At 73.9% G+C, this 57,509-nt stretch carries 44 protein-coding genes (2 of these 44 only partly in view); 14 read left to right on the forward strand and 30 right to left on the reverse strand.

The window, feature by feature from the left end:
• The 4 genes in view from fabG to ACGGAQ_RS20015 are tightly spaced (at most 41 nt apart) and all read right to left on the reverse strand, a layout consistent with a single transcriptional unit that may run on beyond the window.
• Positions 1–749, reverse strand: the 5' portion of a protein-coding gene (gene fabG / locus ACGGAQ_RS20000; RefSeq protein ID WP_393051327.1) for a 3-oxoacyl-[acyl-carrier-protein] reductase. 4 nt of this gene lie to the left of the window's left edge; 749 of the gene's 753 nt are visible here — the first part of the coding sequence; the start codon lies at positions 747–749; its stop codon lies off the left edge, out of view.
• Between the two features lie 12 nt (positions 750–761).
• A complete protein-coding gene (locus ACGGAQ_RS20005; RefSeq protein WP_393051329.1) occupies positions 762–2,015 on the reverse strand; it encodes a CaiB/BaiF CoA transferase family protein in 1,254 nt (417 codons plus the stop codon).
• Positions 2,016–2,020: 5 nt separating this feature from the next.
• Complete coding sequence (locus tag ACGGAQ_RS20010) at positions 2,021–3,160, reverse strand: steroid 3-ketoacyl-CoA thiolase (RefSeq protein WP_393051331.1); 1,140 nt, start codon at positions 3,158–3,160, stop codon at positions 2,021–2,023.
• 41 nt (positions 3,161–3,201) lie between these two features.
• A complete protein-coding gene (locus ACGGAQ_RS20015) occupies positions 3,202–4,476 on the reverse strand; it encodes a cytochrome P450 (protein WP_393051333.1) in 1,275 nt (424 codons plus the stop codon).
• Positions 4,477–4,554: 78 nt separating this feature from the next.
• Between ACGGAQ_RS20015 and ACGGAQ_RS20020 the strand changes: the two genes are divergently transcribed.
• Genes ACGGAQ_RS20020 through ACGGAQ_RS20030 form a run of 3 tightly spaced genes read left to right on the forward strand, consistent with a single transcriptional unit; the run spans position 4,555 to position 9,267 of the window.
• The gene (locus ACGGAQ_RS20020) at positions 4,555–5,766 is read left to right on the forward strand and encodes a cytochrome P450 (protein ID WP_393051335.1); all 1,212 of its coding nucleotides are present in this window, start codon (positions 4,555–4,557) and stop codon (positions 5,764–5,766) included.
• Positions 5,763–6,971: a cytochrome P450 gene (locus tag ACGGAQ_RS20025; RefSeq protein WP_393051337.1), complete on the forward strand. Its 1,209-nt coding sequence runs from the start codon at positions 5,763–5,765 to the stop codon at positions 6,969–6,971. Before ACGGAQ_RS20020 ends, ACGGAQ_RS20025 begins: the two co-directional genes overlap by 4 nt.
• 34 nt (positions 6,972–7,005) lie before the next feature.
• Positions 7,006–9,267, forward strand: a complete 2,262-nt coding sequence (locus ACGGAQ_RS20030) for a xanthine dehydrogenase family protein molybdopterin-binding subunit (RefSeq protein WP_393051339.1) — start codon at positions 7,006–7,008, stop codon at positions 9,265–9,267.
• Between the two features lie 211 nt (positions 9,268–9,478).
• Here ACGGAQ_RS20030 and ACGGAQ_RS20035 read toward each other — a convergent pair whose 3' ends face one another.
• Genes ACGGAQ_RS20035 through ACGGAQ_RS20045 form a run of 3 tightly spaced genes read right to left on the reverse strand, consistent with a single transcriptional unit; the run spans position 9,479 to position 11,749 of the window.
• Complete coding sequence (locus ACGGAQ_RS20035) at positions 9,479–9,673, reverse strand: ferredoxin (RefSeq protein WP_393051341.1); 195 nt, start codon at positions 9,671–9,673, stop codon at positions 9,479–9,481.
• Positions 9,674–9,676: 3 nt separating this feature from the next.
• Positions 9,677–10,702, reverse strand: a complete 1,026-nt coding sequence (locus ACGGAQ_RS20040) for a methyltransferase (RefSeq protein WP_393051343.1) — start codon at positions 10,700–10,702, stop codon at positions 9,677–9,679.
• A gap of 9 nt (positions 10,703–10,711) precedes the next feature.
• Positions 10,712–11,749 (reverse strand): methyltransferase, encoded by a 1,038-nt coding sequence (locus ACGGAQ_RS20045; RefSeq protein WP_393051345.1) that lies wholly within the window; start codon positions 11,747–11,749, stop codon positions 10,712–10,714.
• A 94-nt stretch (positions 11,750–11,843) separates the two neighbouring features.
• Between ACGGAQ_RS20045 and ACGGAQ_RS20050 the strand changes: the two genes are divergently transcribed.
• Positions 11,844–13,436, forward strand: coding sequence for a (2,3-dihydroxybenzoyl)adenylate synthase (locus ACGGAQ_RS20050; RefSeq protein ID WP_393051347.1), 1,593 nt, complete (start codon positions 11,844–11,846; stop codon positions 13,434–13,436).
• A gap of 44 nt (positions 13,437–13,480) precedes the next feature.
• On the opposite strand, the gene ACGGAQ_RS20055 is transcribed toward ACGGAQ_RS20050, so the two are convergent.
• From ACGGAQ_RS20055 to ACGGAQ_RS20065, 3 genes are read right to left on the reverse strand one after another with little or no spacing between them, the layout of a single operon-like run.
• Positions 13,481–14,617, reverse strand: a complete 1,137-nt coding sequence (locus ACGGAQ_RS20055; protein WP_393051349.1) for a class I SAM-dependent methyltransferase — start codon at positions 14,615–14,617, stop codon at positions 13,481–13,483.
• Entirely contained in the window at positions 14,614–14,919 is a 306-nt protein-coding gene (locus tag ACGGAQ_RS20060) for an acyl carrier protein (protein ID WP_007460186.1), read from the reverse strand. Before ACGGAQ_RS20060 ends, ACGGAQ_RS20055 begins: the two co-directional genes overlap by 4 nt.
• A 24-nt stretch (positions 14,920–14,943) precedes the next feature.
• Positions 14,944–16,671 (reverse strand): AMP-binding protein, encoded by a 1,728-nt coding sequence (locus ACGGAQ_RS20065; protein ID WP_393051351.1) that lies wholly within the window; start codon positions 16,669–16,671, stop codon positions 14,944–14,946.
• Positions 16,672–16,763: 92 nt separating this feature from the next.
• Here ACGGAQ_RS20065 and ACGGAQ_RS20070 point away from each other — a divergent pair, with 92 nt between their 5' ends.
• On the forward strand, positions 16,764–17,915 hold the full coding sequence (locus ACGGAQ_RS20070) for an acyl-CoA dehydrogenase family protein (RefSeq protein WP_393051353.1): 1,152 nt from the start codon (positions 16,764–16,766) through the stop codon (positions 17,913–17,915).
• A gap of 107 nt (positions 17,916–18,022) precedes the next feature.
• Here ACGGAQ_RS20070 and ACGGAQ_RS20075 read toward each other — a convergent pair whose 3' ends face one another.
• Positions 18,023–19,420 carry an LLM class flavin-dependent oxidoreductase gene (locus ACGGAQ_RS20075; RefSeq protein ID WP_393051355.1) on the reverse strand — a complete coding sequence of 466 codons (1,398 nt, stop codon included), beginning with the start codon at positions 19,418–19,420 and terminating at the stop codon, positions 18,023–18,025.
• 59 nt (positions 19,421–19,479) lie between these two features.
• Between ACGGAQ_RS20075 and ACGGAQ_RS20080 the strand changes: the two genes are divergently transcribed.
• Both ACGGAQ_RS20080 and ACGGAQ_RS20085 read left to right on the forward strand, forming a co-directional pair.
• On the forward strand, positions 19,480–20,562 hold the full coding sequence (locus ACGGAQ_RS20080; RefSeq protein WP_393051357.1) for a methyltransferase: 1,083 nt from the start codon (positions 19,480–19,482) through the stop codon (positions 20,560–20,562).
• Between the two features lie 11 nt (positions 20,563–20,573).
• A complete protein-coding gene (locus tag ACGGAQ_RS20085; RefSeq protein ID WP_393051359.1) occupies positions 20,574–21,053 on the forward strand; it encodes a VOC family protein in 480 nt (159 codons plus the stop codon).
• 45 nt (positions 21,054–21,098) lie between these two features.
• On the opposite strand, the gene ACGGAQ_RS20090 is transcribed toward ACGGAQ_RS20085, so the two are convergent.
• Genes ACGGAQ_RS20090 through ACGGAQ_RS20130 form a run of 9 tightly spaced genes read right to left on the reverse strand, consistent with a single transcriptional unit; the run spans position 21,099 to position 39,642 of the window.
• Positions 21,099–22,790 (reverse strand): carbamoyltransferase, encoded by a 1,692-nt coding sequence (locus tag ACGGAQ_RS20090; protein ID WP_393051361.1) that lies wholly within the window; start codon positions 22,788–22,790, stop codon positions 21,099–21,101.
• A 28-nt stretch (positions 22,791–22,818) separates the two neighbouring features.
• Positions 22,819–23,322 (reverse strand): (2Fe-2S)-binding protein, encoded by a 504-nt coding sequence (locus ACGGAQ_RS20095; RefSeq protein ID WP_393051363.1) that lies wholly within the window; start codon positions 23,320–23,322, stop codon positions 22,819–22,821.
• Positions 23,319–24,149, reverse strand: coding sequence for an FAD binding domain-containing protein (locus ACGGAQ_RS20100; protein WP_393051365.1), 831 nt, complete (start codon positions 24,147–24,149; stop codon positions 23,319–23,321). The genes ACGGAQ_RS20095 and ACGGAQ_RS20100 overlap by 4 nt, the downstream gene beginning before the upstream one ends.
• Positions 24,146–24,922: a thioesterase II family protein gene (locus ACGGAQ_RS20105; RefSeq protein WP_393051367.1), complete on the reverse strand. Its 777-nt coding sequence runs from the start codon at positions 24,920–24,922 to the stop codon at positions 24,146–24,148. Before ACGGAQ_RS20105 ends, ACGGAQ_RS20100 begins: the two co-directional genes overlap by 4 nt.
• The gene (locus ACGGAQ_RS20110) at positions 24,919–26,100 is read right to left on the reverse strand and encodes a Gfo/Idh/MocA family oxidoreductase (protein ID WP_393051369.1); all 1,182 of its coding nucleotides are present in this window, start codon (positions 26,098–26,100) and stop codon (positions 24,919–24,921) included. The genes ACGGAQ_RS20105 and ACGGAQ_RS20110 overlap by 4 nt, the downstream gene beginning before the upstream one ends.
• On the reverse strand, positions 26,097–27,206 hold the full coding sequence (locus ACGGAQ_RS20115) for an NAD(P)H-binding protein (protein WP_393051371.1): 1,110 nt from the start codon (positions 27,204–27,206) through the stop codon (positions 26,097–26,099). Before ACGGAQ_RS20115 ends, ACGGAQ_RS20110 begins: the two co-directional genes overlap by 4 nt.
• A gap of 1 nt (position 27,207) precedes the next feature.
• Positions 27,208–32,235, reverse strand: coding sequence for an amino acid adenylation domain-containing protein (locus ACGGAQ_RS20120; RefSeq protein WP_393051373.1), 5,028 nt, complete (start codon positions 32,233–32,235; stop codon positions 27,208–27,210).
• The gene (locus tag ACGGAQ_RS20125; protein WP_393051375.1) at positions 32,232–38,657 is read right to left on the reverse strand and encodes an amino acid adenylation domain-containing protein; all 6,426 of its coding nucleotides are present in this window, start codon (positions 38,655–38,657) and stop codon (positions 32,232–32,234) included. Before ACGGAQ_RS20125 ends, ACGGAQ_RS20120 begins: the two co-directional genes overlap by 4 nt.
• Positions 38,658–38,673: 16 nt before the next feature.
• Positions 38,674–39,642, reverse strand: a complete 969-nt coding sequence (locus ACGGAQ_RS20130; protein ID WP_393051377.1) for a ferritin-like domain-containing protein — start codon at positions 39,640–39,642, stop codon at positions 38,674–38,676.
• Positions 39,643–39,720: 78 nt separating this feature from the next.
• On the opposite strand from ACGGAQ_RS20130, the gene ACGGAQ_RS20135 reads away from it, so the two are divergent.
• Positions 39,721–40,998 (forward strand): condensation domain-containing protein, encoded by a 1,278-nt coding sequence (locus tag ACGGAQ_RS20135; RefSeq protein WP_393051379.1) that lies wholly within the window; start codon positions 39,721–39,723, stop codon positions 40,996–40,998.
• Here ACGGAQ_RS20135 and ACGGAQ_RS20140 read toward each other — a convergent pair.
• Positions 40,995–42,524: a GMC family oxidoreductase gene (locus ACGGAQ_RS20140; protein ID WP_393051381.1), complete on the reverse strand. Its 1,530-nt coding sequence runs from the start codon at positions 42,522–42,524 to the stop codon at positions 40,995–40,997. The two genes, ACGGAQ_RS20135 and ACGGAQ_RS20140, sit on opposite strands and share 4 nt — an antisense overlap.
• Before the next feature lie 79 nt (positions 42,525–42,603).
• Between ACGGAQ_RS20140 and ACGGAQ_RS20145 the strand changes: the two genes are divergently transcribed.
• Positions 42,604–42,999 (forward strand): VOC family protein, encoded by a 396-nt coding sequence (locus ACGGAQ_RS20145; RefSeq protein ID WP_393051383.1) that lies wholly within the window; start codon positions 42,604–42,606, stop codon positions 42,997–42,999.
• A 63-nt stretch (positions 43,000–43,062) separates the two neighbouring features.
• Here the strand turns inward: ACGGAQ_RS20145 and ACGGAQ_RS20150 are convergent, their stop codons facing one another.
• Together ACGGAQ_RS20150 and ACGGAQ_RS20155 are read right to left on the reverse strand one after the other, a co-directional pair.
• A complete protein-coding gene (locus ACGGAQ_RS20150; protein WP_393051385.1) occupies positions 43,063–44,136 on the reverse strand; it encodes an acyl-CoA dehydrogenase family protein in 1,074 nt (357 codons plus the stop codon).
• A 32-nt stretch (positions 44,137–44,168) separates the two neighbouring features.
• Positions 44,169–45,329, reverse strand: coding sequence for an acyl-CoA dehydrogenase family protein (locus ACGGAQ_RS20155; protein WP_393051387.1), 1,161 nt, complete (start codon positions 45,327–45,329; stop codon positions 44,169–44,171).
• Positions 45,330–45,407: 78 nt separating this feature from the next.
• Between ACGGAQ_RS20155 and ACGGAQ_RS20160 the strand changes: the two genes are divergently transcribed.
• On the forward strand, positions 45,408–46,247 hold the full coding sequence (locus ACGGAQ_RS20160; RefSeq protein ID WP_393051389.1) for an acyl-CoA thioesterase: 840 nt from the start codon (positions 45,408–45,410) through the stop codon (positions 46,245–46,247).
• Between the two features lie 7 nt (positions 46,248–46,254).
• On the opposite strand, the gene ACGGAQ_RS20165 is transcribed toward ACGGAQ_RS20160, so the two are convergent.
• The 5 genes from ACGGAQ_RS20165 to ACGGAQ_RS20185 all read right to left on the reverse strand — a co-directional run bounded on the left by ACGGAQ_RS20165 (position 46,255) and on the right by ACGGAQ_RS20185 (position 51,737).
• Entirely contained in the window at positions 46,255–47,019 is a 765-nt protein-coding gene (locus ACGGAQ_RS20165; protein ID WP_393051391.1) for an ABC transporter permease, read from the reverse strand.
• Positions 47,016–47,789 carry an ABC transporter permease gene (locus tag ACGGAQ_RS20170; RefSeq protein ID WP_393051393.1) on the reverse strand — a complete coding sequence of 258 codons (774 nt, stop codon included), beginning with the start codon at positions 47,787–47,789 and terminating at the stop codon, positions 47,016–47,018. The genes ACGGAQ_RS20165 and ACGGAQ_RS20170 overlap by 4 nt, the downstream gene beginning before the upstream one ends.
• Entirely contained in the window at positions 47,786–48,745 is a 960-nt protein-coding gene (locus tag ACGGAQ_RS20175) for an ATP-binding cassette domain-containing protein (RefSeq protein WP_393051394.1), read from the reverse strand. Before ACGGAQ_RS20175 ends, ACGGAQ_RS20170 begins: the two co-directional genes overlap by 4 nt.
• 77 nt (positions 48,746–48,822) lie before the next feature.
• Positions 48,823–49,914 (reverse strand): phosphate acyltransferase PlsX, encoded by a 1,092-nt coding sequence (locus ACGGAQ_RS20180; protein ID WP_393051395.1) that lies wholly within the window; start codon positions 49,912–49,914, stop codon positions 48,823–48,825.
• Entirely contained in the window at positions 49,914–51,737 is a 1,824-nt protein-coding gene (locus ACGGAQ_RS20185; protein ID WP_393051396.1) for an acyl-CoA dehydrogenase family protein, read from the reverse strand. The genes ACGGAQ_RS20180 and ACGGAQ_RS20185 overlap by 1 nt, the downstream gene beginning before the upstream one ends.
• 129 nt (positions 51,738–51,866) lie before the next feature.
• Here ACGGAQ_RS20185 and ACGGAQ_RS20190 point away from each other — a divergent pair, with 129 nt between their 5' ends.
• Both ACGGAQ_RS20190 and ACGGAQ_RS20195 read left to right on the forward strand, forming a co-directional pair.
• Positions 51,867–52,445, forward strand: a complete 579-nt coding sequence (locus ACGGAQ_RS20190) for an NTP transferase domain-containing protein (protein WP_393051397.1) — start codon at positions 51,867–51,869, stop codon at positions 52,443–52,445.
• A 9-nt stretch (positions 52,446–52,454) separates the two neighbouring features.
• On the forward strand, positions 52,455–52,916 hold the full coding sequence (locus ACGGAQ_RS20195) for an HNH endonuclease (protein WP_393051399.1): 462 nt from the start codon (positions 52,455–52,457) through the stop codon (positions 52,914–52,916).
• A 322-nt stretch (positions 52,917–53,238) separates the two neighbouring features.
• Here ACGGAQ_RS20195 and ACGGAQ_RS20200 read toward each other — a convergent pair whose 3' ends face one another.
• A complete protein-coding gene (locus tag ACGGAQ_RS20200; protein ID WP_393051401.1) occupies positions 53,239–53,610 on the reverse strand; it encodes an HAD family hydrolase in 372 nt (123 codons plus the stop codon).
• Between the two features lie 304 nt (positions 53,611–53,914).
• Positions 53,915–56,827 carry a BTAD domain-containing putative transcriptional regulator gene (locus ACGGAQ_RS20205; protein WP_393051403.1) on the reverse strand — a complete coding sequence of 971 codons (2,913 nt, stop codon included), beginning with the start codon at positions 56,825–56,827 and terminating at the stop codon, positions 53,915–53,917.
• 112 nt (positions 56,828–56,939) lie between these two features.
• Here ACGGAQ_RS20205 and ACGGAQ_RS20210 point away from each other — a divergent pair, with 112 nt between their 5' ends.
• A complete protein-coding gene (locus ACGGAQ_RS20210; protein WP_393051405.1) occupies positions 56,940–57,155 on the forward strand; it encodes a hypothetical protein in 216 nt (71 codons plus the stop codon).
• A 39-nt stretch (positions 57,156–57,194) separates the two neighbouring features.
• A protein-coding gene (locus tag ACGGAQ_RS20215) for a MauE/DoxX family redox-associated membrane protein (RefSeq protein ID WP_393051407.1) crosses the window boundary here: on the forward strand, positions 57,195–57,509 show its 5' portion. It continues 312 nt past the right edge of the window; only the first 315 of its 627 coding nucleotides appear in the window; it begins with the start codon at positions 57,195–57,197; its stop codon lies beyond the right edge, outside the window.

Here is a 57,509-nt window from a genome sequence, read left to right on the forward strand (position 1 = left end):
AGCACGATCCCCCCGTCCACCCGGATCACCTGGCCGGTGACATAGCCGGCGCGGTCGGAGAGCAGGAACTCGACCAGGTCGGCGACGTCGGCGGGCGCGCCGAAGCGGCCCAGCGGGATCTGCCCCAGCGCCTGCTCGCGCAGCTTCGCCGGCAGCGCGGCGGTCATGTCGGTCTCGATGAAACCGGGGGCGACGACGTTGACCCGTACGCCGTACCCGGCGACCTCCTTGGCCAGCGACAGGCTGAGCCCGATGATGCCGGCCTTGCTGGCGGCGTAGTTGGTCTGCCCGGTGTTGCCGGTGACCCCGGCCACCGAGGACAGGTTGACGATGGCGCCGCGGCGTCGCTTGAGAAAGCGGAACGCGACGGTCCGGCAGGTGTTCCAGGTGCCGGTGAGGTTGGTGCCGATCACGTCGTGCCACTCGTCCGGGGCCATCAGCACCAGCGGCCGGTCCCGGGTGATGCCGGCGTTGTTGACCAGCGCGGTGAGCGGCCCGAGGTGCCGCTCGGCGGCGGTGACGAACGCGTCGACCGCGTCCGGGTCGGTCACGTCGCACGGCCCGAACCACGACCCGACCCCGTACGCCTCGACCTCCGCCCGGGTCTTGTCCGCGGCCTCGCTCGGCGCGCTGTAGCAGCCCGCCACCGCATACCCCTGCGCCGCGAGCCGCAGCGCGACGGCCCGGCCGATTCCCCGGGACACCCCGGTCACCAGCGCGCAGCGCGGCGCGTCGCCTGCCGTTGTCATGTCACCCCCTGCTCATCCGATGGCCCGTTGCGCGCGCAGCCGGTCCCGCGTGGCCGCGTCGACGCCCACCTCGTCGAGAACCCGGTCGGTGTCCGCGCCGGGCTCGGGGGCGCCGGAGCGGACGGCGGTCGGTGTCCGGGAGAACTTGACCGCCGGGCCGGTCAGCGGCGCGGTGCTGCCGTTGGACAGCACCGTCTCCTGCACCATGGCCCGGGCGTGGACCTGCGGGTCGGTCGCGGCCTCGGCGAAGGTCCGCACCCGCTCGGCGGTGATCCCGTTGGCGTCGAGGGTGTCGACCACCTCGGCGCAACTCCGCCCGGCGCACCAGTCGGCGACGACCGCGTTGACAGTGGCGCGGTTGTCGCGGCGTTCCTCGTTTGTCGCGTACCCGGGCGCGCGGGCCAGTTCCGGGCGGCCGACGACCTCGGCCAGGCGACGCCACGAGCGGTCCAGGGCGACCGCCACGTAGACGTGGCCGTCGGCGCACCGGAAGCAGCCGGCCGGCACCACGAAATCGGCCTGGTCGCCCCAGCGGCGCAGCGGCACCCCGGTCGCGCCGAGGGTGAGGTAGCCGTTGCTGGAGAACAGCAGCGAGTCGAGCATGCTCACGTCGACGTGCTGACCCTCGCCGGTGCGGTCGCGGTGGCGCAGCGCGGCGAGCGCGCCGATCACCGCGTGCAGCCCGGCGAGGTCGTCGGCGAGGAAGGTGGGCGCCTTCAGCGGAGCGCCGTCGGGGTCGCCGTTGAGCGCCATCCAACCGGCGGCCGCCTGGGTGGTCGGGTCGTACCCGGGTCGCTGCGCGTCGGGGCCGTACTGGCCGTAGCCGGAGACGGAGACCAGCACCACGTCCGGCCGGACCGCCCGGCACGCCTGGTAGCCGACGCCCCAGGCGTCCAGCGTGCCGGGTTTGTAGTTCTCCACCACCACGTCGGCGGTGGCGACAAGCCGCAGGAAGACCTCGGCCGCGCCGGGGCGGCGCAGGTCGAGCCCGATGCTGCGCTTGTTGCGGTGCACGCTCTGGCGGAACCAGGACAGGCCGGTGCCGGGAATGTCCGGGGGCATCAACCCCTCCCGGTTGCCGGGCATCTCCACGCGCAGGACGTCCGCGCCGAGGTCGGCCAGGACGCAACTGGCGATCGGGCCGGACCAGACCTTCGTGACGTCCAGGACCCGTACGCCGTGCAACGGCCCGGTCAGGTCGTGGCGGGCGTCGGCGTAGAAGGCCGCGGCGTCGCGGGCCGGCGCGGTGCGTGTCTCGGTGTCCATGCCGCCTACTCCCGCACCAGCAGCGACGCCGTGCCGAGCGAGCCGCCGCAGCACATGGTGACCAGGGCGGCCTCGCCGTCGGCGCGTTCCAGCTCGTGCAGGGCGGTCACCAGCAGCCGGGTGCCGCTGCTGCCCAGCGGGTGCCCGAGCGAGATGGCGCCGCCGTTGACGTTGACCCGGTCCAGGTCGGCGTCATGGTGCGCGGCCCAGGACAGCACGACCGCGGCGAACGCCTCGTTGACCTCCACGACGTCGATGTCGTCGAGGGTCCTGCCGGCGCGCTTGAGCAGCTTGCGGGTGGCCACCGTGGGGCCGTCGAGCAGATAGTAGGGGTCGGCGCCGGTGACGATCTGGTGCGTCAGCCGGGCCCGGGGCCGCAGGCCGTGTGCGTCGGCCCGCTCCCGCGACATCCACAGGATCGCTGCGGCGCCGTCGGAGATCTGCGAGGTGGTGCCGGCGGTGTGGATGCCGTCCGGGAGCACCGGACGCAGGGCGGCCAGCCCTTCGGCTGTGGTGTCGCGGATGCCCTCGTCGGCGTCGACCGACGTGCCGTCGGGCAGCGGCACGGGCGTGATCTCCCGGTCGAAGCGGCCCTCGTCGCGGGCCCGCGCCGCGCGCTGCTGCGAGCGCAGCCCGTAGGCGTCGGCGTCCGCGCGGGTCAGCCCCTGCCGGGCCGCGATCCGCTCGGCGCCGCCGAACTGCGCCTTCGGCGGATCGTCGTACGGGTAGTCGGGTGTCTTGTAGTGGCCGGGCCCCTGGTAGAGGTTGGTGCCGACGGGCACCCGGCTCATCGATTCCACGCCGCAGGCGATGCCCACGTCGATGGCGCCGGCGGTGATGAGCGCCGCGATCAGGTGGTTGGCCTGCTGCGCGGAGCCGCAGGAGGTGTCGACGGTGCTCGCCGCGACCTCGTAGTCGAGTCCACTGTTGAGCCAGGCGTTGCGGGTGACGTTGAGGCTCTGCTCGCCGACCTGCGTGACGCAACCGCCGATGATCTGCTCGACCTCGCCGGGTGCGATGCCGGAGCGGCGCAGCACCTCGACCTGCACGTGCCGCAGCAGCTGCACGGCTTTGAGGCCGGACAACACACCCTCGCGCCGGCCGATCGGCGTCCGTACCGCCTCGACGATCACCGCCTCCGGCATGGACTCCCCCTCCTGGTCGGCGCGTGGTGGTTCGCTGGTGCTCAGGCCGGGACGAGCCGGACGCGCAGCTCCTCCAGGCCCCGGAACGTGCTGCTGTGCCGCCATTCGAGGTCGATCTCGTCGGCGTCCGGGTCGGCCAGCTCGATGACCGCGAACCGGTCCACCAGTCGGCGGAAGGCGATCTGCCCTTCGGCGCGGGCGAGCTGCGCGCCGAGGCAGTGGTGCGGGCCCCAGGCGAACGACAGCGGTGTCTCCGGCGGTTCGGCGCCGGCGAAACGGGCGATGTCGAGCCGGTCCGGGTCGGCGTAGCGGGCCGGGTCACGGTTGGCCGCGCCGATCAGGGTGATGACGTGTTCGCCGCTCTTGAGCGGAGTGCCGTCGACGAAGGTGGTGTCCTCGAAGGCGGCCCGGCCCAGCACGTGCACCGGGGAGTCGAAGCGCAGCAGCTCCTCGACCGCGGAGCGGGTCAGCTCCGGTTCGGCGCGCAGCCGCTGCAGCTGGTCGGGGTTGCGGCACAGCGCGTGCGTGCCGAGCCCGATCAGGTCGGTCATGGTCTGGAAGCCGGCGCCGAAGAGCAGCACGATCACCTGGATCAGCTCGTCGACCGAGAGCCGGTCACCGTCGATCTCGACCTGGCCGAGCGCGGAGGCGAGGTCGTCGCGGGGATCCTCGCGGCGCTTGCGGACCAGGTCGGCGAAGTACTCCTCCATCTCGCCGAGCGCCTGATCGGATGCTTTGAGCACCTCCTCCGGGGCGAAGATCTCCAGCCCGCCGGACGCGGCGCGGGTGAGGCGGCGCAGCAGCGGCCAGTCCTGCGGCGGCACGCCGACCAGCTCGCCGATCACCATGACCGGCAGCGGGAAGCCGAACGAGCCGACGATGTCGACCTCGCCGCCGCCGGGGCCGATGCGGGCGGTGATGTCGTCGAGCAGCCCGTCGACGAAGGCGGTCAGTCGGGGGCGCAGGGTCTCGGTACGCCGTGGGGTGAACACCCGGCTGACCAGCCCGCGCAGCCGGGTGTGCTCCGGCCCGTCGAGGAACAGCAGGGTGCGGGCGCCCTCGCGGCCACGGGAGTCGCCCATCCGCGGGCGTTGCGCGGACTTGTCCAGCGACGGGTTGCGCAGCGCGGCCCGGCAGTCGTCGTACGCGGTGAGCACCCAACCCACACCCTGACCGGGCTGTTCCATCCGGTACTTGGGCGCCGCGGTTCGCAGCGCGTGGTAGTGCGGGTACGGGCTGCTGACGGTGGCCGGGGCCTTCATCAGCAACTCCATCGCGATGATCCGGGGGTCAGCGCTCACCACGGTCTCGGTCATGGCTCGGAAGCCTAATAGTGTTTCGCGTATCTCGGAAGTACTTGTTTCTCGTATCTTTGGTTGAGCATACTGGCGGGCATGACCTCGGCCCGTACCGGCATGCCGCCGAGATTCGACGCCCGTGATCCCGCAGTGGTGGCCGACCCCTACCCCACCTACGCGGCGCTGCGCTCGGCCGGCCCGCTGTGCCGGATGGGCCCGGGCAGCTGGGGTGTCACCCGCTACGCCGACGTCGCCCGGCTGGTCCGCGACCAGCGCCTGGGCAGCGAATTCCCGGCCGCCTACCACCGCATGTCGGCCGGCGACGGCGCGGCCGGCGACTTCTTCGGCAGCATCATCCTCTACCGCGACCCGCCCGAGCACGGCCGGCTGCGGCGCCTGATGGCCAAGGCGTTCAGCCCCGCGCTGGTCCGCCGGCTGCGCCCCCGCATCGAGCAGATGGTCACCGAGCTGCTGGCCCCGGCGACCCGCACCGGCGGTTTCGACGCAGTCTCGGATCTCGCTTTTCCCCTGCCGGTGATGGTGGTCTGCGCCCTGATGGGCATCCCGCCGGCCGACCACGAGCGCATCCGTCCGTACGCGCTGGACCTGAGCAAGGCGTTCGCCGCGATCGTGCCCGACGACGACCGCCCGGCCGCCGACCGGGCGGTCGAGTGGCTGCGCGGCTACCTCGGTGACATCCTTCAGCGGCGTCGCGCCGAACCCGGCGAGGACCTGCTGTCCCGGATGCTGGCCGCGACCGACGACGACGGCGCCGTGCTCGGCGACGACGAGATCGTGGACAACGCGGTCTTCGCTTTCTTCGCCGGCTTCGAGACCACCACCAACCTGATCGCCACCGGGGTGGCCGCCCTGCTCGACCACCCCGACCAGCTCGCGCTGCTCCGGTCGGACCCGACCCTGACTCCCCGGGCGGTCGAGGAGTTCCTGCGCTACGACGCTCCGATCCAGGGCGTCGCCCGCCTCGCCCGCGAGGATCTGGACGTCGGCGGCCGCACCATCCGCGCCGGCCGGGTGCTGATCCTGCTGCTGGGCAGCGCCAACCGTGACCCCGACCAGTTCGCCGCGCCGGACCGCCTCGACATCACCCGCGCCGAGAACCCGCACCTGTCCTTCGGCGGCGGCATCCACCACTGCCTCGGCGGTTACCTGGCCCGGGTGGAGGCGCAGGTCGCGTTCGAGACCCTGCTGCGCACGTTCGGCACGCTGAGGGCAGCCGGCCCGCCCCGCCGGCAGACCGACGGGACGCTGCGCTCGTACGCCAGCGTGCCCGTGGCGGTGCGGCCGTGAGCCCCGCCGGCCGCGTCCTGCCGGCGCGGATGGACCCGCTCGCGCCCGAGGTCGTCGCCGACCCCTACCCGACGTACGCGCGGATGCGGGCGGCCGGCCCGCTGTGCCGCTTCGGGCCGGCGAGCTGGGGCGTGACCCGGCACCGGGACGTGGCCGCGCTGCTGCGCGACCGCCGGCTGAGCAACACCTTCCCGGAGGACGACCCGCAGTTCCGGATGGCGCAGGATCTCTCCCGCGAGGTGTTCCGGCGCATCATCCCCACCCGCGATCCGGACGACCACAGCCGGCTGCACCAGCAGATCGTCCGCGCGTTCAGCCCCGGCGTGGCCCGGCGCACCGCGAGCCGCGTCGGCGATCTCGTCGACGAGCTGCTCGCCCCGGCGCTGGACGCCGGCCGCCTGGACGCCGTCGCCGACCTGGCGTTTCCGGTCGCCGCGACAGTCGTGTGCGAACTCATCGGCCTGCCGGCGGCGCGGACCCGCGCCGAGGTCTGGCCCCGCTCGGCGGCGCTGGGCCGGGCCTTCACGCCGTTCCTGCCCGAGGCCGACCGCGCGGCGGCCGACGAGGCCCTCGCCTGGCTGCGCGGGTACGTCCGCGACCTGCTCGCCGACCGGCACGCCGATCCGAACGGCGACCTGCTCGACCGGATGCTCGCCGTGGCCGACCCCGCCGAGGGGACCGAGGAGGTCGTCGACAACATCGTCTTCCTCTGCTTCACCGGCTACGAGACGACAATGAACATGGTCTGCACCGGCAGCATCGCGCTGGCTGACCGACCCGACGAGTGGCGTCGGCTGCGCGCCGACCCGTCCCTCTCAGCCACCGCGGCCGAGGAGTTCGTCCGGTTCGACGCCCCGATCCAGTACACCGCGCGGCTGGCGTTGGCGCCGATCCCGGTCGGCGACCGGGTGATCCGGCCCGGCCGGTCGGTCTTCCTCCTGCTCGGCTGCGCCAACCACGACGAGGACGTCTTCGCCGACCCGGGTCGCGTCGACATCGGCCGGCACCCCAACCCGCACGTCGGCTTCGGCGGGGGCGTACGCGGCTGCCTCGGCGCCGCGCTGGCCCGCATCGAGGGAGCTGTCGTCTTCGAGCGGCTCGCGCACCGGCTCACCGACATCGACCTGGCCGCCGAGCCGGTCCGCGAGCCCAGCGCCCTCTTCCGGTCGTACGCGTCGATCCCGCTCGCCGTCACTCCCGCCTGAGCGGGCGTCGGGCCGCAGCAACCAGGAGTCGCAGATGTCACTGATCGGCCGACCGGTCCGGCGTACCGAGGACCGCGCCCTGCTCACCACCGGCGGCACGTACGTCGACGACGTGCGGGTGCCCGACTCGCTGGAGCTGGTCGTCGTCCGCTCGACCGTGGCCCACGGCCGGCTGCGGGGCCTGGACACCGACGCGGCCCGCCGAGCCCCCGGTGTGGTCGCGGTGTTCACGGCGGCGGACGTGGACCTGCCGCCGCTGCCCCCCGAGGCCGGGGTGCTGAACCAGAAGATGACCACCCCGGTGCTCGCCGACGGCGTGGTGCGCTTCGTCGGCGAACCCGTCGCCGCGGTGCTGGCGACCAGCCGCCCCGCTGCGGTCGACGCCGCCGCCCTCGTCACGGCCGACATCGCGCCCCTGCCGGTGCTGGTCGACCCCGAGGAGGCCCTCACCGACGAGCTGGTGCTGCACCCCGAGGCCGGCACGAACATGGTGCTCAAACTGGGCTTCCGGCGCCCGGCCGGACGCGCCGAGCTGCACGAGGGCGCCGAGGTGGTCGTCCGGCAGCGGATGCGTAACCCCCGGGTCGCGCCCTGCCCGCTGGAGGCCCGCGCCGGGCAGGCCGAGTGGGGGCCGGACGGGCTGCGCTACCGCGCCGGCAGCCAGGCCGTGCACCTGTGGCGGGGCCAGCTCGCGGCGGCCCTCGGTGAGCCGGAGGAACGGGTCCAGGTGGTCAACGGCGACGTCGGCGGGGCGTTCGGCTCCAAGGCGTTCGCCAGCCGGGAGGACGTCCTGGTCGCCTGGGCCAGCCGCCGGCTCGGCCGCCCGGTGCGCTGGGCGGAGACCCGCAGCGAGAGCATGACCGCCGCCGGGCACGGCCGCGCCCAGCACCAGAGCGCCGAGCTGGGCGGCACCCGCGACGGGCGGATCGTGTCGTACGCGCTGGAGGTCGTGCAGGACGCCGGGGCGTACCCGCGCATCGGCGCGATCCTGCCGTTCTGGACCCGGACGATGCTCACCGGCCCGTACGCGATCAGCCGGGCGAAGTTCAGCTCGTCCAGCGTCACCACCACGACCACACCGGTGGTGTCGTACCGGGGGGCCGGGCAGCCGGAGGCCGTCGCCGCGCTGGAGCGGATGGTCGACGTGTACGCGGCGGAGATCGGCCTGGACCCGGCCGAGGTGCGCCGGCGCAACCTGCTGCCGCCGGAGAGCTTCCCGGTCACGACGGTCACGCGCGCCCGCTACGACACCGGCGACTACCCGGCGGCGCTGGAGCGGGTGCTCGCCGAGGCCGACTACCCGGCGTTGCGCGCCGAGCAGGCGGCCCGTCGCGAGCGCGGCGACGTCCAGCAGCTCGGGATCGGCCTGTCCACCTTCGTGGAGATCACCGGCGCGGACACCCGCAGCGAGTACGCCTCGATCCGCGTCGACACCACCGGCCGGTTCACCGTCCACTCTGGCACCTGCCCGCACGGCCAGGGCCACGTCACCGCGTGGGCGATGCTCGCCGCCGACGTGCTCGCCGTGGCGCTGGACCGCGTCGACGTACGCCACTCCGACACCGCGACGATCCCGGCTGGCGGCGGCACCGGAGGGTCCCGGTCGTTGCAGACCGGCGGCATGGCGGTCCGCGAGGCAGCCCTGGCCCTGGTGGAGCGGGGCCGGGACGCGGCGGCCGGACACCTGGGCGTGGCCCGCGACGAGGTGGAGTACGCCGCGGGACGGTTCCGCTCGACCGTCGGGCACGTCGTCCACTGGACCGAGCTGGCCGCCGACGAAGGTCCGAGCGGTGGGCTGTCGGCAGAGGCGACCTTCCAGCCGACGGCGGCGACCTGCCCGTTCGGCGCGCACCTGGCGGTGGTGCTTGTCGACACCGAGACCGGCCAGGTGACCCTGCGCCGAGTGGTGGCCGTCGACGACGCGGGCGTGCTGCTCAACCCGCTGCTGGCCGAGGGGCAGGTGCACGGCGGCCTGGCGCAGGGCGCCGGTCAGGCGCTGGTGGAGGAGGTCCGTTTCGCCGCCGATGGCACGCCTCTGCACGGTGACCTGCACCGGTACGCCATGATCGGCGCGGCCGAGCTGCCCTCCTTCGAGACGGTGGCGACGCAGACCCCCACTCCGGTGAACGCGCTCGGCGCCAAGGGCCTTGGTGAGTCGGGTGCAGTGGGACTTCCGCCGGCGGTGCAGAACGCCGTGGTCGACGCCGTCCGCCACCTCGGCGTGCGGCACATCGACATGCCGGTCACCGCCGAGCGGGTCTGGACGGCCATCCGGGAGGCGTACGCCGTCCGCTAGCTCCGACGCCACCGCGCTCCGCGGGCGGCGGGCGGCGGGGGATGCGTAGGCCCGTCCTTTGCTCTGCTTCAACCCACGCAACACCACGCGTCCGTTATCCGGACACCGGGTGTTGCCTCCGTTGAAGCAGAGCAAAGGATCCGATGCGCAGGCGTAGCCCCTACGTCCTCGACCCGGTGCAGGCACGGGCGTGCCGGGATCGGGTACGTCGTCAGTCGTCCACGACGGACAGCGCCTGCTTCGGGCAGCGGCGGGCGGCCTCGCGCACCCGGGCGCCCAGCGAGCCTTCCAGCGGCTGTTCGGTGATGTGCAGTCGGTCGTCCTCACCGACGTCGAACACCTCCGGCGCCTGCCCCACGCAGACCGCGTTGCTCTCGCAGCGGGAGAAGTCCACGACCAGTCGCATCGCTCACGCCTCCGTCTTCGCGACGATCTCGAGGATGGGGAACATCATGGTGGGCACGCTGCGCGCCAGCCGCAGGTCGGCGGCGTCCAGCAGCCGTTCGATGTGCTCGCGGGAGCGGGCGCCGCCGCCGACCATGGCCAGCAGGAGCAGGTCGTAGAGGCGGCCCACGTCGAAGCGGTCGCCGGCCTCGACCACCGGCTCCAGCACCAGCAGCCGGCTGTCGGGCCGCATCGCCGTCCGCACCGCGCTCAGCAGCCGTACGGCGTTGTCGTCGTCCCAGCCGTAGAGGATCCGCTTGAGCAGGTACGCGTCCGCGCCGGCCGGGATGGTCTCGAAGAAGCTGCCGCCGGTCACCGTGCACCGCTGGGCCACGCCGAGCTTCTGCAGCACCGGTTCGGCCTCGGCGACCACGTGCGGCAGGTCGAACAGGGTGCCCCGCAGCTGCGGGAAGCGGGCCATGATGCCGCCGAGGAAGGCGCCGTTGCCGCCGCCGACGTCGACCACTGTGGTCAGTTCGCCCCACGGGTACGCGGGCAGCGCGGCCCGCAGCTCCAGCCGCGTGGCCGCCTGTTGGGAGGCGTCGAAGCGGGCGCTGTCGTGTGGATGGGCGGCCATGTACGGCCAGTAGCCCTCAGGGTGGACCTGGTCGAACGACGCCTCTCCGGTGCGGATGCTGTGGTCGAAGTGGGCCCACGCCTCGATGTCGGGCTCCAGCAGCGGGTACGCGTCGCGCAGCGACAGCGGGTGGTCGGTGCGCAGCGGCTCGGCGAGTTTGGTCAGGCCGAACACCTCCGGTTCGACCTCGGTGAAGATGCCCTTGCCGGCGAGTGCCCGCAGGGCGCGCAGCAGCGACGGGGCGTGCGCGCCGGTGGCCTCGGCCAGCTCGCTCACCGGCCGGGGCCCGTCGACGAGCTGGTCGGCGACGCCCAGCTCGGCGACCGCGCGCACGGTGAACGGCACGATGTAGTCGGCCAGCTCGGTCAGTCGGAACACCGACTCGATGTCGATCCGGGGTCGGCTCGGGGCCATCGATACCTCCTAGGGGGATGTCAGCTGCGGCCCGGCGGGACCGGCGGCGATCACGGTGAGGGTGGGCGTGGCGACGACCCGGTCCAGCCGCAGGCCGGCGCCGGCCAACAGGTCGACGAGGTCGTCGCGGGTGCGGTGCCGACCGCCGGTGAGCACCAGGGTGTGCAGGTCGACGAGCTTGGCGACGTCGAAGACGTCGCCGGTGGGGATGATCGCTTCCAGCAGCAACAGCCGGCTTCGCGGGCCCATCGCCGCGGCGATGCGGCGCAGGATGGCCGTGGCGTCGGCGTCCTCCCAGCCGGGCAGGATCGTCTTGAGCACGTACAGGTCGGCGCCGGCCGGCAGCGGGTCGAAGAAGCTGCCGGCCACGATCCGGCACCGGTCGGCCACCCCGGCCCGGGCGAGCAGGGCCGGCGCGGCGGCCACCACGTGGGGCAGGTCGAGCAGGGTGCCGTGCAGGTGCGGGCAGCGGCTGAGCAGGCCGGCCAGGAACGCGCCGTCACCGCCGCCCACGTCGACGACGTGGCCGGCCTGCGCCCACGGCCACGCCGGCAGCACGGTGCGCAGGTGCAGCCGGGTCAGGCTCGACATCCAGCGGTCGACGGCGAGGCTGTCGGCGGGGTGCCCGGCCAGGTAGGACCAGTAGTCGGCGCCGTGGACGCGGGGGAAGGCGGCCTCCCCGGTGCGCAGGCACCGGGCGAGCCCGGCCCAGGCGCGCACGTCCGCGGCCATCAGGGGGTACGCGTCGCGCAGCGACAGCGGGTGGTCGGTGCGCAGCGGCTCGGCGAGTTTGGTCAGGCCGAACACCTCGGGTTCGACCTCGGTGAAGATGCCCTTGCCGGCGAGTGCCCGCAGGGCGCGCAGCAGCGACGGGGCGTGCGCGCCGGTGGCCTCGGCCAGCTCGCTCACCGGCCGGGGCCCGTCGACGAGCTGGTCGGCGACGCCGAGCTGGGCGATCACCCGGATGGTGAACGGCACGATGTAGTCGGCAAGTTCGGTGAGCCGGGTCAGCGCACCGAGGTCGGTACGGGGCCGCGCCGCCAGCATCAACCGCCTCCACTATCACGTGTCTTGTATCTCGTGTATCTGCACACTAGCTTGTGAGCGGGTCGCTGTCACCGTCGTTCACGGGAGGCACGGGATGCTGGACGGATGTGTGAGCTGGCCGCGGGAGCTGGCCGAGCGCTACCGCGCGCAGGGCTACTGGCGCGGCGAATCCCTCGCTGACCTGGGCCGGGAGTGGGCACGGACCGACCCGGAGCGCGCCGCGCTGGTCACCGACTCACAGCGGGTGAGCTACGGCGACCTCGACCGCCGGGCCGACCGGATGGCCGCCGGGCTGCGCGCCCACGGCATCGGCCGGCACGACCGGGTGGTGGTCCAACTGCCCAACAGCGTCGAGTTCGTGGTGCTGTGCCTGGCGCTGTTCCGCCTGGGCGCGCTGCCCGTCCTGGCCCTGCCGGCGCACCGGCGCGCGGAGATCGGCCACCTGTGCGCGCACACCGAGGCGGTCGCGTACGTGACGGTCGACCAGGTCCAGGGGTACGACCTGCGCAAGCTCGCCGCCGACGTACGGGCCGAGACGCCGTCGCTGCGGGAGGTGTTCGTCGTCGGTGACCCCGGCGAGTTCACCGCCCTGTCCGACGTGGACGCCGATCCGGTGCCGCTGCCCGCCCCGGACCCGTCGGACGTGGCGTTCTTCCTGCTCTCCGGCGGCTCGACCGGCCTGCCGAAGCTGATCCCCCGCACCCACGACGACTACGCGTACCAGCTGCGGGCGACCGCGGCCGCGATGGGTTTCGGGCCGGACGGGGTCTATCTCGCCGCGCTGCCGGTCGCCCACAACGCGGCGCTCGGCTGCCCCGGCGTCCTCGGCGCGCTGCGGGTCGGCGCCACCGCCGTGCTGGCCGGCAGTCCCAGCCCCGACGAGGCGTTCCGGCTGATCGCCCGCGAGCGGGTCACCCTGACCACGCTGATGCCGCCCTTCCTGCCGCTGTGGGCCGACCTCGCGCCGATGCTCGGCGCCGACCTGTTCGGCCTGGTGGTCGAGGTCGGCGGCGCCAACCTCAGCCCGGCGGTGGCCGAGCGGGTGACCCGGGAGCTGGGGATCCGACTGGCGCACTTCTTCGGCATGGCCGAGGGCCCGATCTGCTGCACCCGCCCGGACGACCCGCCGGAGCTGGCCGCGCACACCCAGGGTCGTCCGCTGTCCGCCGCCGACGAGTTCCAGGTGGTCGACGAGGACGGCCGGCAGGTCGTGCCCGGCGAGGTCGGTGAGTTGATCGTGCGCGGCCCGACCACCCTGCGCGGCTACTACCGGGTGCCGGAGTACAACGCGCGCACCTTCACCCCGGACGGCTTCCTGCGCACCGGCGACCTGGTCCGCTGGACGCCGACGGGTGAGCTGGTCGTCGTCGGCCGGATCAAGGAGGTCGTCAACCGCGGCGGCGAGAAGGTGCCGGCCGGCGAGGTCGAGGAGCACCTGCTCGCCCACCCGGCGGTCCGCGAGGTAGCCGTGCTCGCCGTCCCCGACCGGGTCCTGGGCGAGAAGACCTGCGCGGTGGTGGTGCCCCGCGCCGACGCCCCCACCCTGGGACAGTTGCGGGACTTCCTCACCGAGCGGGGGCTGGCCGCGTACAAGCTGCCGGACCGGTTGGAGCTGCGCACGGCGCTGCCGCACACGCCGGTGGGCAAGGTGGACAAGCGGGCGCTCGGCGCCGAACTGGCGGGCTGAAAAGGGGGCGGGGGACGGCGTCGCCGCCCTCCCCCGCCCCCTTTTCAGCCGGTCAGGTGGTACAGCCGGTGGAACCGGTCGTCCACCGGCACGATCTGCACGTCGGCGAACCCGGCCTCGGTGGCGAACCGGCGGACCTGCGCGGGGCGCAGGACCGTGCCGCTGGCCGTCGAGTCGGGCCCGGCCAGACCGGCCGGCAGGCAGTGCAGCACGCTTGTGGCGTACTGGAAACGCTCGATCTCGTCGCCGGGTGCGACGAACCGGTGCGCCACCTTGGCGTCGAGCACCAGCACCGCGCCCGCGTCGGCGCGCAGCCGCCGGCACGCCCGCAGCACCGACACCGGCTGACTCATCTCGTGCAGCGCGTCGAAGACGCAGACCAGGTCGTACCGGCCGGCCAGCTCCGGGTCCACGACGTCGCGCCGGTGGAACCGCACGCGGTCGGCCACGCCGGCGGACGCGGCGTTCGCCTGCGCCGCGGCCACCGTCGGCGCGTCCAGGTCGTAGCCGTCGACCTCGGCGAGGGGGTACGCCCCGGCCAGCGCGATCGCCGCCCAGCCCGCGCCGCAACCGATGTCGGCGATCCGGCTCGGCGCGGCGGCGAGCCGCTGGTGGAGGTGCGGCAGCGCCGAGGAGAGCCAGCCCGGCAGGGAGTACGTGAACAGCGCCCGGTTGGCGCCCGAGTGCCCGTGCCGCCAGTCGTCGCCGTACACCTCGTCGGGCACCCCGGCGCCGGTGCGGTACGCGTCGAGCAGCGCCGGCAACGCGCCGGCCACCCCGCCCAGCGGCAGCATGGTCAGCGACACCAGCGACAGCGGGCTGTCCGAGGCGAGTAGCACCTCGGCGTGCCCCGGCGGCAGCCGGTAGACCCGCCGCTCGGGGGCGGCCGTCACGTCGTCCACCTCGATGAACCCGGCGACGGCCTGCTGTTCCAGCCACTCCCGCGCGTACCGGCTGTCGATCCCGGTACGCGCGCACAGCTCGGCCACGTCGGCCGGGCCCTGGTCGAGCGCCTCGTAGAGCCCCAGCCGGGCGCCGAGGTAGCCGGCCAGCAGTTCCTGGGTGTGCAGCATGGCCAGGAACAGCCGCAGCGACAACGCCCGGGCCCGCTGGTCCGACTCGCCGGGCGTCGGGCCGCGCAGTGTCGCCGCGCCCGGTGCGTTCCCCGGGCGGCCGGTCAACTGGCCAGCTCGCCGCGCGAGCGCAGGATGTCCTTCACGTGCTCCACCACCGCGTCGATCGTGACGATCTTGCGGGCGGTCGTCTCGTCGATCGGTGGCAGCTCGAACTCGTCCTCCAGGGTGAAGGCCAACTCCAGCAGCGCGAGGGAGTGGAAGCCGAGGTCCTCGACCAGCCGCGAGTCACCCGCGCCCTCGGTCTGCTCCGGGTTGGGTGCCAGTTCGGTGACGATCGCCGTCACCGAGTCCCGCACCTCCGCCTCGGTCCGCACCTCGGCTGTCGTCGACCTGGTCGCGTCGGTCATTCCCGCCTCCTGTCCGAACGTCCCTCAGGACGCCGTCGTCGTCTGCTCGGTCTGGTCCCGCTGACCGGCCGCTCCCGTGGTGACCACGGTGCCGGGCAGCCGGTCATCGACGAACGCCTGCCACAGCTGGCGTCGTTTGGGTTTGCCACTGGAGGTGCGGGCGATGGTGCCGCGTGGGGCGTCCACGATGACGACCTGCGCGCCCTCCGCCCGGCGGCGCAGCTCGCGCTCCGCCTGGGCCAGCCACTCCGGCTGGGCCTGCTCGAACACGGCCACGACTGTCGCGGTGCCGCCCCGGTGGCCCAGCAGCGCGGCCATCCGCTGCGCCGGCACGCCGGGGCGGCAGATGGCCCATTCGAGGTCCTCGGCGAAGACCGCCCGGCCGCGAACCTTCATGCTGTCGCCGAGCCGGCCCAGCACGTGCAACTGCCCGTCGTGCAGGAAGCCGGCGTCGGCGGTGCGCAGCACCCCACCGCCCAGCGCGGTCTGCGACGCCGAGTCGTTGGCGTTGACGTACCCCTTCGCGACGGACGGGCCGTGCACCTCGATCTCGCCGACCACCCCGTCCGGCAGGGGCGTGCCGGCCTCGTCCACGATCCGCACCCGTACCCCGGTCAGCGGCCGGCCGCAGCCCACCACCGGGTACGCCTCGACGCCCCCGTCGACGCCCTCGGCCGGGTCCGGGACGGCCCGCGCGCCCAGCCGCAGCCGGTCCGGGCGCAGCTCGACGGCGTGGTACAGCTCGTCGAGCGGCAGTCCGGTGACGGCCAGGGTCGCCTCCGCCAGCCCGTACGCGGGCAGCAGCGCGCGGGGGTCGAAGCCGTGCGGGCCGAGCAGCGCGCAGAAGCGGCGCAGCGCCTCGGCGTCGACGCGTTCGGCGCCGACGATGACCGCGCGCCAGGCGGAGAAGTCCAGCCCGGTCAACGCCTCGGGGCGTACGCGGCGGGCGATGTACTCCAGCCCGAAGTTCGGCATCGAGGTCAGCCGCGCGCCGCGTGCCCCGAAGCAGCGCAGGTAGCGCCCGGGGTTGCGGACGAACTCCTCCGGCGGCATCAGCCACAGGTCGCTGGTGTTGACCACCGGGGTGACGAGGCAGCCGATGAGGCCCATGTCGTGGTGCACCGGCAGCCAGGACGCGGTCGGGTCGTCGGGGGTCATCGCCAGCCACCGCCGGATCGCCGCGACGTTGGCGGCCAGCGCGGCGTGCGGCACCTGCACGCCCCGGGCGCGGCCGCTGGAGCCGGACGTGAACTGCAGCAGGGCGAGCGGGCCAGGCGCCGCGACCGCTGCGCGGGAGCCGCTGGCGGCGTCGGCCAGCTCGTCGGCGCTCAGCACGCGCCGGACGCCGGCGGTGGCGGCCAGCGGCGCGATCGCGGCGGTGAGGGTGGACGCGCAGACCACCACCCGTGGCGCGGCGGCGCGCAGGAGGCCCGAGACGTGCTCGCCGTAGACCGCGCGGTCCTGGAAGTTCAGCGGCGGGGCGATCGGTGAGGGCGCCGCCCCGGCGGCCATCGCGGCGAACAGCGTGGCGACGAAGTCGGGGCCGGCCGGCTCGACGATGGACACCACGTCGCCCGGGACCACCCCGACCGCCCGCAGGCCGGCCAGGATCACCCGGGTCCGGTCGGCCAGCTCGGCGTACGACAGGAAGGTCCAGTCGTCGCCCGCGGCGGCGAAGTGCACGCCCCGGTCCGGCCGGGGATGCTCCAGCCAGCTCAGCAGCGGCGATTCCGAAACGGCGCGTTCGGTCATCGGCCCGTCACCTCCTCCCCCAGTACGTCTATCCGAGATTGATAGCAGATACAAGGCTAAACAAGATACGAGGAAGACGATAGAGTCCAACCGTGACCAGTACGCTTCCCCGCGTCGACGGACTGCTCCCCGCGCTCGCCGAGCGGGCGGCCGAGATTGACCGGGCGGGCCGGGTCCCCGAGGACGTTCTCGCCGAGCTGAGCGCCGCAGGCTGTCTGCGGATGCTGGTGCCGGCCGCCTACGGTGGCGCGGACCTGCCGCTGGGCGAGGCCCTGCGCGTCATCGAGCAGCTCTCCACGGCGGACGCCTCCACCGGCTGGCTGATCGGCCAGGTCGGCCTGGCGCACCTGCTGTTCGCCTGCTTTCCCGAGGCCGCCCGCGACGAGATCTACGCGCACGGCCCGGACGTGCTGGGCGCCGGCGCGGTCGCGCCCAAGGGCCGGGCGGCCCCGGACGGCGCGGGCGGCTGGCGGGTCAACGGCCAGTGGCCGTTCGTGACCGGCAGCCCCCAGGCGAGCTGGATCTACCTGAACTGCATCGTGCTCGACGGCCGGACCCCCCGCACCCTGCCCAACGGGGCTCCGCTGACCCGGATGGTGCTCTTCCCGGCCGGCGAGTTGGAGCAGGTCGACACGTGGCAGGTGCTGGGGCTGCGCGGCACGGCCAGCCAGGACGTGCGGGCGGCCAGCCGGAGCTGCCCCGAGCACCGCGGCTTCAGCCTGGTCGGCGACGGCGACGACGTGCGCCGCACGGTCTTTCGCATCGCCCAGGCCGGGCTACTCATCGCCGCTGTCGACCTCGGCATCGCGCAGGGGGCCGTGCACGATGCGGCGGCGCACGCCGCCGCCGGCCGCCGGCGGACGTTCAGCACCCGCTCACTGGCGGACTCCCCGGTGTTCCACGACCGGCTCGGCGAGGCGCACGTGGCCCTGCGCGCAGCCCGGGCGCTGCTACACCGCGAGGCGGCCACCGCCTGGGAGACCGCGCGGCGCGGCGAGGTGCTCAGCGCGCTGGACCGCGCCTGCCTGCGGGCCACCGCGACGCAGGTCACGGCCACCGCGCTACAGGCGGTGCAGACGGCGTACGCGCTGGCCGGCGCGTCGACGGTGTTCGACTCGTCGCCGCTGCAACGCCGGCTGCGCGACATCAACACCGCGACGCAGCACTTCGTCAACAGCCGCGACAGCTACGCCACGGTCGGCGCGCTGCTGGCCGGCGCGGACGTCGACACCACGATGTTCTGACCACACGGCGTCGGCATGTCAGCCAGCAGTGCGAGCCGGCCGTGGGCTAAGCGGCATCCGAGCCGGCCGTGGGCTCGGCGGCGTGCGAGCCGGCCGTGCGCAGCGGGTCAGCCGCGCGCGGCGGCGGGTTCGGCCGGCGCCGGCGTATCCCGGGCCGGCACCCGGGCCGGCACGGGCGCGCCGGCGCCGAAGTAGCGCTCCCGCAGAGTCCGCTCGGCCGGGTCGTACGCGGTGCGGAACAGGCCACGGCGCTGCAACTCCGGCACCAGCAGGTCGCAGATGTCGTCGATGCCCTGAGTCGTCGGGCAGGGGATCAGGTTGAAACCGTCCACGTCGGCCACCGCGCACCACTCCTCCATCCGGTCGGCCACCTGCTCGACAGTGCCGAAGAGGGTCACCGGCGCTCCGGTGCGGGGCCGGCGGGCGGTCGCCACCAGGTAGCGCACGTCGCCGACCGTCCAGGTGCGCTCCGGCCCGAGTCGGCGCAGGAAACCCACGAAGCTCTGGCTGCCCTGCCCGGCGATCTCCGCCACCGGCGTCTCGTCCGGGTACGCCGCGAGGTCCACGTCCATCCAGCCGCACCACTTGGCGAGCTGGCCCTCGCCGCTCCACAGCGCCACGTACTCCTCGGCACGTCGGCGGGCCTCCGCCCGGGTCGGGGCGACCATCACCATGCTGCCCTGCAACGCCTTCACCGAGCGCGGGTCGCGCCCGTGTGCGGCCACCTCGGCGCGCAGCCGGGCCACCTGCGACGCGCCGCTGGCCGGGTCCGCCATGGTCAGGAAGACCACCTCGGCGTGCCGGGCGGCGAACGTCATCCCCCGCCCGGACGCCCCGGCCTGATAGAGCACGGGGGTGCGCTGCGGCGACGGCTCGCACTGGTGCGGGCCCCGCACGGAGAACCAGCGCCCCTCGTGGCCGATCTCGCGCACCCGGTCCGGGTCGGTGAAGACGTTCGCCGCGACGTCACGCCGGACCGCGTCGTCGTCCCAGCTCTCCTCCCACAGCCGGCGGGCCACCTCGACGTACTCGTCGGCCCGGTCGTAGCGCTCGTCGTGGTCCAGGTACGAGCCGAGCCCGTTCGCCGACGCGGACCGCAGATACGAGGTGACGATGTTCCAGGCGACCCGTCCGCCGGTGAGGTGGTCCAGCGAGCTGAACACCCGCGCGCACTCGTACGGGGCGTGGTACGTCGTCGAGTAGGTGACGGCGAGGCCCAGCCGGGAGGTGGTGGCCGCGATCGCCGGCAGCACGAGCAGCGGGTCGATCGACGGGATCTGCACGGCGTGCCGCACGGCCGCCCGCCAGGAGCCCTGGTAGACGTCGTAGGTGCCGTGCACGTCGGCGAAGAAGAGCGCGTCCAGGCAGGCGGCCTCCAGCCTGCGACCCAGCTCGACCCAGTAGCCGAGATCGCGGTAGCCGGTGGCGCTGCGGTCGGCGGGGTGCCGCCAGAACCCCTTGAACTGCGGTGACGGCGAGCACTGGGTGAACAGGTTCAGATGCACGTATCAAGTGTCTCGTATGCTATCTGGTATCGCAACGCTCGACCGGATACCGTACGGACATGCCCGTGACGCCTCGCATCGACCTCGCGTCGGTCACCCGCCTCACCGAACTGGCCGACTACATCGTTCCGTTCACCATCCGGGTCATGTGTGACCTCGCGGTCGCCGACCAGCTCATCGAGGGTCCGTTGCCGGTGGACGTGCTGGCCCGGCGCGTCGGCGCCGACCCCGGCGCGTTGACCCGTGGCCTGCGCGCGCTGGCCGGCCGGGGCATCTTCACCGAGGTCACGCCCGAGGTCTTCGGGCTCACCCCACTTGCCGAACCGCTGCGCAGCGACCATCCCTTCTCGGTCCGCGAGTGCTTCCCCCTCATGCCGCCGGACATCTACTCGTGGGCGCGGCTGACGCACAGCCTGCGCACCGGCGAGACCGCGTTCGGGCACGTGCACGGCGGCACGCGCTACTACGACCACTTCGCCGACCACCCCTACGAGTGCGTCCGGTTCGAGCGGTCGGCCGAGAGCGTCAACCCGTTCGTGCTGCGCACCGTGGCGCCGGCGTTGAATCTGGGCACGGCCCGGACGCTCGTGGACGTGGGCAGCGGGCACGGCACCTTCGTCGCCGGCCTGCTCGCCCGCCACCGCGAGCTGCGCGCGATCCTGCTCGACCTGCCGCACGTGGTGACCGAGGCACCGGACGTGCTGGCCCGCGCGGGCGTGGCCGACCGGTGCGAGGTCCGCGGCGGCAGCTTCTTCGACCCGCTGCCCGAGGGCGCCGACGTGTACCTGCTCAAGACGATCATTCACGACTGGCCGGACGAACAGGCCGCGGCGATCCTGCGCAACGTCCGCGCCGCCGCCCGGCCCGACAGCCGACTGGTCATCGTCGAGTCGGTGAGCCGCTACGGCAACCACGACGACACCGGCAAGGTGATGGACGTCAAGGCGCTCGCGCTGTTCGGCGGGCGGACCCGGACCGAGCCGGAGTTCCGCGCGCTGCTCGACGAGGCCGGGTTCCGGCTGTCGCGGATCACGCCGACCTCGTCGATGTCGGTCCTGGAGGCCGTGCCGGCGGTGCCCGCGCCCAACGGCGACCGGGCCACCGGCAGACCGGCCGTCGCGGCGGCCGGCCGGACGGCCTGAGGAGACCGGCGATGCCACGCCTGGACGGTCGCAACCACGTCAACCTCACCGTCGTCGACCTGGACCGCAGCACCGCGTTCTACTGCTCCGTGTTCGAGATGGTGGTGGTCAACGACGTCACGCCACCCGAGTCCGGCTTCCGCTTCCGCACCCTGCTGCACACCGCGTCGTTCGCCTCGGTGGTGCTGGGCTGCCTCGTGGACCCGCCCGACGGCGTCGACGGCGACCGGTTCGACGAGCGCCGCCCGGGGCTGCACCACCTGGCCTACCACGTGCCCGAGCGCGCCGACCTGGACGAGTGGGTGGCCCACCTGGACGCCGTCGGCGTCGCGCACTCCGGCATCACCACCTCCAAGCACGAGGCGGGGTCGCAGATCTGGCTGCGCGACCCGGACAACATCTGGCTGGAGTTCTACTGGGTGAACCGGGACTTCTTCGTCGACCGGCTCCGCCAGGTGTGGCGGCGCGACCGCCGGACAACCCGCGTCTGAGCCGCTCGACGCGAGGGGCCGCCCGACCGGGCGGCCCCTCGCACGTCAGGCCGGCAGGTCTGCTTCGCTGCGGGCCACCACCGCGTCCCCGAGGACCAACAGGTCGATCTCCTTGGCCCGTACGAAGGTGTCGACCGCGTCGGCGGCCGAGTTCACGATCGGGTCACCGGCCAGGTTGAACGACGTGTTGACCACCGCCGGCACACCGGTGAGCTGCCGGAACTGCTCGATCAGCGCCCAGTAGCCGGGGTTGGTGTCGCGGTGCACGGTCTGCGGGCGGGCGGAGCCGTCCACGTGGGTCACCGCCGGAACCCGCAGCCGGGCGTCCGGGCGCAGCGACGCGGCGGCCAGCATGAACCTCGACGGCTCGCCGACCGGCCCCTCGATCAGCTCCGACACGTGCTCGGCGAGGATGCTGGGCGCCACCGGACGCCACATCTCCCGGCCCTTGAGCACGTTGAGCCGTTCCAGGTTGCGCCGGGAACGCGGATCGGCCAGCAGGCTGCGCGCACCGAGCGCCCGCTGCCCGATCTCACCCCGCCCGCGCGCCCAGCCCACGATCCGACCTCGGGCGAGTTCACCGGCGACGGAGCGGGCCAGGTCGTCGTCGCCGAGGCGGCGGTGCACCATGCCGGCGCGCGCGGCGGCCGCCTCGCCGGCCTCCGTGGTGATCGGCTGACCCCAGTACGCGTGGTCGAGGCGGGTGGGCGTGAACTCCCCGCACTCGCGCGCCGCGACAAGCGCCGCCCCCAGGGACACCCCCGCGTCGGTCGGCACCGGCGGGACGTAGACCCGGTCGAAGAGTCCACTGCGGACCAGCACGCCGATCATCGTGCAGTTCATCGCCACCCCGCCGGCGAGCGCCAGCACCGGGGTGTCCACCCGCCGACGCAGATCGGCGGCCAGGGACAGCACGGTCTCCTCCAGCCCTTGCTGGATCGTCGCGGCGAAGTCCGCGTACGCGATGGGTTCCTCGCCGGTGCGCGGCGCGTACGGAAACAGCTTGCTGAACTCGGGTTTGAGCGACTCGGCGACGGCCGGGTAGTAGGCCATCAGCGGGCCGAGCGTCGCGGCACGTCGGGTGGGGACCTCGGCGGTGGGTGTGCCGCGGACCAGCTCGTACCCGCCGGAGATGGGTCGCACCGGCGCTCCGTGACCGGGTCTTCCGTAGGCGGCGAGGCCCATCAGCTTGCCGGTGCCCCAGTAGCCCAGCCCGGCCCACTCGGCGGCGGCGTTGTAGTAGAAGCCGAGCGACTGCTCCACGGGCCACTCCCGCAGGATCTCGATCTCGCCGTCGGCGTACCGGCCGAACGAGGTCGACTGCGTCTCGCCGGCGCCGTCGAGGACCAGGACCGCGGCCTCGTCGCAGTCGCAGCTGTACGCCGCGCTGGCCGCGTGCGCGACGTGGTGCGGCACCCAGCGGACCGCCGGCATGGTCAGGTCCTCGTCGTCGGGGAAGAGCATCGCCCGCAGCCCTTCGGTGGTGAACCGCCGGTTGCGGCCCAGCGGGATGTCCCGGAAGTCCCAGCCGATGGCGACGGTGTCCACCTCCTGCGGGCCGATGCCCGCCATCGCCAGGCACGCGGCGACCGCCTCGGCGGGCGGCTGGCCCACCGCGTGCTTGCGGCGGCTGACCCGCTCCTGCTCGACCAGGGCGCAGAGCGCGCCGTCGCGGACCAGCGCGGCGCTGGAGTCGTGGAAGCCGATGTTCACCCCGAGTACGTAACGCGCCGACATGGTCGGCCTCCCTTCCGGTGTCTGGCGGTCATCCGGCCTGTCGGGCCTCGTCGAGGGCGAGCACGGCGCGGACGATGTTGTGGTAGCCGGTGCAGCGGCACAGGTTGCCCTTGAGGGCGTGCCGCACGTCGTGCTCGGTGAGCGGTCCCGGGTTCTCCGTCAGCAGGCTCACCACCGCGAGGACCATGCCCGGGGTGCAGAAGCCGCACTGCAGGGCGTGGTGCTCCCGGAACGCCTCCTGCACCGGGTGCAGCCGGTCGCCGTCGGCGAGCCCCTCGGCGGTGCGGATGTCGGCGCCGTCGGCCTGCGCGGCCAGCAGGGTGCACGACTTGACCGACCGCCCGTCGAACAGCACGGTGCAGGCACCGCAGGAGGAGGTGTCGCAGCCCACCGTCGCGGCGGTCAGCCCCAACTCCTCGCGCAGCAGGTGGACCAGCAGGGTGCGCGCCGGCACCCGACGGCTCTCCGGGCGGCCGTTCACGGTGGCGGTGACGGCGACGGTCGTCGTACCGGGCCGGGCGTCGATGCTCATCGTGGTTCCTCCACCGTGGTGCCGGAATCGGTCAGGGCACGGGCCACCAGCACCCGGCTGAGGTGCCGCCGATACGCGATCGAGGCCCGCCCGTCGTCGGGCGGGTCGCACCCCTCGTCGGCGCGCGCCGCCGCGAGCGTGACACCGGCGCCCTGCGCGAGGGCCGCCTCGACCCCGTACGCCCGCCGGATGGTCGGACCCATCCCGGCCAGCGCCACCCGGGAGTCGGCCACGGCGACGGCCACCAGGGACCACTCCAACGCCGGCCGGGCGAACGTGCGGTAGCGCCACCGCGCCGGGCCGGGCAGCGGCACCCGGACCTCGGTGACGAGTTCGTCGGGCCGGCAGACCGTCACACCCGGCGCGACGGCCAGCTCGGCGACGGGCACCTGCCGTACGCCGGTCGCGCTGCGCAGCACCACCACGGCGTCCAGCGCGACCAGGGCCAGCGGCACGTCCGCGGCCGGGTCGGCCTGCGCGAGCGCCCCACCCACGGTGCCCAGGTGCCGCACCTGCAGGTCACCGACCGCCGCGGCCGCGACCGCCAGCAGCGGGGCGTGCCGGTCGACCAGCGGGTCGTCGAGCAGCCGGTGGTAGCGGGTCAGCGCGCCGACGGCCAGGTGGTCGTCGCGGTGCGTCACGTACGACAGTTCGGTGAGCCCGCCGAGGTCCAGCAGGGTGTCGACGCGGTCCCGGCGCAGCTTGAGCGCCGGCAGCAGCGACTGCCCGCCGGCCAGCGGCCGCAGCTGGTCGCCGTACGCCTGGCGCAGCTCCAGCGCCTCGGTGAGGTCCCGGGCGCGGTGGTAGTGCACGCTCGCCGGGATCACGGGCCCGCCGCCGACCAGGTGGGCACCGGGCTGCGGTGCGTGGCCCGCAGGATGGTGTCGATGAGCTGGTTGCGGCGTGCCAGCAGGTAGAAGTGCCCGCCGGGGAAGGTGTGCAGGGTGAACCCGCCCCGGGTGCGCGTCGCCCAGTCGCCGGCCTCGTCGGCGGTGACCTCGGGGTCGTCCGCGCCGACGCAGGCCAGCACCGGCGCTCGCAGCGGCACGGGTGACTGCGGGCGGTACGTCTCGGCGATCCGGTAGTCGGCGCGCAGCACCGGCAGCGCGATGGCGCGTACGCCCTCGTGGTCGAGAGCCTCGCGGCCGGTGCCGCCGAGGCGGCCGGTCTCCGCCCACAGCGTGTCGTCGTCGGCCAGGTGCACGCTTGTGGCGCGCAGCCGGCCCGGCCCGGGGCGACCGGAGACGACAAGCGCCCGCAGCACGCTGCCGGGCCCGTCCAACCGGCGTGCCGTCTCGTACGCCACCGACGCGCCGAGGCTGTGCCCGAACAGCACGACCGGCGCGTCGGCCGGCAGCGCCCGTACCGCCTGCGCGGCACCCTCGGCCAGGCTCGGCAGGTCGGCCGCGAACGGCTCGGCCGACCGGTCCATCCGGCCCGGGTACTGCACGCCGTGCACCTCGACGTCGTCGGGCACCTGCGCCGACCACGACCTGTAGAACGCGGCGTTGCCGCCGGCATGCGGGAAGCAGACCAGACGCAGCCCGGGCCAGCGCAGCGGCCGGAAGCAGCGCAGCCACGTCCGCGCGACGGGGGTCACGGGCGCGCTCCAATCCGCTGCGGTTCCGCGCCGACCGGCGGGTCGACCGCCCCGGCCGCGGCGTCGGCCAGCTCGGCCACGTCGGACGCCACGAACATCCGCGGCGGTACGGAGTGCACCAGCTCGGGTGGCCCCAGCCGGGCGGTGACGTCCTGCCACAGCTGGCACAGGCTCAGGTGGTACTGGCCGTGGCGGGCCAGCTTCTTCCCGCCCAGCGCCGCGGCGTGCAGGTTGCCCAGCGCGTACCCGACGCCGGCCGGCCAGACCTCCTCGAACACCCTGCGGTAGCTGGGCGCGACCGCGTCGGCCAGCGGCTGCGCGCTCGGCACGTCCAGGTGGTCCGGTTCGTGGCCGTCGCCGTCGGCGAAGTGCGGTCGGCCCACACCCCGGTCCTGCACCTGCTGCGGGAAGTCCGGCCGAGGGCTCCACACCGTCGGCCCGTGCGTGCCGACCAGGGTCAGGTTGCCGGCCTCGGTGCCGATGGTCACCCGGTGCAGCAGGTGCGCGTAGTTGTCCGGGTCCGCCGGGTCCATCTGGTTCTGCACCCGCAGGGTCAGCGGCACACCGGCGAGCACCCCGTCGAGGCTGCGGAACGGCACGTCCACCCGGGACAGCCGGCGTACCTGCTCGGGCAGGTCGACCGCCGGGCCCAGGCCCCACGGTCGGACGCCGCCGAGGGCCTGACCGAGGATGTCCAGCAGCGCGTACGCGACCTGGAACCCGCAGGCTGCGTCGACGTAGCGGGCCGGCTGCCGGGCCAGCAGCGCGCGGGCGGCGGCGAGGAACCGGCGCACCGGCGCGGTGTGCACGTAGAACGAGTTCAGGTGGTAGACGACCCCGGCCTGGCCGGCGGTGCGCAGGCACTCGACCAGCTCGTCGTGGTGCAGCGGATGCTCCTGCAGCACGTGCAGGCCGCGCCGCATCAGCGCTCGGGCCACCTCGCCGCCCGGTCCGCCCAGCAGGCCGCCTCGGATGACCACGCAGGCCAGCGTCACGTCCTCGGGGACCTGGGCGACGTCGGTCCACAGCGGCACCTCGTAGTGCCGGGCGCAGGCCACCGATCGGGCGCTGCCCCCGGCGAGGATCCCGGCCAGCTCGAACGGGAAGTCCGGCTGGCGGAACGCCTGCAGGTACACCTGGCCGAATTTGGTGCCGGCGACCAGCACTCTCGGTTTCACGCCACCCCCTCCTCGATCAGGTCGTACGACCCCAGCGGGCCGTCCTCGACGCGCAGTGACGTGACCGCCGGACTCGTGCGCAGCACGTCCACCGCCCAGGCCGGGTCCACCGCCTCGGCCAGGTGGTGCACGCCCGGTGGCACGTCACCGGCCGCGACCGCGAGGGCGCCGATGGCGACCGCCGCGCCGGTGAGCGCGTTCGCGCCGGTCCCCCGGCAGGCCAGCACGCGGGCGCCCGCCGGGCCGGTCAGCTCGACGACCAGCAGCTGGTAACGCGGCCGACCGAAGGTGTCCAGCTCGGCCGCCCGGCACAGCTCGGCCGCCGCGTCGGTGAGCTGCGCCGCCGACGCGCCGTCGCGCGCTCGGCGGGCGCCCGCGGCGAGCGCCGCCGGTAGCCGACTGCCGGCGAACGCCGACCACCAGTCGACGTCGGTCAGGCCGAGCCGGCGGGCGACCCTCTCGGTCTCGGTGCTGAGGTACGGCTGCACCAGCACCGGCTCGTCGAAGAACGGCACCGGCACGTCCGTCCGGGCGGCGAGGGCGTGGCTGCGTCGCGCGCCGTCGCGCCACGCGGCCGACGGCTCGCCGTACTCGGCGGTGCCGGCGGCGAGGAAGTCCAGGGCGGCGCCGGGCGTGAACCCGTCGCGGCCCCCGACGTACCCGGTCATCCGCCGCGCCCCCGGTGTCTGCGCCGCGAGGTGGGCGGGGAGCAGCCCGGACAGGCCGGGCATCAGACCGGCGGAGAGCACCGCGACCCGGTCGGCGGCCCCGGGCAGGGCGGACACCGCCGCGTGCAGCGGGTCGTCGCCGGCCGCGTCGACGTAGCCGGCGCCGCAGCGGGCCGCCGCGCGGGCCACCGTGTCGCCGATCGAGGCCGCCGGCCCGGCGCAGTTGACGACGGTGTGGCAGCCGGCGCAGAACGCGTCCAGGCTCGCCGGGTCGGTGACGTCCACCGCCCGCACCTGGATGCGCGGGTTGTCGGCGTCGAGTCGGCCCGGGTCGCGGGCGCCGGCGCGGACGACGTCCACGCCCCAGGCCAGCAGGTGGGCCAGGGCGTGCCGGCCCACCCCGCCGGTGGCGCCCACCAGGGCGACAGTCGCGGCCATGTCAGCCGTCCCCGGCGATCGGACCGGCCCACTCGCCCGGATCGTCCGGCACCCGTCGCACGGTCAGCTCGCCCAGGCACACGTCGCGCCACCAGTCGACGCTCGTCGGGTCCGGCTCCGCCGCGCACAGCAACGTGACGTCACCCGCGTACGGGGAGCTGCCGTAGCCGTCGCCGTCGGCCGGGTCGGCGATCACCAGGGTGGCGACGTCCACCCCGGACTCGGTGAGCTGCCGGGCCAGCTCCAACGCCAGCACCCCGGCCGCACCCCGCCCCACCAGCACCAGCTCCCCGGCCGACACGTGCTCGGCCAGCGCGGTCGTGTAGTCGGCGGCGAGGCGTTGCACCAGCGGCGCCGGGTCGAGACCCGCGTAGCGGTGCAGGCCACGGTCGACGATCCCGCACACGGCCCCGCTGGCGGCCAGCCGCTCGGCCAGCCCGGCGTACCCGTCGAGGCTGCCGCTGCCGTCGTGCACCAGCACGTAGCGGGGCGGGCCCTCGCCGGCCAGCGTCACCACCTCGCCGGTGTCGCTGACGGCCGGCTCCTCGTCGGGCCGGACGCCGCCGACGGCGGCCAGGTGATCGGCCAGGTCGGCGACGGTCGGGTGCTCCAGGATCCGGCGCAGCAGTTCGTCGAAGAAGACGTCGGCGGCGGCCGGCACCCGCTCGGCGAGCTGACCGGCGAGTTTCGCGGCGAGCAGGGAGTCACCGCCGAGGGCGAAGAAGTCCGCGTCCCGCCCGACCCGTTCCACCCGCAGCACGTCGGCCCAGACGGCCGCGATCTGCTCCTCCAACTCGGTGAGCGGGGCCGCGGCGCTCGCCTCGGGACCGGCCGTCGTGGCCGCCACGAGCCGGCGTACGGCCGCCCGGTCCAGCTTGCCGTTGGCCGTGCGGGGCAGCTCGTCGACCACCTGCAGCACGCTCGGGATCATGTAGTCGGGCAGCCGGTCGGCCAGGTGCGCCCGCAGCTCGTCGGGCACCACCCGCCGCCGGTCGGCCTTCACCCGCGCGGCGATGATGCGCATGCCGAGCCCGGCCATCGGGTCGGCGGCCGACGGGAGGTCGAGTACGGGCGACGCCCCGGCGGCGGCGAGCAGGCCGCGCCACTCGTCGCCGGTGAGGAACGTGCGGTCGGTGCCGTGGCGCAGGTCGGCGAAGTCACCCAGGTCGTCGTCGAATCGCACCAGCAGCTCCAGCGACGTCATGATCTGGTAGTGCTCCCGGGTCATCTCCAGCAGCACCAGGTGCCCGCCGGGCGCGAGCAGGCCGCGCAGCCGGGCCAGCGTGGCCGGTACGTCCCGGGTGGCGTGCAGGACGTCGCCGGCGATCACGATGTCGGCGCTGTTCGGCGCCATTCCCTGCCCGGCCAGGTCGGCGTCGAGGTCGAGCTGCGCGAAACGCAGCCCCGGCCGGTCGGCGAAGCGTTGCCGGCCGGCGCCGAGGAAGAACGCCGACAGGTCGGTGTAGAGGTAGTCGACGTCGAGACCGTCCAGTGCGTCGAGCACCGCCGCGGTCGTACCGCCGGATCCGGCGCCGACCTCGACGATGCGCACCGGCCCGTCCAGCCGCTCGGCCAGCGACCGGACGGTCGCCGCCGCGACCGCGTTGGCCCACCTGTTGAACAGGGCGTCGGCGTAGAGGTTGTCCGACACCTCCAGCTCACCACCGGGGAAGAGCAGCGCGAGGGGGTCCTCGTCGCCGCGCAGCAGCGCCGGCAGCGCCGCGGCGCTGGCCTGGAAGTAGCGGACCAGCTCGGGGGACTCCCCGACCGCCGCCGCGCGCTCGGCCACCGCGTCCCAGGCCCGAGCGGCCGGCGGTGGTCCGCTGACCAGCCGGTAACCGTCGTCGTCGTGGCGCAGCACCCCGCTGTCGGTCAGCGCCCGCAGCCAGCGGCGCAGCAGCCGGCGGTGCCGGGGTGCGACGCGGGTGGCGGCGTACACCTCGGTCAGGGTGTGCGGGCGGTCGTCGAGCGCGAGGCCGGCGGCGCGCAGGGTGTCCAGCATGGCGGCGAGGCCGAGCTGGTCCAGCTCGTGCAGGTACGCCTCGTAGGCGCCCAGGTCGGTGCTGGCGACGAGCGCGGACCCGGCCGCGGTGGGCCCGGCCGGGTCGACCGGCTGCCCGGGGCCGGGCTCGACGGCGGCGGGCTGGACGACGGCGGCCAGCCGCCGCTCCAGTGGACGGTCGCCGTCGACCACCGCGATCGCCCCGCCCACGCCCGGGTGGGCCAGCAGCGCCGACTCGACCTCGGCCAGCTCGATCCGGTGGCCGCGGATCTTGACCTGGAAGTCCTCCCGGCCGAGGAACTCGATCGTGCCGTCGGGCAGGTAGCGGCCCAGGTCACCGGTGCGGTACAACCGCTCGCCGCTGGACGGGTCGGTGACGAATCGCTCGGCGGTGCGCGCCTCGTCGCCGAGGTAACCAAGCGCCAGCCCGGCCCCGCCGATGTACAGCTCCCCGGCGACCCAGTCCGGGCGAGGCCGCAGCGCGGCGTCGCGGACGTGCCAGGTCTGGTTGGTCAGCGGCACCCCGTACGGGATGCTGCGCCAGGATGGGTCGACCCGGCCGATCGGGTGGATGATCGACCAGATGGCGGCCTCGGTCGCGCCGCCGAGGCTGACCACCACCAAGCCGGGGACGAGGTCACGGATCTGGTCCGGCAGGGTGACCGGGATCCAGTCGCCGCTGAGCAGGGCCAGCCGCAACGAGGGGATCCGGACCATCGGCGCGGCCGCGAGATAGTCGGCGAGCATCTGCAACTGCGCCGGCACCGAGTTCCAGATCGTGACCTCGTTCTCGGCCACCAGCTCCGCCCAGTGGGTCGGGTCGCCCCGGCGCTGCGGCGCGGGCAGCACCAGCGCCGCGCCGACCGCCGGCGGGCCGAACAGGTCGTAGACGGACAGGTCGAAGCCCAGACTGGCCAGGCCGAGGACGCGGTCGTCCGGCGTCACGTCGAACCGGGTGTTGATGTCCGCCACGGTGTTCAGGGCGGCCCGGTGGGTGATCACCACGCCCTTCGGGGTGCCGGTCGACCCGGAGGTGTGGATGACGTACGCGCGGTCGTCCGGGCCGACCGCGCGGGCCGGCAGGGCCGTCGGCGCCGGCCCGTCGAGGTCGTCCACCGCGATCGGCGTCACCCCCGCCGGCCAGTGGCCGTCCACCCGGTCGGCCTCGGTGAGGACGTGCCGGATCCCGGCGCCGTCGAGGATCAGGTCGCGGCGCACGGGCGGCTGGTTCGTGTCGACCGGCACGTACGCCGCACCGGCCAGCAGGACGCCGAACACCGCGACCACCTGCCGCCAGCCCTTGTCGGCGATCACCGCGACCAGGTCACCGGGCCGGCAGCCGGCCTCGGCCAGCCGTGCGGCGACCGCCGTGGCACGGCCGGTGAGCTGCCGGTAGGTGAGGGTGCCGTCGGCGGCCACCACGGCCACCCGGTCCGGGGTCCGCAGCGCCTGGGCGAGGACCCCCTCGTGCAGCAGCCCGTCGGGCAGCGGCGCGGCGGTGTCGTTGACCTCGGCGCGGCGGCGGGCGCTCGCCTCGGGCAGCGGCACCGGGGCCAGCTCCTCCCACGCCTCGTCGGTGGCCGCCAGCCGGCGCAGCAACGCGGCGTACGCGGCGAACATCTCGTCGACCACACCGTCGGGGAAGACGCCCTCGCGGACGTCCCAGTTGGTGGCCAGCCCACCCGAGCGTTCGATGTTCTGGCAGTCGATCCAGACCTGCGGGGTCTGGCTGATGCCGTACCCCAGCTCGCCGAAGCCCTCCACGCCGGTGTCGCCGCCCAGCCCGATGGCGCTGGTGAAGACGATGGGCATCAGCGCGGCGTCGGCGCCCCGGCGGCGGGCCAGCTCGCGGACGACGTCGACGCCGGAGAACCGGCGGTGGTCCAGGTCGGACCAGAGCTGCGCCTGGATGCGCTTGGCCCGCTCCTGCACCGGCGCGTCCGGGCTCTGCTCCACGGCGAGCAGGCTGACCGAGGTGAAGTCGCCGACGATCCGGTCCACCTGCGGGTGCGTCGGCGTCCGGTTGAGCAGGGTGACGTCGACGGTGAAGCGCGGGTGCACGCTCCACGCGGCGATCACCTCGACGTACGCGGCGAGCACCGCGCCCGACGGGCTGATGCCGTGCTGCCCGGCGCGCTGGCGCAACCCGGCCCACTCGGTCGGGTCGAGCCGCAGGTCGAGGCGACGGAAGCGGGGCGGCGCGGCCGTGGCGTCACCGCGCAGCGGCAGCTCCGGCGCCGGGGGCAGGTCGTCGAGCCGGGCCAGCCACCAGTCCCGGTCGGCGTCGTGGCGGGGGCCGCCGCGCAGCGGTTCGGTGGCCAGCAGGTGGTCGCGGAACGTCAGCGTCAGCTCGTCGGTGGGCGGCTCACCGGCGTAGCGGCGGCCCAGCTCGTCGAGCAGGATGTTGATGCTGACGAAGTCGCAGATCAGGAAGTCGATCGAGAAGTGCAGGACGCTGCGGTGCGGGCCGCGGGTGACCCGCAACGCGAACAGCGGCCACTGCTGCGGGTCGTAGCGGCGGTGGTCCAGCTCCGCCCGGGTGGCGGCCACCGCGTCGGCGAAGCCGGCCGCGTCGGCGTCGCGCACCTCGATGCGGTACGCCGGCACGTCGGGGCGTACCTGCTGGGAGCCGTCGCGGTTGACGACGGCCCGCAGCATGTCGTGCCGGGCGACTACCTCGTGCCAGGCGCGTTCCAGCCGGTCCACGTCCAGCTCGGCAAAGTTCAGCTCGCCGTAGCCGTGGCAGCCGACCCCGCCGTAGGCGAACGAGTCGCCCCGCCCGAGCAGGTACGCGCTCTGCACGTCGGTGAGCGGGAACGGCTCGTACCGCTGCTCGGGGTGCGGCACGGCGGTGGGCGCGGCGGCGTCGCGCAGCACGGCCAGCACCTGCTCCCTGTGCTCGCGTAGCGCGGCGCGGCGCTGGTCGGTGAGAACGCCGGTGGGGGCCCGGAAGCGGAGCTGGCCGTCTTCCTCCCAGAGCTGCACACCGAACTGCGCCAGCTCGGCGATGAGGTCCTGCCCGTTCATATGGCCCCTTCCTCGTACGTGCCGGCGGCGTGCTGCACGGCGGTGGCCAGGTCCGCGATGGTTGGTCGGTCGAGCAGCCCCCGCATCGGCAGGTCGACGCCGTAGCGTTCGCGCAGCACCGCCAGCAGCCGGGTGGCGAGCAGGCTGTCCCCGCCGAGGCTGAAGAAGTTGCGGGTGCGGCCGGGAACGGGGCAGTTCAGCAGCTCGGCCCAGAGCGCGCCGAGGTCGCTCTCCAGGCCGGCGTGGGGTGGCTCGTCGGCCGGTCCGCTGTCTCCACTGGAGAGCAGGGTGGCCACCGCCGACCGGTCGATCTTGCCGTTGCCGCTCAGGGGCAGCGCGTCGAGCACGGCGACGTGCTCGGGCACCATGTACGCCGGCAGCCGGTCGACGACGAACGCGCCGGTGGCGTCCGGGTCGAGGGTGACGCCCGGCTCGGGTACGACGGCGGCGGCGAGCCGGCGGGTGCTGGTGCCCACGGCCACCACGACGGCCTCGCGCACGCCGGGGCAGTCGGTCAGCGCGGCCTCGACCTCACCCAGCTCGATGCGATGCCCGCGGATCTTGACCTGGAAGTCCGCCCGGCCCAGGAACTCCAGGGTCCCGTCCGGCCAGTACCGGCCCAGGTCACCCGTGCGATACCAGCGCATCCCGTCATGGGTCACGAACCGCTGCGCGGTGCGCTCCGGATCGCCCCGGTAGCCGGCCGCCACCCCGGCCCCACCGATCCACAACTCCCCGACCACCCAGTCGGGGCAGTCCCGCCCCCGCCCGTCGACGACCCGGTAGCGCTGGTTGGGCAGTGGGAAGCCGTACGGGATGGACCGCCAGTGCGCCGGCACCTCGCCCACCTCGAACGCGTTGGACCAGATGCCCGCCTCGGTGGCGCCGCCGAGGGCGGTCAGCCGGGCGTCCGGTCGGCGGGCGACCAGCCGGTCACGCAGGTCCAGGCCGACCCAGTCACCGGAGACCAGGGCGTGCCGCAACGCGCCGAGCGGTTCGTCGCCGGCAGCGGTGAGCAGCATGTCGAGCAGGGCGGGCACGGTGTTCCAGATGGTGACGTCGTGCTCGCGGACGAGCCGCAGCCAGGCGCGGGCGTCGCGTCGCTGCCCCTCCTCGACGAGCACCACCGCGCCGCCGACGCCGAGCAGGGCGAAGATGTCGTACACCGACAGGTCGAAGTCCAGCGCCGACACGGCGAGGACCCGGTCGTCCGGGCCGAGGCGCAGCCGATCGTTGACCGCCGCGATGGTGTTTCCCGCCGCCGCGTGGGACACCTCGACGCCCTTGGGCTCGCCAGTCGAGCCGGAGGTGAAGATGACGTATGCCAGCGACGCCGGCTCCACCGGGACGCAGCCGTCGAGGGCAGGGCCGCCGTCGCCGGCCGGGTCGAGCCCGTCCGCGCCGACGACCGTCTTCACGTCGGCGCGGGTGAGGATCCGCTCCCGGCGGACCACCGGCTGGTCCACGCCGACCGGCACGTACACGCCACCGGCGGCGAGCACGCCCAGCACCGCGACGACCTGGTCGACGCCCTTGGGCAGGCACACCCCCACCGCGTCACCCGGCGCGACGCCGGCCCGCGCCAGCGCCCCGGCCAGCGTCAACGCCCGAGCGGCCAGCTCCCCGTAGGACACCGCCACCCCGTCACCGCACAACGCCACCCGAGCAGGCTCCCGGGCCGCGGTCTCGAAGAACCCGTCATGCAGCAGGCCGGGCATGATCGGCGCGGCGGTCGCGTTCACCCGCTCACGCACCGCCCGCTGCCCGGCAGGAAGCCCGACCGGTACGGGCCGCGCCCAGTCCCCGGCCGCGAGGGTGGTCAGCAGCTCGACGTACGCGGCAAACATCGTCTCCACCACGTCGGGCGGGAACAGCTCCGCCACCACGTCCCAGTTGATGCTCAGGCCACCCTCGCGTTCCATGACCTGGTTGTCCAGCCACACCTGCGGGGTCTGCGAGGCGCCCCAGATCTGCTCGCCGAACGGCAGGGACATGCTCACCAGCTCGTCGCTGATGCCCAGCGCACTGGTGAAGACGACAGGCATGGCGGCGGGGGCGCCGGTGCGCCGCGCGATCTCCCGCAGCACCCAGATGGCGGAAACGGCGTTGTGCTCCATGCCGTCCCACATGCGCTCCTGCAGGCGGCGTACCACGGTCAGGAAGTCGTCGGCCGCGCCGGGGCGGTGCGGGACGAGCAGCAGCGAGGTGAAGTCGCCGAGCACGTGGTCGATGTCGGGGTGCACCTCGCGGCGGTCGAAGAGGGTCAGGTTGAGGGTGAGGTCCGGCCGCGCGCTGAAGGCCGAGAGCACCTCGGCGTACGCGGTGGCGAGCACGGCGGCCGGGCTCACGCCGTGGGCGCGGGCGGCGCCGACCAGGGCGGTCCACTCGGTGGGGCCGAGCCGCGCCGCGTGCCGGACGAAGCGGGGGGCGCGCACCCGGTCCGGGTCGACGGCGAGCGGCAGCCGCGGCGCGGGGGGCAGCTCGGCGGCCTGCGTCGACCAGTAGCGCTTGTCGGCCTCGACTGTCGCCTCGTCGGGCCGGGCGGTGAGGACGTAGTCGCGAAACGACACGCCGATCGGGCGCAGCGGCGCGTCGAGGTCGACGTAGAGGGCGGACAGCTCGGCGAAGACGGTCACGATGCTGAGCGCGTCGAGCACGATGTAGTCGAAGCTGAACGCCAGCCGGACGCGGCGCTCGCCGTACCGGACGGCCTCGATGGCCACCAGCGGCCAGCGGGTCGGGTCGGCGATCCGGTGCGACAGCCGTTCGCGTAGGTCGGTGAGCGCGGCCTCGCCCTCGCCGACTGCGATGCTCACCTCGGGCACCTCGGGTTGGACGCGTTGACGTCCGTCGGGGTCGAAGACGGCCCGCAGCATCTCGTGCCGGCGAACGAGGCGGTTCCAGGCCGCGGTGAGCCGGTCGAGGTCCACGTCCTCGCCGTCGAACTCCCAGTACCAGTGGGAACCGACCTCACCGAGGGCGAAGTCGCCGCTGCGACCCATCCAGTACGCCCGCTGCACGTCGGTCGCCGGGAACGGCTCGTGGCGGTGCGCCGGGTCGGCCACGAAGGTCCCGGTCAGCGCGGCGCCCGCGTCGAGGCGTACCCCGGCGGCGAACCCGGCGAGGGTCGGCTCGGCGAAGAGGCGGCGCAGTTGTCCGCCGGCCAGCCCGGCCGAGCGCATCCGTCCGAGCAGGCGGGTGGCGAGCAGGCTGTCCCCGCCGAGGGTGAAGAAGCTGTCGGCGCGGCCGACGGTCGGTATGCCGAGCAGGTCGGCCCAGAGGGTGGCCAGTGCCGTCTCGACCGGCCCGATGGGTGGCTCGACCGCCGTGGATCGGCCGGCGCCCTCGGCGAGCCGTCGTGCCAACGCCGGCCGGTCGATCTTGCCGTTGCCGCTCAGGGGCAGCGCGTCGAGCACGGCGACGTGCTCGGGCACCATGTACGCGGGCAGCCGGTCCACGACGAACGCCCGTACGGCCTGCGGGTCCAGGTCGGACGCCTCGGGTACGACGGCGGCGGCCAGGCGGCGGGTGCTGGTGCCCACGGCCACCACGACGGCCTCGCGCACGCCGGGGCAGTCGGTCAGCGCGGCCTCGACCTCACCCAGCTCGATGCGATGCCCGCGGATCTTGACCTGGAAGTCCGCCCGGCCCAGGAACTCCAGGGTCCCGTCCGGCCAGTACCGGCCCAGGTCACCCGTGCGATACCAGCGCATCCCGTCATGGGTCACGAACCGCTGCGCGGTGCGCTCCGGATCGCCCCGGTAGCCGGCCGCCACCCCGGCCCCACCGATCCACAACTCCCCGACCACCCAGTCGGGGCAGTCGCGCCCCCGCCCGTCCACCACGCGGCAGCGCTGGTTGGGCAGTGGAACCCCGTACGGGATGGACCGCCAGTGCGCCGGCACCCCGCCCACCTCGAAGACTGTCGAGTGGATGGCGGTCTCGGTGGTGCCGCCCAGGGCGACGAGCCGGGCGTCCGGGCGCAGCGCCACCAGGCGGTCGCGCAGATCCAGGCCGACCCAGTCGCCGCCGAGCAGGGCGAGCCGGAGGTGGCCCAGCCCGCCGTCGGCCTCGGCGGCGGTCAGCAGCATGTCCAGCAGCGCGGGGACCGACTGCCAGACGGTGACCCGGTGCGCGTCGACGAGCCGACGCCAGGCGTTCGCGTCGCGTCGCTGCTCCTCGCCAATCAGCACCACCGCCCCGCCGACGCCGAGCAGCGCGAAGATGTCGAACACCGACAGGTCGAAGTCCAGTGCCGACACGGCGAGGACCCGGTCGTCCCCGCCGATGGCGAACCGCTGGCGGATGGCCTCGATGGTGGTGCCGGCGGCGGAGTGCGGCACCTCGACGCCCTTGGGCTCGCCCGTCGAGCCGGAGGTGAAGATGACGTACGCCACCGATGCCGCGTCCCCGGGAACGTACCCGTCCAGGGGCGGGCCGCCGTCACCGGCCGGGTCGAGCCCGTCCGCGCCGACGACCGTCGTGACGCCGGCCCGCTGCCAGATCCGGCCGCGCCGGGCGGCGGGTTGGTCGATGCCGACCGGCACGTACACGCCACCGGCGGCCAGCACCGCCAGCACCGCGACGACCTGGTCGACGCCCTTGGGCAGGCACACCCCCACCGCGTCACCCGGCGCGACGCCGGCCCGCGCCAGCGCCCCGGCCAGCGTCAACGCCCGAGCGGCCAGCTCCCCGTAGGACACCGCCACACCGTCACCGCACAACGCCACCCGACCCGGCTCCCGGGCCGACCAGTCGAAGAACCCGTCATGCAGCAGGCCAGGCATGATCGGCGCGGCGGTCGCGTTCACCCGCTCACGCACCGCCCGCTGCTCCTGCGGCAGCAGGTCGCCCGGCGACGCGGCCCAGTCGCCATCGATCAGGCCGGCCAGCAGCCGGACGTACGCGGCAAACATCGCCTCCGACACACCCGGTCCGAACAGCTCCGCCACCACGTCCCAGTTGAGGTACAGGCCCCCCTCACGCTCGGTGACCTGGTTGTCCAGCCACACCTGCGGGGTCTGCGACGACGTCCACACCGGGTCGCCGAAGCACTCCCGCACGTCCGCGCCGAAGAGGTCGCCGAGGCTGAGCGCGCTGGTGAACACCACCGGGGCGAGCACGGCCCGGTCGGAGCGGGCGCGGGCCAGGTCGCGCAGCACGTCCACGCCGGAGTACGCGCTGTGCGCCACGTCCCGGGCGAACTGCTCGCCCAGGCGGCGGGCCCGGTCGACGAACGGCACCTCGTCGGTGGCGTCGACCTCCAGCAGCAGCAGGTTGGTGAAGTCCCCACTGAGCGACGGCACGTCCGGGTGGTACGGCGTCCGGTCGTACAGCGGCAGGTTGAGCAGGAAGCGTTGCCGGCTGCTCCAGGCGGCCAGGACCTCGGCGAAGGCCGTCAGGAACACCATCGACAGGGTGACGCCGTGCTCGCGCGCGCGAGCGGCGAGCCGGTCCCGGTCGGCGCCGGAGAGCCAGTGGTGATGGCGGATGACCCGGTGCCCGCTGACCCGCTCCGGCGCCACGGCCACCGGCAGGTCGGGCCCGCCGGGCAGGTCGGGTACCCGCTGGCGCCAGTAGCCGGCCGCGGCCTCGCGGGCGTCGGCCCGACGCCGCTCGTGGGTGGCCAGGTACTGGGGATAGCTGTAGCCGATGGGCGGCAGCGGTTCGTCGGGCCGGCGGTAGAGATGGGCGAGGTCGCCGAGGAGCACCCGGAAGCTGTGCGCGTCGGCGACCAGCATCTCGATCTCCACGTGCACCCGGCTCGCCCCGTCGGGCAGCAGGCAGAGCTGGACGTCGAACACCTCGCCCCGGTCCACCCGCAGGGTGCGGTGCGAGAGGGTGGCGCGCAGGTCGGCGAGCCGTTGGTCCCGCTCGTGCGCCGGCAGGTCACGCAGGTCGTGCACGGTCAGGCCGGGCCAGGCGCCGTCCGGGGTGATCTGCTGCCGGCCGTCGTCGAGGAAGCGGGCGCGCAGCATGTCGTGGCGGCGCACCAGGGCTTTAACGGCCCGGTCCAGCCGGTCCGGGTCCACCTGCCGACCGTCGAACTCGTTGTAGAAGTGCGCCCCCACACCACCGAGGGCCTGCTCCCCGGCCCGCCCGACCCAGTACGCGTGCTGCATGGTCGCCAGAGCGAACGGCTCGTCCGGGTCGACAGTCGTCTCGTCGGCGGCGGCGATGGCGCGCGGCTCGTCGGCGGGCGACGCCGGTTGGGCCAGCGCGTGCCACTGCCGGACGGTGCGCAGCTCGATGAGCTGGGCGAAGGTGAGTCCCGCGCCGGCCCAGCGGGCGGCGAGCCGCATCAGTCCGATCGAGTCGAGGCCGCGCTCCAGCAGATCCTCGTCGGGTGACACCGGCTCGTCGAGCAGCGACGCGACGTCGTCGCACATGCCGTCGAGGGTCAGCGTGGTCGGCACTGGCATGTCTCCTCCCGACTCGTCAGGCGCGGGGAACGCGGATCGAGCGGTCGGCGAACCCGATGAGGTCCAGCCGCTCCAGGCCGTCGCGGACCCGGGGAGTCAGCAGGCCGATGTTGGCCAGCGCGGTGACCACGCGGGCGAAGATGGCCTGCCGATACTTGATCATCAGCTCGTTGTGCGCGGCGAAGTCGACGCCCTCGCCCCGGTCGACCTCGATGCGGTCCCAGACGTCCTCGAGCAGGAACCGGCGGCGCATGAGACTCGCCGAGTCGAGCACCATCTCCTCGCGGTCGGCCAGTTCGGCGCTTGTCATCTCGCGGTAGATGCCCTCCAGCGACAGCACCCCGAACGACACGTGCCGGGCCTCGTCGCGGGCTACGAGGCGGGTGATGTCGCAGATGAGGCGGTCGTGGAAGGTGCTGTTGGCGAGCCGGAACGCGGCCATCGCCAGGGCCTCGACCACGATCTGCATGCCCAGCGCGGTGATGTCCCACCGGGAGTCGGAGAGCAGGTCCTCGATCAGCTCGGACAGCGCCGGGTTGATGGGGTACGGATGCGGCACCTTCTCGCGCAGGTAGCGGGAGAACGCCTCGACGTGCCGGGCCTCGTCGGCGGCCTGACTCGCGGCGTAGTACTTGCTGTCGAGGTCGGGCACCACCTCGACCAGTCGCGCGGCGACCACCAGCGCACCCTGCTCACCGTGCAGGAACTGGCTCACCATCCACGACTGGAGCTCCCACCGGAACGTGTCCCACATCGGGCGGCCGCGCCGCGCCAGCGGGGACGCCTCGAACGACGCCATGGCGAACGCGGAGTCGTCGGGCAGCGGCTCGCCGAACGGCACCTCGATCGACCAGTCGACATCCGTGCTGGCGTTCCACTGTGCGCTCTTGGCCCGTTCGTACAGGGACAGGACCCGGGGCATCTCGGACTCGTAGTTCCACGTGAGCTGCGCACGCACGGGGGTGGTCACCGACAGACCAGACATGCGCCCAAGGTACCGAGAGAAAACACAAGATGCCAGACCCTTGATGACAGATACAACGACGAGCGGTACCGTCGTGGCGTGGCCCCCCGACCCGTACCGGCCTCCGTGGGACAGCGGCTGCTCGGCATCATCGAGCACTACCGGGCGGACCACGGGGCGTTGACCTGCCCGCTGCTGTGCCGCCTCAGCGGCGCTGTCGACCTGACCGCGCTGCAACGGGCGCTCACCGCGCTGACCGCGCGGCACGAGGCGCTGCGGACCACAGTCGTCGGACGCGGACCACGGCTGTCCCAGCTCGTGCACGATCCGCGACCCGTCGAGCTGAGGGTTGTCGACCTGCGCGGCGAGCCGGATCCGCACGCCGCCGCCGACGCCGCCGTCACCACCGAGCTGGCCACCCGGGTGGACGTCACGCAGTGGCCGACCCGGGCCACCGCCTGGCGGGTCAGCGACCACGAGGTGATCGTGTGCTTCACCATGCACCATCTGGTCACGGACGCGTGGTCGTGCGGGCTGCTCTTCGAGGAGCTGCGTACCCTCTACGCCGACGCGCAGGCCGAGCTACCCCCGGTGCGCTGGCAGTACCCGCAGTTCGTGGCCTGGCAGGAGGATCGGCTGGCCGGCACGGAGCTGGACCGGCAACGCGAGTTCTGGCGCGGTCAGCTGACCGGGCTGCGGTTGCCGCGCCTGCCGTATCGCGAGCCGCCCCCGGACGCCATCCCGGGCGTGCTGGCCCGCGACCTCGACGCCGACGTCGCCGGCGGGCTGCGCGCCCTGGCCCGGCGACACCGCACGACGCTGTTCACCGTGGCCCTGGCCGTCTACTACGCCGTCCTGCACCGGGTCACCGGGCAGGGTGACCTCGCCGTCGCCTCGCTGTTCGCCAACCGTGCCCGGCCGGAGAGCCAGCGCACCGTGGGGTTCTGCGCCAACATGGTGGTGCTGCGCACCCGGCTGCCACCGTTCGCCACCTTCGCGGCCCTGCTCCAGGCGAGCCACGCGACCACCGCCGCCGCGTTCGCCAACCAGGAGCAGCCCTACCAGGCCGTCGCCACCGGCAGCGCCAACCTGGGCGGCCGGGTCGACGACGTGGTGTTCCAGATGATGGCCGAGCTGTCACACCGCGTACGCGTCGGCGACGCCGAGTTCGAGTTGCTCGTCCCCGAGGCGATCGGCAGCCGCTTCGGCACCGAACTGGCCCTCGCCCCGCGCGGCGACGGCCTGCGCGTGGTGCTGTTCCACACGCCACGGCTGGCCCCGTCCGACGCCGTACGCCTGCTCGACGGCTACGTCGCCGTGGCGCGGGCGGTGGTGGGCAATCCGGCCGTCGCGCTGTCGGCGCTGCTGCGACGCTAACCCGCGATCAGCTCGGCCCCGCGTTCGCCGATCATGATGCTGGTCAACGCGGCCGGCGCGCGCAGCGGCACCGGAACGATGCTGGCGTCGACGACCCGCAGGTTGGCCACGCCGCGCACCCGGCACCGCCCGTCGACGACCGCGCCCCTGTCGTCCGCCGCGCCCATCCGCGCGCCGCCGACCAGGTTCAACCGGCTGTACGTGGTGGCGCGCAGCAGGTGGTCGAGCTGCTCGTCGTCGCCCACGACCGCGTCGTCGACGAGCGCGAACCGGGCGACCGTCTTGGTGAAGGCTGCCTGGTTGGCGATCTCCCACGCGTGCCGGTACGCGTCGCGCATCCGGGCCAGGTCACCCTCGGCGGTGTAGAACCCGAGGTCGACAACGGGTGGGCTCGCCCCATCGGCGTCGCGCACCGAGATGCGTCCGCGCGAGGCCATCGCCATGTCGCCGATCATCACGGTGTTGACCTGGTCGACGCCGATGATCCGGTCCAGACCCGCGCCGGGGCCCCGCGACGTGCTCATGCCGGTGAACAGGCTCAGGTAGAACGCCTGGTCGGGCTCGTGGCCCGGGATGCCGGCGAGCCGAGCGATGAGCTGCGTACGCGGCCAGTCGCCGCCGATCGTCTCCGGCTCGGGGACCACCAGGATGATCGCGCCGGGCTGATCGATCACGTCCGCGCCCACGCCGGGCAGGTCGACGAGCGGCGTGATGCCGGCGGCGCGCAGCTCGTCGGCGGGGCCGATCCCCGAGCGCAGCAGCAGAGCCGGGCTGTACGGCGAGCCGGCGCAGAGGATGACCTCCCCGGCGTCGATCCGCTCCCCCGCGACCTGCACACCCACCGCCCGCCCGTCGTCGAGCAGCACCCGCTCGACCTCGGCGTCGCCGCGAACGACCAGATTGGACCGGGACCGGGCCGGGTCGAGGTGGGTGAGGGCGGTGGACATCCGCAGCCGGTCGCGCCGGTTCTGCGGGTACGTCCCGATGCCGACGGCGTCGGGGGCGTTCATGTCCTCCTGATAGTCGTGGCCCAAGCCGAGCGTGGCCTGCAGGAAGCCGTCCATCGCCGGTGTCAGCTCACCGCGCGGCCACCGGGTGATCGGGACGGGCCCGTCGGCGCCGTGGTGGTCACGGTCGCCGAACTGCTGGTCGGCCTCCAACCGGCGAAACGCCGGGAGCACCGCCGGCCAGTCCCACTCCGGCAGCCCGTGGGCGCCCCAGGAGACGAAGTCGGCGGCCGGGGCCCGCATCGCGCCCCGGTCGTTGATCTGCGTCGAGCCGCCGACCACCCGGCCGCGCCGCAGCGGCGCCTCCCGCCCGTCGACGACTGTCGCCCGCAGGGGCCAGTCGAAGCCGTCCTCGGCCTCCACCGAGCCGGTCCGCAACGCCTCGGGCACCGCGGCCCCGACGAGGTCGGGGCCGGCCTCCAGCAGCAACACCAAGCGGCCCGGATCCTCGCTCAGTCGGGCCGCGACCACCGCGCCGGCCGCGCCCGCGCCGACGACCACGAAATCGTAGCGAAGCATGGGCTCAGCGTAGCCGAACACACGACATGCCAGGACGCATCACATGTGCTATCCGCGATTCTTCATTAGACTCTCGGGTATGAGCAGAGGCCCGGAAGTCATCCCCACCCTGCGCTACCGCGACGCGCCGGCCGCCATCCAGTGGCTGGTCGACGTCGTCGGTTTCCGCGCGGAGCTGGTCGTCCCCGGCCCGGACGACTCCATCAGTCACGCGCAACTGACCTGGGGCAACGGCATGGTCATGCTCGCCTCCCAGACGGACGGCAGCGACGGCCGGCTCGTTCTGGACACCGGGCCCGCCGCGACCTATGTGGTGCTCGACGACGTGGCGGCGCACTACGAACGGGTCGTCGCCGCCGGTGCCGAGGTCGTGCAGAAGCTCCGCGACGAGGACTACGGCGGCCAGGGCTATTCGGTCCGCGACGCCGAGGGCAACCTGTGGAGCTTCGGCTCCTACCGACCCGGCGCGTCCTGACCGCCGACGGCTGATCCCCGACGTGCGGGCGGCGTGGGCTCAACCCGCGCGCCTGCGGCGGGGTCAGTCGTCCAGCAACAGGCCGGCCAGTTCGGCCCGGGTGTCGGCGGCCGTGCCGTCGAAGGTCGCCAGCCACCACGCCCGGCGGTACCAGTGGTGCAGCGGCTGCTCCCACGTGAAGCCGCTGCCGCCGTAGGTCTGGATGGCTGCCTCGCAGGCGGTCATCGCGGTCTCCCGGGCGGCCACGCTGGCCGTGAGCACGGCCTGGTCGGCGACCCGGCCCGGCTCGGCGTCGACCGCCCACGCGGCCCGGTAGGCCAGGGACCGGGCCGTCTCGACCTGGCCATAGCACTCCGCGAGGGGGTGCGCGACCGCCTGGTTGGCGCCGATCGGCGCTCCGAACTGGGTGCGGGTGGCGGCGTACCCGCTGGCCCAGGTCAGTGCCCTCGCCGCCACGCCGACGGCCTCGGCCGCGAGCAGCGCCAGGGCCCGCCGCCGGGTCAGCGCGAGCACGTCGGCGGCGGCGTCCGCGGCCACGAGGAGCGTCGAGGGTACGCCGGTCAGCTCCACCGTCGAGACGGTGCGGCTCTCATCGAGCGCCTGCCCGCCGGCACCGGCCGGCGTCGGCCGCACCGCCGACGCGTCGACCAGGCGCAGCTCCACGCCGTACGCCCCGGTCGCGACCACCACCAGGTCCACCGCGTCGAGCGCGTGTGGCACGCGGATCGCGCGGCCGGTCAGCGTCCCGTCGGCGGCGACGGCGCAGCCGACCCCAGGGGTGCCCGTCGCCGAGCGAGCGCCGGTCGGCCGGCGGGCGGCGGCCACCGCCTCGGCGAGGGTGCGGGGGCCGTTCGCCCACGCCCAGGCCAGCGTCGCGGGTGCGGCGACCGGCCGGCCCGCCGCCCGCAGCGCTGGGCCGGCGAGGCCCACGGTGGCCCACCAGGGTGACGGGCTGCGCGCCCAGCCCATCCGTTCGGCGAGCAGCGCCAACTCGACGGTGCCCAGCTCCGCGTCGAGCCAGCCCAGGTCGGTGACCTCGGCCCACGCCTGGCCGTCGTCGGTGGCCCGGTCGTCGGCGAGGTACTTCGCCGCGGTGTCCCGCAGCGCCTCCTGCTCACCGGTCAGTGCGAAGTCCATCAGGTCTCCCCTCGTCGTGGGCGAGTCGGCGGTCAGTACGACCGGGGCAGGCCCAGTACGCGCTCGGCGACCAGGTTGCGCAGCACCTCGGAGGTGCCGCCCTCGATGGTGTTGGCGCGGCTGCGCAACATCTGGTGCCGCCAGTAGCGGTCCCAGCCGTCCGGTTCGGCGTCGTCGCCGAGCAGCTGCACGGCGAGGGTGGTGAGCCGTTGGTGCGCCTGCGACCAGCGCAGCTTGATCACCGACGTCTCCGGGCCGGGCACCCCGGTACGCGCCAGCGCGGCCAACCCCCGCCGGTTGGTCCAACGCAGACCCTCCAACTCGACGTAGCGGGCGGCGATCTGGTCGCGTACGACCGGGTCGGTGTCGCGGCCGCGGGCCTTCGCGGTCGCGACCAGCCGGCGGAACGCCACGTCCAGCCGGGCGGTCAGGGTGAACCCGAAGGTGCCCCGCTCGTGGGCGAGGGTGGTCATAGCGACCCGCCACCCGTCGTCGACCGCACCGACCACCGCGTCGAGCGGCACCCGCACCTCGTCGAACTCGATCTCGGCGAACTCGGCCTCGCCGGTCATCTGGCGGATCGGGCGCACCGTGACGCCGGCCGAGCGCAGGTCCACCAGCAGGCAGGTCAGCCCGCGGTGGCGACGCTGCTCGGGGTCGGTGCGCGCCAGCATCAGGCAGTGGTCGGCGAGGTGCGCGTACGACGACCACACCTTGCGCCCGGTCACCACCAGCTCGTCGCCGTCGCGCCGCGCGAGCGTCCGCACGGCGGACAGGTCGCTGCCGGCCTCCGGCTCGGAGAACCCCTGACAGAAGATGATGTCCCCGGTGAGGATGCGCGGCAGATACCAGGCGCGCTGCTCGGGCGACCCGCAGGCGATGATGGTCGGCCCGACCATGCCCAGGCCGATGACTCCGATGTGCTCGGCGGCCTCGGCCCGGGCCGTCTCCTCCAGGTAGATCGCCTGGTAGGCCGGGGACAACCCGCGCCCGCCGTGCTCCGCCGGCCAGGTCAGGCCCGCGTAACCGGCGGCGTGCAGCGCGCGGGTGAACGACCGCACCGCCTCGATGTCGCCCCACCGACCCTGCGGCGGCGCCCCGTCCGGGCCGGCGGTCACCGGCACCGCGCCCGCCAACCAGGCACGCAGGCCCGCCCGGAACTCGGCCTCCTCGGCGCTGTCACGCAGATCCATGCGCCGCATCGTACTCGTATCTGGTTTTGATCTGCAGTATCTTGTTTTCACGCGTCCCGACGCCGGAAGGGGTCCTCGATGGCCAGTCTCGCGGACGACGCCGCGGTACGGCAGACCGCGCCCGGCCACTACCAGGCCCACCTGTCGGAGGACTGGTCGGTCTGGGGGCCCAACGGCGGTTACCTGGCCGCGATCGCGCTGCGCGCGGCGGGCGAGGAGGCCGGCACCATGCTGCCGGTGAGCCTGAGCTGCCAGTTCCTCGCGCCGCCGCGCTACGGCGAGGTCGACGTCGAGGTCACCCGCGTGCACGGCACCCGACGCGCCGCCGCCCTGCACGTCGTCCTGCGCCAGCGCGGCCGGATCCTGCTCGCCGCGTACGTCTGGACCATCGCCGCCGGCCTCATCGGCCCCGAACGGCGCTGGATGCCACCACCGGACCTGCCCAAACCCGACGAGCTGCCCACCCTGGTCGAGCTGATGCGCCGCGACGGCCTGCCGGTGCTGCCGATCTGGGAGCGGTGCTACGAGGTACGCCTGGCCGGCTGGCCGGCCGGCGGCTGGCAGCCGCAACGCGACGGCGTGCCCACCATCCGGGGCTGGCTGCGCCTGCACGAGGAGCTGCCGGCCGACGCGGACCCCTGGCTGGCGGCGGCCCGGCTCGTCTTCGCCGTCGACGTGGTGCAGTTCCCGGCGGTGGTGCAGGCGTTCGAGCGGACCACGTTCATGGCCCCGAGCATGGACCTGTACGTGGGCTTCCAGGGCGGCGACGACGGCGCGGGCTGGCTGCTGGTGGAGGGTGAGGCTGCCGCCGCCACCGGTGGGGTGCTCGGCGCCCGCGCCCGCGTCTGGTCCGACAGCGGGCTGTTGCTGGCCACCGGCGGGCAGCAGATGCTGTACCGGATGGCCAGCCCCGTCTGACGAGGGCTCAGCCGTCGGCGCGGCGGCCGAACCGGCGTACCGCCACCAGAAGGCAGACCCCGCCCAACCCGAGCACCCACGCGAGGGTCTGCAGCACCGGCCACAACACCGGCCCGCCGCTGGACAGGCCGACCAGCGCCTGCGTGGCGACCGAGAACGGGTTGGCCCGCACCACGGGCTGCGCCACCGAGGGGAACGCCGACACCGGAACGAACCCCGAGGAGAAGATGAACAGCAGGGTCGCCGGGCCGGTCAGCGACGGCGGCAGCGACTCCTCGTCACCGGGACCGGAGCCCCGCCACAACGCGATCGCCGCCCACAGCAGGCCGAACAGCGCGATCACCGCGAAGAAGCCGACGACGGCCAGCGGCCCCTCCCGGAACCGGAAACCCAGCAGCATCGCCACGCCCGTGGTGAGCGCTCCGATGCCGACGATGCGCAGCACGTCACCGACGAGCCGACCGGCCAGCAGCGCCCCCGGCGCCACCGGCATGGTGCGCAGCCGGTCGACCAGCCCGCCGCGCAGGTCGCGCAGGAAACCGACGGCGCTCGACGGCGATCCGAACGCGGCGGTGGACAGCACCACCAGCGGGGCCAACCGCTCCAGGTAGTGCTGCCGGTCGCCGTCACCGACGATCCGGCCGAAGACCGCGTACTGGGTGAGCAGGAGCAGCACCGGGAACGCGAACGCGTAGACCAGCGCGGGCGGCGCCCGGAAGAAGCGGCGAAGGTTACGCCCGGCGAACAGCGATGCCTGCGTGACGGTACTCATCGGCTCCTCCGAAACGAACGTGCCGCGGCCGCGCCGAACAGCAGCCCCAGGACCAGCAGCCAGACGAGCGCCGGCCACACCCTCTCGTCGGCGCCCTCGGTGGACAGCGCGCGCAACGCGTCGACCTGGGCGGAGAACGGTGACACCTCGACCACCGGTTGCAGCCAACCCGGAAACGCGTCGACCGGGACGAAGGCGGTGGAGACCGTGGTGAGCACCAGGTACGGCAGGGTCAGCGCCGAGTACACCTGCTCGGGGTCGCGGGCGCCCAGCCCCAGGGCCGCGCAGCCCGCCGCGAGCACCACCGCGAAGCCGACCGCCAACGCGACGAAGCCCGCAGCGCGGGCCGCCCCGGCGGTGAACCGGAAACCGACAAGCACCGCGGCGACGAGGATCACCGCCACCGCGACGGCGGCGCGGGCCGCGTCCACCACGAGTCGGGCCGCCGGCACCACGACAGCGCTCATCGGCAGCGTCCGGTACCGGGCGATCAGGCCGCTGCGGGCGTCGCCGGCGATCAGGTAGCAGGCCGACATGGCGACCAGGGCGGTGGTCTGCACGACGATCGCGGGCGGTAGGAACTGCTCGTACGCGATCCCGTAGTCGGACATCAGCCGCTGGAAGACGACCATGAATCCGGCGAAGAACGTCAGCGGGAACACGACGGTCAGGCCGACCGACCGGCCCGCGCGGGCCTGCCGCAGGTTGCGGGCGGCCAGGACGGCGAACTGCCGCGGCCCGCTGGCCGCCACCGCCGTCGTGGTGCTCACCGGCCGGCTCCCGCCACGTCCGCCTTCTCGGTGTCGTCGGACCCGGTCAGGGAGAGGAACACCTCGTCCAGGGTGGGCCGCCGCACGGTGACGTCGTCGGCCTCCACACCCGCCGACTCCAGCCGCCGCACCACCTCGGTCAGCGTGCCGGAGCCGGCGGCCAGCCGTAGCACGTCCTCGTCCTCGGTGAGCCCCTCGAACGCCGCCCGTAGCTGCCCGGCCGCGACCGCCCGGGCCCGCGGGTCCTCGATGCGCACTTCGCAGACCGCGCCGCCGAGCTGACGCTTGAGCTGGTCGGGGGTGCCCTCGGCAGCGACCCGGCCGTGGTCGATGAGCAGGACCCGCCCGGCCAACTGGTCGGCCTCCTCCAGGTACTGCGTGGTGAGCAGCACGGCCGTGCCGCCGTCGCGCAGCTCCCGCACGACCTCCCACAGGGCCCGCCGGCTGCGCGGGTCCAGGCCGGTGGTCGGCTCGTCGAGGATCAGCACGGGTCGGTCGACCACCAGGCTCGCGGCCAGGTCGAGGCGGCGGCGCAGGCCACCGGAGTAGGTGCGCACCGCCTTGCCCGCCACCTCGCCCAGGTCGAAGCGGTCGACCAGCGCGTCCGCGCGGGCGGCAGCCGCCTGCCGGCCCAGCCCGAGCAGCCGGCCGAACAGCACCAGGTTCTCCCGGCCGGTCAGCAGCTCGTCGAGGGCCGCGAACTGGCCGGTGACCGCGATGCTGCGGCGCACCTCGGCGCCCTGGGCGACGACGTCGAAGCCGGCGACGCGGGCCGTGCCGGAATCCGGCTTCAGCAGCGTGGTGAGACAGTGGATCGTGGTGGTCTTTCCCGCGCCGTTGGGCCCGAGCAGGCCGACCACCTCGCCCGCGGCCACCTCGAAGCTCACCCCGTCGACCGCCGCCGTCGCGCCGAACGACCGGCGCAGATCGCTGACCTGGATCAACTGTTGTGACATCGCACCACCCTCATGCCAGGAATGCCGGAACCATATCAACGCTTGTCTGTGTAAAGCCAGATACGAGAACGGATAACTCACCCGTCGACAGGGCTGCGCCGGCTGCGTAGTCGCTGGCGCGACGAGGCCGCGAAGGCGGCGGCGATCCGCTCGACCACACCCGAGCGGACGCATTCCCCGGCGATGCGCACGCTGGCCTCGACGTCGACGGCGGTGGCCGTTCCGTGGCAGATCACGCACACACCGCGTACGCCGAGCAGCGCTCCCCCCGGCTCGGCCGCGAGACCGTCGCGCACCGCCCGGGTCACCCGCCGCCGCCGCTCGCGCGCCAGCGCCCCGATCGGTGAGAACGCCCGCACCGCGTCCAGCGCCAGGCCGACGGTGGCGTCCAACGTCCGCTCGTACATCTTCAACGCCACGTCGCCGGTGAACCCGTCGGTCACCGCCACGTCGACCCGGCCTCCGAGCACGTCGTACGCCTCGATCTGACCGCTGTAACCGGGCATCGTGGCCAGCAGGAGGTGCGCGTCGCGGCGGACCGGCCCGCCCTTGACCGCCTCGTGCCCGTTGGACAGCAGGCCGATCCGCGGCCGGGCCAGCCCCAGCCGCCCGCGCGCGTACTCCGCGCCCAGCACCGCGAACTCGACAAGCCACTCCGGTACGGCCGCCGCCGTCGCGCCGATGTCCAGCAGCACGGTCGGACCGGCGCCCGGCACCGGCAGCACCGTCGCCAGGGCCGGGTTGCTCACCCCCGGCACCCGACCCAGCCGGACGGCGGCCGCGAGCACCGCCGCGCCGGTGTTGCCCGGGGTCACCATGGCATCCGCCCGACCCGCCGCCACCTCTCCGGCGGCGACCAGGAGCGAGGAGCGCCGCTTGGCGTACGTCGCGGCCACCGGATCCTCACCCATGCCGACCACGTCCGGGGCGTGCACCAGTCGTACGCCTGCCGGCGCGACACCGGCGGGCAGCAGCGGGCGGATGAGCGCCTGCGGGCCGACCAGCGCGATGTCCACGGTGGCGGCCGCGGCCAGCGCGCCGGCGACGACTGGCTCCGGCCCGAGATCCGCGCCGGCGACGTCGACCGCCACCCGCAGCCGGCGGTCCGGCGATGCTTCCTGTCCCGCCACCCGCAGCCGCCGCTCCGGTGACGCGCCCTGACGCGCCATCACCGCATCCCGACGCCGAGCCGGTCCGCCGTCGCGGATCTGCCGGTCACGCCGTCGCCGTCGGGTCCGTCTGGTGTCGGTGGTCCTGCGAGCGCGTCCGTCGTCGCCCGCCCGGCCGGGTCGGCGGGTGGCGATGTCAGCCAGTGGCGCAGCGCGGCACGGGCCGGCGCCAGCTCGCCCGCGAACGCGACGACCAGATCCCGATGACCGTGTGCCTCCTCGGCCGGGCGGTCGGCGCACAGGTCGGCGGCGAGCACCTCGACGCGGGTGGCGAGGTCGGCGCCGCGCCAGCCCAGCGCGTAGCCCAGCGCCGCCTCGTCCCGCGCGCCTGCCCGCCCGGGCAGGCCGGCGACGGCACGGCACTCGGGGTCGATCAGCTCGACGGCGGCGAGCAGCGCCTCGGCCTCGGCGAGGACGCCGGCGGCGGCGAACCGCCAGGCCTGGTCGGCCGCCCATCGCCCGTCGCGGCGGGCCTGCCCGACCAGGTCGACCAGGCGGGTGAGAAGCGCGCCGAGCGCGGCCACCGCCGGACGACCGGTCCGCTCGGCGAGCGTCGCGGCGCGGGCCGCCGGACGCGGGGCGTACGGCCGCAGCCGCAGCCGCGCGGCCCGCACCAGCGGTTGCGGTGTCCGGGAGTACGCCTCGGCCAGCACCGGATAGCCGTCACCGGAGCGGTCGGAGCCGGCGGCGAAGCGTTCCAAGCGCCACTGCAACTGGTCCAGCAGGATGTGGCGGGTGCCGTCGAACACGCCGTAGAGCAGCACGTCACGGACCCGCGCCGCGTACCCGAACTCCTCGACGAGGGCACGCGACCCCAGCACCGCGCGGCCCTCGGTGACGGCCTGCTCGGCCAGCTCGCAGCAGGCGTACTTGGCCACCGCGGCGGCGTACGCGGCGGCCGGCCCGAGCGCGTTGATGAGGAAGGTGGCCTTCACGGCGGTCGCCGCGACCAGCACGTCGAGGGCCGCCGCCCGAACGAGGTGTTCGGCGATCGCGCCGAGGTGCACGATCGGTTCGCCGTAGACGTCGCGCTCGCGGGCATACCGCACGGCCTGGGCGAGCGCGCCGCTGGCGGCGCCGGAGGCGAGTGAGCCGATGCCGCCGCGTGACAGCGCCAGGGTCAGTTGCAGAATGGTCAGCCCGTCCCCCGGCGCGCCGATCGGCTGGGCCGGGGTGCCGGCGAACCGTACGCCGGAGATGTCGGCGGCAACGGCGGGCAGCGTCCGCCACCGGGACAGGGCCGTCACCGTGTCGTCGCGTTCGGCGAGGAACAGGCCGAAGCGGTCGGTGTCGGCAAGTCGGGCCAGGGTGACCAGCAGGTCGTGCCGGCTGCCACCGTTGATCAGTTGCTTCTCCCCGGTCAGCCGGTACCCGCCGTCGACCGCGTCGGCGCGGGTACCGGTGCGGGCCAGGTTGCTGCCGTGCTCCAGCTCGGTGAGCAGCATGGCGGCGGCGCCACCGCCGCGCAGCACCGCGCCGGCCCGGTCACGCTGCTCCGGTGTGCCGGCGATGCAGACCGGCAACAGGGCCAGCGCGTTGACCCCGAGCGTGATGGCGAGGCTCCCGCTGTGCCGCGCGGCCTGCGCGTTGAGGGCGTTGACGTGGACGGCGGTGGCGCTCTCGGGGTCGTACACGGCGGCGACGCCGATCTCCCGCAGCTCGGCCAGGACGTCGTCCGGTGGTGTGCGCCCTGCGTCGGCCGCCGCGAGCCGGCGGGCGGTGTCGGGGTGATCGAGGTGACGGGCGATGGCCGGCAGCGGGTCGACCTGGGCCATCGACAGGGGGCAGAGTCGTTGCCACGCCGACGTCTCGTCCGGTGTCATCCGGCACCTCACCGTAAATACGTGACAGCAGATACGAGATGCATGCTAGCGGTCCCGGCCGACCGGTTCACCCCCTGAAGCTCATCCCGATCCGACGCCGAGGGGCGCACGGCTGACTACGCTCGGCCCATGGTGACGGCGGGACTGCTCCTCGCGGCCGGCGCCGGGCGTCGACTCGGCATGCCGAAGGCCCTCCTGCCCTACCGGGGGCGACTCCTGGTGGACCACGCCGCGGCGATCCTCACCGCCGCCGACTGCCAACCGGTCGTGGTGGTACTCGGCGCGCAGGCCGACCAGGTCCGCTCCCGGACGCGACTGCCCGGCGTGGTGCTCAACGACGATTGGGCAACGGGCATGGGCTCGTCCCTGCGGGCCGGGCTGTCCGCCCTGACGGCCAGCCCGGCCGTGGCGGTCGTGGTCACCCTGGTCGACATGCCCGGCCTCACCCCCGAGGCGGTACGCCGTGTCGCCCGCGACGCCACCGCCGACTCCCTCGCCGTGGCCACCTACGCGGACGGTCGGCGCGGGCATCCGGTGCTGCTCGGCCGACAGCACTGGGCCGGCGCGGCCGAGGCGGCCACCGGCGACCGGGGCGCGCGGGACTACCTGCGGGCCCGGGACGAGGCGGTACGGCTGGTCCCCTGCGCCGACATCGCCGATGACACCGACGTGGACCTGCCCGAGCAGGCGGCCCGTCTTCCCGGATAGGGTGACGGCGTGCTCAGCGGGGTCAACGGTCTGTCCCGACACTTCACCGAGGACAGTCTGCGTGAGTATCTGCTGCAGCGTTCGGTCCGGCAGGCCGACGGCTGCCTGATCATCCGCGGCTACGGCTCACAACGCGGCGTCTACCAGAAGGTCGCCGGCCGCGCCTGGGCCCACATCGCGGCGTACGCCGTCTTCGTCGGCGGGTACGACCCCGACCTGGAGGTCGACCACCTCTGCCCCGCGAAGGACTGCGTCGAGCCCACCCATCTGCGGCAGGTCAGCCACGCGGACAACTGCCGTACCAGAGCGCAGACGCCGACCTGCCGCAACGGGCACGAGCGCGAACTCGACGAGTCGACGGGCCGGTACCGCCGCACGTGCCGCGCCTGCAACCGGGACAGCCAGCGCCGCTGGCGCGAACGCCAGGCCGCCGAGGTGGCTCAGGCCCGCTCGGCGTACGTCCCAACCTGACACCGCCGCGACCCACGGACGCCCTCAGCCCTGCGGGTGAAAGAGGAACAGAGACCGGCCACGCCGAGGCGGTGGTACTCCGTCGAGCAGCAGACGATCGCGTTGGTGGCCGCGCGAGAGACCACATCTGGTCGGTTTGCTGTGCATGGCGCCCCAACAGACCCGCCGCAGAAGGCATGATCCTCGCAGCCGATCCACGCCTCGGTAGCTGCCCGCTGCGCGTACTGCACTGCGTCGACATGCACAGCCGCGACCCCGAAAACCACAAGCAAGCAGGGCTCCGGGCGCGCAAGTTCCGGGAGGACGCTTCTCCCAGCGTTTGTCAGTTAACGGGCAAGGCGATGGTCTCCAGCCAGGCGCTCAGGCCGGGCACGACGGCGTAGAGGTCAGGGCCGTTGACCGTTGCGCTGGCGGCGGCACGAGCTTCGGGGGTTGCGTTGAACGCGATGGCACAGCCGACCACGCCGAACAGCGGCACATCCGATCGCCCGTCGCCGATGGCCGCGCAATGCCGGAGGTCGACGCCCAACTCGGCGGCCACCCGGACGGCGAAATCGCGCTTGGCGTGCTCGTCGAACTGCTCGGCGACCTCGCCGCTGTAGCGGCCGTCGACTATCTGCAACCGTGGCCCGCACGCTCGGTCGAAGCCGAAGCGGCTGCACAGGTAGGCCACGCAGAAGCGCCGCAAGCGCACCAGATTCCTTGAGCGGCATCGCGTCTACTGATCCAAGGCATCAACTGTCCCGACCCGCATCAGATGCCTTGAGCCAGGACAGTGGTGTGCCATGGCTGGGCTTACACCATCCTGCTGCCTTACGCACAAGAACTGTCATTATGATGCATGCGTGATATGCACCATTTTGTCGTAGCTAATTAACGGATTACTGTTGCCGGTAACTCAATAATTCGAGAAGGCGGTGTCCCCTACTGCGCCACGTGTCAGGCAAAGGTCTCGAGTGGTGACCAACGGTGTCGACGAGCCAGAGTTCGGCGTTCCGTCAGCGGGTGCAGCCGGCCACCGTCGCTGATCCGTGTTCTGGGTGCTCGTGAGTCGCGACGAGCCTCTCGCGGAGCTGTTCGGCGTCCGGGTGCCCGATCTCGGTCAGGATCTGCAAAGCGGGCAGCCAGCACTCGCGCGCGGCGTCGGGGTTTCCGCTGACTCGATAGGTGTCGCCAAGATGCTGCAGCGTCTCGGCCTCGTTGTACCGGTGTCCAAGTTCGCGGTTGAGGGCCAGCGCCCGGCGGTAACAGCGTGCCGCCCGGCGGTAGTGGCCGAGATGGTGGTGGGCGTAGCCGAGGGTGTCCCAGCTGTTCGCCTCGCCGGTGCGGTCGCCGAGTCGACGTTGCTTGGTCAGTGCCCGCTGGCAGTAGCGGGCCGCCTCCTGGTATTCGCCGAGCACGGCGTAGTCCCAACCGACCGCGTTGAGCGCCCTGGCCTCGCCAGTCTCGTGCCCGGCGGCGCGGAAGAGCCGCAGCGCCTGCTCGTCATGGCGCAACGCGGCTGCCTGGTCGCCCTCCCTCTCGCACACCCAGCTCAGCGTCAGCAGGGTGTGCGCCTGGCCGACCCGGTCGGCGAGGTCGATCAGCAGGATCAGGGCGGACTCCAGGTGCTGACGAGCCGCCTCGAACCGGGCGGTCTCGGAGAATGCGGCGACGATGTCCCGATGCGCCTGGGCCATGGCAGCCCGGTCTCCGTGGCGTTCGGCAGCGGCCAACGCCCGGTTCTGGACGGCGATCAGGTCATCCCAATAGCCGCGGCGGCCCAGGAAGGTGGTCAGCGCCCACGCCAACTGCCAGGTGTGTCGCTCGAAGCCGTGCCGGGCGGCGAGCTCGACCATCCGGGTGAGCACGCGGTGCTCCGCGGCGAACCAGGTCAACGCCTGCGCGTTGTCGGCCGGCTCCTCCGGTACCACGTCCGTTTGCGGCGGTGGCGCCATGATCGGGTCACGGAGTGGGGACAGTCGTCCGTCGGCGGCACGGGCACTGCGCAGGTAGTGGTCGACGATCCGGTGCAGGGCGGCGCGGCGTTCCTGCTCGGGTTCCGCGGCAACCATCTCCGCCGCGTACGCCCGCAGCAGATCGTGGCAGGTGTACCTACCCGGCGCCCGCTCTATGACGAGTTGCGCCCGAGCCAGCTCCCCGAGAGCGACGCGCACCTCCCGTGCGGGCAGAGCAGCGAGACTGGCGGCGGCCGGTATCGAGATGTCCGGCCCAGGATGCAGGCCGAGCAGGCGGAAGAGTCGCCCCGCTGGTTCGCTCAGCGCGCGGCACGACCAGGAGAAGACCGACCGCAGGTCGGTGGCCGGGTCCCCGCCCGCGAAGCCGTCCAGGCTGCCCTGCGACGCGGCGAGTTCCCGGGCCAGGGCCGCGAGCGGGAACCCGGGATGGACTGCCGCACGTGCCGCCACTATTGCCAGGGCCAACGGCAGTCGGGAGCACCGCTCGACGATCCCGGCCACCGGCCTCGGCTCGGCCTCCACGCGGCCGTCGCGCAACCGGTTCGCGAGCAGTTCGCGGGCTTCGGCGACAGTGAGCAGATCGAGGGTGACCGGACGGGCGCCCTCGACCGCCACCAGGCCTGGCATCTGTTGTCGGCTGGTCATCAGCACCGCGCACTGCGAGCCGCCCGGCAGCAGGGGGCGTACCTGGTCGACGTCGCGGGCGTTGTCGAGCACGACCAGCATCCGCCGCTCCGACAGCAGTGCCCGGTAGCGGCCGGCCCGGGTCTCGGCTGTCGCCGGGACCTGCTCCGCAGGCAGCTGTAACGCGTCGAGGAAGAGGCGTACCGCCTCATCGCTGGTCATCGCCGCGTCGCCAGGATCGAAGCCGCGCAGATTCACGTACAGGCAGCCGTCCGGGAAGTCTCGGGCGAGCAGGTGCGCCAGCCGGACTGCGAAGCTGGTCTTGCCCACGCCGGCCGGCCCGGTCACCAGAACGATCTGGCGCTGGCCTGTTGACGTGCAGAGCCGCCGGGCGTGGGCGAGTTCGGCGGCCCGGCCGACGAAGTGCGGCGGGTCCGGCGGCAGGAGGTCCGGCGGCAGCACCTTCGGTACGGACCGGAGGAGCACCGATGACAGCGACGCCGGCGACAGGTGCTCGCGGCGCAGGATCGCGCCGTGCAGCCGATCGAGCTGCGGGGCATCCATGCCCCGTTCCCGCAGCAGGGCGATGCCGCGGCGGCAGGTCTCGGCCGCCTCGTCGACCCGCTGGCCGGTGTAGAGGGCTAGGGCGAGCAGGCAGCGCATGCCCTCGTCGTAGGGGTCCTCCTGGAGCGCGCCGGTGAGATCACCGACCACTGCGGCATGCCGTCCGAGGGTGATCAGCGCCTCGGCGTGTCCGTGCCGGGCCGTGCGGCGCAGCGCGTCGAGGCGTGCCACCTCGGGCAGCACGAACGGCCGGTCCGCGACGTCGGCGAAGGCCGGCCCGCGCCAGCGGGCCAGCGCGGTGCCGAAGAGGTCCGCGGCATGCGGAAACTGGGCTGGGTCGCCGCTGTCGAGCAGGCGTCGCGCCTGCGCGGTCTCCTTCTCAAAGTGGTGGGCGTCGAGGCAGTCGGGGGGCAGGTCCAACCGGTACGAGAGGCCAGGGCCGCTGCCGACCGTGCTGATGGTCGAGGCTGGCGCGAGAGAGGGCGCACCGACCGCGAGCGCCCGTCGAAGGTGCGAGACGTGGCTGCGTAACGTCGCCGCGGCGCTGTCGCTGGGGGTGGGGCCCCAGAGAAGGTCGACGAGGCGACGGGCCAGCACTGGGCGGCCCAGTTCGATGACGAGTACGGAGAGGAGTTCCACCTGCCGGGGGCCGAGACGGAGGGATGTGCCGCCGCGTTCGACATCGAGTGGACCGAGCACAGCGACCCACAAGTGTCCCATTCCGTTCCCCCCGACGCATGAGGCGTTCCGATTGTATCGGTCCATGACGATGAGTGGCGGCGGGGTTGCACGCCGCTTCCACGTGGCTTCCACCGCCCCCCGAGAGGGTGGATGCACGGAGGCGACAAGCGCCTCCACCGGATGCGAGGAGCGTGCCGTGTTCAAGAAACTCGAAACCCTGGGCGGCGGTCTGCTGGGGCTGTTCGTCCCGAAGATCGAGGCGTCGGCGACGGCGTCGGCCTGCTACCAGCAGACCCGCTGCGTCACCGGGACCAGTGGCTGCAACGCCACCGGCCACCGCTGGCGTCAGTACCGGATCGTCTGCGACGACGGCAGCGCGACCGCCTGGCAGTACCTCGCCTGCGGCTGCTGACCGACCTGCCGCCGGGCCACGTCCACATCGGAACGTGACGTGACGGGGGAACGTGGCCCGGCGGCCCCGCCGCCCGACGACCGGGAGTCCGACGTGTCCGAGATCGAGCCGTACCTGACCATGACCCTTCGTTGCCTGATCGGGGCGACCTTCCTGCTCGCGGCCCTGGGCAAGCTGATCGGGCGGACGGCGTTGCGGGATTTCACCGCCTCTCTGCGAGCCATGCAGGTCCTGCCGTCCGGGTCGATCCGCCCAGCCGCGCTCCTGGTCATCGCGGCGGAGACCGGCACCTGCCTCCTGCTGGCCGTCCCGGCACGACCCGCCCAGCAAGCGGGATTCGTCCTGGCCGGTGTG

The sequence above is a fragment of the Micromonospora sp. NPDC047557 genome, assembly GCF_043205095.1.
Classification (GTDB): domain Bacteria; phylum Actinomycetota; class Actinomycetes; order Mycobacteriales; family Micromonosporaceae; genus Micromonospora.

What these genes read in the sequence shown, in the direction of transcription:
- ACGGAQ_RS20010 (WP_393051331.1), bottom strand. Translation starts at nt 3,160, where the DNA reads ATGCCGGAGGCGGTGATCGTCGAGGCGGTACGGACGCCGATCGGCCGG.
- ACGGAQ_RS20085 (WP_393051359.1), top strand. Translation starts at nt 20,574, where the DNA reads ATGCCACGCCTGGACGGTCGCAACCACGTCAACCTCACCGTCGTCGAC.
- ACGGAQ_RS20115 (WP_393051371.1), bottom strand. Translation starts at nt 27,206, where the DNA reads ATGGCCGCGACTGTCGCCCTGGTGGGCGCCACCGGCGGGGTGGGCCGG.
- ACGGAQ_RS20040 (WP_393051343.1), bottom strand. Translation starts at nt 10,702, where the DNA reads ATGGCCCCGAGCCGACCCCGGATCGACATCGAGTCGGTGTTCCGACTG.
- ACGGAQ_RS20165 (WP_393051391.1), bottom strand. Translation starts at nt 47,019, where the DNA reads ATGAGTACCGTCACGCAGGCATCGCTGTTCGCCGGGCGTAACCTTCGC.
- ACGGAQ_RS20125 (WP_393051375.1), bottom strand. Translation starts at nt 38,657, where the DNA reads ATGCCAGTGCCGACCACGCTGACCCTCGACGGCATGTGCGACGACGTC.
- ACGGAQ_RS20095 (WP_393051363.1), bottom strand. Translation starts at nt 23,322, where the DNA reads ATGAGCATCGACGCCCGGCCCGGTACGACGACCGTCGCCGTCACCGCC.
- ACGGAQ_RS20035 (WP_393051341.1), bottom strand. Translation starts at nt 9,673, where the DNA reads ATGCGACTGGTCGTGGACTTCTCCCGCTGCGAGAGCAACGCGGTCTGC.
- ACGGAQ_RS20190 (WP_393051397.1), top strand. Translation starts at nt 51,867, where the DNA reads ATGGTGACGGCGGGACTGCTCCTCGCGGCCGGCGCCGGGCGTCGACTC.
- ACGGAQ_RS20175 (WP_393051394.1), bottom strand. Translation starts at nt 48,745, where the DNA reads ATGTCACAACAGTTGATCCAGGTCAGCGATCTGCGCCGGTCGTTCGGC.
- ACGGAQ_RS20050 (WP_393051347.1), top strand. Translation starts at nt 11,844, where the DNA reads ATGCTGGACGGATGTGTGAGCTGGCCGCGGGAGCTGGCCGAGCGCTAC.
- ACGGAQ_RS20160 (WP_393051389.1), top strand. Translation starts at nt 45,408, where the DNA reads ATGGCCAGTCTCGCGGACGACGCCGCGGTACGGCAGACCGCGCCCGGC.
- ACGGAQ_RS20005 (WP_393051329.1), bottom strand. Translation starts at nt 2,015, where the DNA reads ATGGACACCGAGACACGCACCGCGCCGGCCCGCGACGCCGCGGCCTTC.
- ACGGAQ_RS20120 (WP_393051373.1), bottom strand. Translation starts at nt 32,235, where the DNA reads ATGAACGGGCAGGACCTCATCGCCGAGCTGGCGCAGTTCGGTGTGCAG.
- ACGGAQ_RS20080 (WP_393051357.1), top strand. Translation starts at nt 19,480, where the DNA reads ATGCCCGTGACGCCTCGCATCGACCTCGCGTCGGTCACCCGCCTCACC.
- ACGGAQ_RS20205 (WP_393051403.1), bottom strand. Translation starts at nt 56,827, where the DNA reads ATGGACCGATACAATCGGAACGCCTCATGCGTCGGGGGGAACGGAATG.
- ACGGAQ_RS20020 (WP_393051335.1), top strand. Translation starts at nt 4,555, where the DNA reads ATGACCTCGGCCCGTACCGGCATGCCGCCGAGATTCGACGCCCGTGAT.
- ACGGAQ_RS20030 (WP_393051339.1), top strand. Translation starts at nt 7,006, where the DNA reads ATGTCACTGATCGGCCGACCGGTCCGGCGTACCGAGGACCGCGCCCTG.
- ACGGAQ_RS20185 (WP_393051396.1), bottom strand. Translation starts at nt 51,737, where the DNA reads ATGACACCGGACGAGACGTCGGCGTGGCAACGACTCTGCCCCCTGTCG.
- ACGGAQ_RS20145 (WP_393051383.1), top strand. Translation starts at nt 42,604, where the DNA reads ATGAGCAGAGGCCCGGAAGTCATCCCCACCCTGCGCTACCGCGACGCG.
- ACGGAQ_RS20060 (WP_007460186.1), bottom strand. Translation starts at nt 14,919, where the DNA reads ATGACCGACGCGACCAGGTCGACGACAGCCGAGGTGCGGACCGAGGCG.
- ACGGAQ_RS20090 (WP_393051361.1), bottom strand. Translation starts at nt 22,790, where the DNA reads ATGTCGGCGCGTTACGTACTCGGGGTGAACATCGGCTTCCACGACTCC.
- ACGGAQ_RS20045 (WP_393051345.1), bottom strand. Translation starts at nt 11,749, where the DNA reads ATGCTGGCGGCGCGGCCCCGTACCGACCTCGGTGCGCTGACCCGGCTC.
- ACGGAQ_RS20180 (WP_393051395.1), bottom strand. Translation starts at nt 49,914, where the DNA reads ATGGCGCGTCAGGGCGCGTCACCGGAGCGGCGGCTGCGGGTGGCGGGA.
- ACGGAQ_RS20150 (WP_393051385.1), bottom strand. Translation starts at nt 44,136, where the DNA reads ATGGACTTCGCACTGACCGGTGAGCAGGAGGCGCTGCGGGACACCGCG.
- ACGGAQ_RS20015 (WP_393051333.1), bottom strand. Translation starts at nt 4,476, where the DNA reads ATGACCGAGACCGTGGTGAGCGCTGACCCCCGGATCATCGCGATGGAG.
- ACGGAQ_RS20140 (WP_393051381.1), bottom strand. Translation starts at nt 42,524, where the DNA reads ATGCTTCGCTACGATTTCGTGGTCGTCGGCGCGGGCGCGGCCGGCGCG.
- ACGGAQ_RS20130 (WP_393051377.1), bottom strand. Translation starts at nt 39,642, where the DNA reads ATGTCTGGTCTGTCGGTGACCACCCCCGTGCGTGCGCAGCTCACGTGG.
- ACGGAQ_RS20155 (WP_393051387.1), bottom strand. Translation starts at nt 45,329, where the DNA reads ATGGATCTGCGTGACAGCGCCGAGGAGGCCGAGTTCCGGGCGGGCCTG.
- ACGGAQ_RS20065 (WP_393051351.1), bottom strand. Translation starts at nt 16,671, where the DNA reads ATGACCGAACGCGCCGTTTCGGAATCGCCGCTGCTGAGCTGGCTGGAG.